Source organism: Actinomadura spongiicola (genome assembly GCF_003432485.1).
GTDB lineage: Bacteria > Actinomycetota > Actinomycetes > Streptosporangiales > Streptosporangiaceae > Spirillospora > Spirillospora spongiicola.
This window is the reverse complement of the sequence record NZ_QVNQ01000010.1, coordinates 1-55,613: the sequence shown is the minus strand read 5'-3', so window position 1 is coordinate 55,613 and position 55,613 is coordinate 1. Positions and strand designations below refer to the sequence as shown.

At 69.3% G+C, this 55,613-nt stretch carries 54 protein-coding genes and 1 pseudogene (1 of these 55 running past the window's edge); 24 read left to right on the top strand and 31 right to left on the bottom strand.

Annotated elements, in window-relative coordinates:
• A protein-coding gene (locus tag D0T12_RS27830; protein ID WP_117403107.1) for an HEXXH motif domain-containing protein crosses the window boundary here: on the bottom strand, positions 1–857 show its 5' portion. 493 nt of this gene lie to the left of the window's left edge; 857 of the gene's 1,350 nt are visible here — the first part of the coding sequence; its start codon is at positions 855–857; its stop codon lies off the left edge, out of view.
• Between the two features lie 8 nt (positions 858–865).
• Positions 866–2,137, bottom strand: coding sequence for an FxsB family cyclophane-forming radical SAM/SPASM peptide maturase (locus D0T12_RS27825; RefSeq protein WP_117403105.1), 1,272 nt, complete (start codon positions 2,135–2,137; stop codon positions 866–868).
• A 127-nt stretch (positions 2,138–2,264) separates the two neighbouring features.
• On the opposite strand from D0T12_RS27825, the gene fxsA reads away from it, so the two are divergent.
• A complete protein-coding gene (gene fxsA, locus D0T12_RS35580) occupies positions 2,265–2,453 on the top strand; it encodes an FxSxx-COOH cyclophane-containing RiPP peptide (protein ID WP_158581654.1) in 189 nt (62 codons plus the stop codon).
• Positions 2,454–2,487: 34 nt separating this feature from the next.
• Here fxsA and D0T12_RS27815 read toward each other — a convergent pair whose 3' ends face one another.
• From D0T12_RS27815 to D0T12_RS35010, 4 genes are all read right to left on the bottom strand, one after another.
• On the bottom strand, positions 2,488–3,405 hold the full coding sequence (locus D0T12_RS27815; protein ID WP_158581653.1) for a toll/interleukin-1 receptor domain-containing protein: 918 nt from the start codon (positions 3,403–3,405) through the stop codon (positions 2,488–2,490).
• A gap of 27 nt (positions 3,406–3,432) precedes the next feature.
• Entirely contained in the window at positions 3,433–4,494 is a 1,062-nt protein-coding gene (locus tag D0T12_RS27810) for a hypothetical protein (protein WP_117403098.1), read from the bottom strand.
• Between the two features lie 16 nt (positions 4,495–4,510).
• Positions 4,511–5,542: a toll/interleukin-1 receptor domain-containing protein gene (locus D0T12_RS27805; RefSeq protein WP_117403096.1), complete on the bottom strand. Its 1,032-nt coding sequence runs from the start codon at positions 5,540–5,542 to the stop codon at positions 4,511–4,513.
• Between the two features lie 368 nt (positions 5,543–5,910).
• Positions 5,911–6,252: a hypothetical protein gene (locus D0T12_RS35010; protein WP_147339656.1), complete on the bottom strand. Its 342-nt coding sequence runs from the start codon at positions 6,250–6,252 to the stop codon at positions 5,911–5,913.
• On the opposite strand from D0T12_RS35010, the gene fxsT reads away from it, so the two are divergent.
• Positions 6,241–9,831, top strand: coding sequence for an FxSxx-COOH system tetratricopeptide repeat protein (gene fxsT, locus D0T12_RS27800; RefSeq protein ID WP_147339655.1), 3,591 nt, complete (start codon positions 6,241–6,243; stop codon positions 9,829–9,831). The two genes, D0T12_RS35010 and fxsT, sit on opposite strands and share 12 nt — an antisense overlap.
• A gap of 40 nt (positions 9,832–9,871) precedes the next feature.
• Positions 9,872–10,858, top strand: a complete 987-nt coding sequence (locus D0T12_RS27795) for a hypothetical protein (protein WP_147339654.1) — start codon at positions 9,872–9,874, stop codon at positions 10,856–10,858.
• Between the two features lie 13 nt (positions 10,859–10,871).
• Here the strand turns inward: D0T12_RS27795 and D0T12_RS27790 are convergent, their stop codons facing one another.
• The 3 genes from D0T12_RS27790 to D0T12_RS35575 all read right to left on the bottom strand — a co-directional run bounded on the left by D0T12_RS27790 (position 10,872) and on the right by D0T12_RS35575 (position 13,721).
• Positions 10,872–12,176, bottom strand: coding sequence for a cation:proton antiporter (locus tag D0T12_RS27790; RefSeq protein WP_147339653.1), 1,305 nt, complete (start codon positions 12,174–12,176; stop codon positions 10,872–10,874).
• A 566-nt stretch (positions 12,177–12,742) separates the two neighbouring features.
• Positions 12,743–13,459 (bottom strand): class I SAM-dependent methyltransferase, encoded by a 717-nt coding sequence (locus D0T12_RS27785; RefSeq protein WP_117403089.1) that lies wholly within the window; start codon positions 13,457–13,459, stop codon positions 12,743–12,745.
• Positions 13,460–13,496: 37 nt separating this feature from the next.
• Positions 13,497–13,721 (bottom strand): hypothetical protein, encoded by a 225-nt coding sequence (locus D0T12_RS35575; protein WP_158581652.1) that lies wholly within the window; start codon positions 13,719–13,721, stop codon positions 13,497–13,499.
• 76 nt (positions 13,722–13,797) lie between these two features.
• Between D0T12_RS35575 and D0T12_RS27775 the strand changes: the two genes are divergently transcribed.
• The 3 genes from D0T12_RS27775 (at position 13,798) to D0T12_RS27765 (ending at position 16,786) form a co-directional block, all read left to right on the top strand.
• Positions 13,798–14,904 carry an NAD(P)/FAD-dependent oxidoreductase gene (locus D0T12_RS27775; protein ID WP_117403085.1) on the top strand — a complete coding sequence of 369 codons (1,107 nt, stop codon included), beginning with the start codon at positions 13,798–13,800 and terminating at the stop codon, positions 14,902–14,904.
• 67 nt (positions 14,905–14,971) lie between these two features.
• Complete coding sequence (locus D0T12_RS27770) at positions 14,972–15,682, top strand: TetR/AcrR family transcriptional regulator C-terminal domain-containing protein (protein WP_199487748.1); 711 nt, start codon at positions 14,972–14,974, stop codon at positions 15,680–15,682.
• 123 nt (positions 15,683–15,805) lie between these two features.
• Entirely contained in the window at positions 15,806–16,786 is a 981-nt protein-coding gene (locus D0T12_RS27765; RefSeq protein ID WP_117403084.1) for an NAD(P)-dependent alcohol dehydrogenase, read from the top strand.
• 12 nt (positions 16,787–16,798) lie between these two features.
• On the opposite strand, the gene D0T12_RS27760 is transcribed toward D0T12_RS27765, so the two are convergent.
• The gene (locus D0T12_RS27760; RefSeq protein WP_117403082.1) at positions 16,799–17,800 is read right to left on the bottom strand and encodes a hypothetical protein; all 1,002 of its coding nucleotides are present in this window, start codon (positions 17,798–17,800) and stop codon (positions 16,799–16,801) included.
• A 159-nt stretch (positions 17,801–17,959) separates the two neighbouring features.
• Between D0T12_RS27760 and D0T12_RS27755 the strand changes: the two genes are divergently transcribed.
• Positions 17,960–19,396, top strand: a complete 1,437-nt coding sequence (locus D0T12_RS27755; protein WP_158581651.1) for a DUF1990 family protein — start codon at positions 17,960–17,962, stop codon at positions 19,394–19,396.
• Complete coding sequence (locus D0T12_RS27750) at positions 19,393–20,055, top strand: DUF1990 family protein (protein WP_117403078.1); 663 nt, start codon at positions 19,393–19,395, stop codon at positions 20,053–20,055. Before D0T12_RS27755 ends, D0T12_RS27750 begins: the two co-directional genes overlap by 4 nt.
• A 19-nt stretch (positions 20,056–20,074) precedes the next feature.
• On the opposite strand, the gene D0T12_RS27745 is transcribed toward D0T12_RS27750, so the two are convergent.
• Complete coding sequence (locus tag D0T12_RS27745) at positions 20,075–20,407, bottom strand: DUF3140 domain-containing protein (RefSeq protein WP_117403077.1); 333 nt, start codon at positions 20,405–20,407, stop codon at positions 20,075–20,077.
• Positions 20,404–20,637 carry a hypervirulence associated TUDOR domain-containing protein gene (locus tag D0T12_RS27740; RefSeq protein WP_117403075.1) on the bottom strand — a complete coding sequence of 78 codons (234 nt, stop codon included), beginning with the start codon at positions 20,635–20,637 and terminating at the stop codon, positions 20,404–20,406. Before D0T12_RS27740 ends, D0T12_RS27745 begins: the two co-directional genes overlap by 4 nt.
• 67 nt (positions 20,638–20,704) lie before the next feature.
• Here D0T12_RS27740 and D0T12_RS27735 point away from each other — a divergent pair, with 67 nt between their 5' ends.
• From D0T12_RS27735 to D0T12_RS27725, 3 genes are all read left to right on the top strand, one after another.
• A complete protein-coding gene (locus tag D0T12_RS27735; RefSeq protein WP_199487747.1) occupies positions 20,705–21,118 on the top strand; it encodes a hypothetical protein in 414 nt (137 codons plus the stop codon).
• Positions 21,119–21,233: 115 nt separating this feature from the next.
• Complete coding sequence (locus tag D0T12_RS27730) at positions 21,234–21,494, top strand: hypothetical protein (RefSeq protein WP_233526322.1); 261 nt, start codon at positions 21,234–21,236, stop codon at positions 21,492–21,494.
• Positions 21,495–21,502: 8 nt separating this feature from the next.
• Positions 21,503–22,972, top strand: a complete 1,470-nt coding sequence (locus D0T12_RS27725) for an SDR family oxidoreductase (protein ID WP_233526321.1) — start codon at positions 21,503–21,505, stop codon at positions 22,970–22,972.
• Between the two features lie 5 nt (positions 22,973–22,977).
• On the opposite strand, the gene D0T12_RS27720 is transcribed toward D0T12_RS27725, so the two are convergent.
• The 6 genes from D0T12_RS27720 to D0T12_RS27695 all read right to left on the bottom strand — a co-directional run bounded on the left by D0T12_RS27720 (position 22,978) and on the right by D0T12_RS27695 (position 28,580).
• Positions 22,978–24,402, bottom strand: a complete 1,425-nt coding sequence (locus D0T12_RS27720; RefSeq protein WP_158581650.1) for a serine/threonine-protein kinase — start codon at positions 24,400–24,402, stop codon at positions 22,978–22,980.
• A gap of 111 nt (positions 24,403–24,513) precedes the next feature.
• A complete protein-coding gene (locus D0T12_RS27715; protein ID WP_117403067.1) occupies positions 24,514–25,554 on the bottom strand; it encodes an SUMF1/EgtB/PvdO family nonheme iron enzyme in 1,041 nt (346 codons plus the stop codon).
• A 3-nt stretch (positions 25,555–25,557) separates the two neighbouring features.
• On the bottom strand, positions 25,558–26,883 hold the full coding sequence (locus D0T12_RS27710; RefSeq protein WP_117403065.1) for a radical SAM protein: 1,326 nt from the start codon (positions 26,881–26,883) through the stop codon (positions 25,558–25,560).
• Positions 26,876–27,508 (bottom strand): hypothetical protein, encoded by a 633-nt coding sequence (locus D0T12_RS27705; RefSeq protein WP_117403063.1) that lies wholly within the window; start codon positions 27,506–27,508, stop codon positions 26,876–26,878. Before D0T12_RS27705 ends, D0T12_RS27710 begins: the two co-directional genes overlap by 8 nt.
• Positions 27,509–27,765: 257 nt before the next feature.
• On the bottom strand, positions 27,766–28,122 hold the full coding sequence (locus D0T12_RS27700) for an ArsR/SmtB family transcription factor (RefSeq protein WP_117403062.1): 357 nt from the start codon (positions 28,120–28,122) through the stop codon (positions 27,766–27,768).
• Positions 28,119–28,580 carry an SRPBCC domain-containing protein gene (locus D0T12_RS27695; RefSeq protein ID WP_117403059.1) on the bottom strand — a complete coding sequence of 154 codons (462 nt, stop codon included), beginning with the start codon at positions 28,578–28,580 and terminating at the stop codon, positions 28,119–28,121. The genes D0T12_RS27700 and D0T12_RS27695 overlap by 4 nt, the downstream gene beginning before the upstream one ends.
• A 249-nt stretch (positions 28,581–28,829) precedes the next feature.
• Between D0T12_RS27695 and D0T12_RS27690 the strand changes: the two genes are divergently transcribed.
• The 3 genes from D0T12_RS27690 to D0T12_RS27680 are packed head-to-tail and all read left to right on the top strand — an operon-like array spanning position 28,830 to position 32,214.
• On the top strand, positions 28,830–29,597 hold the full coding sequence (locus D0T12_RS27690; RefSeq protein ID WP_233526320.1) for a carotenoid biosynthesis protein: 768 nt from the start codon (positions 28,830–28,832) through the stop codon (positions 29,595–29,597).
• On the top strand, positions 29,594–31,054 hold the full coding sequence (locus D0T12_RS27685; protein WP_233526319.1) for a phytoene desaturase family protein: 1,461 nt from the start codon (positions 29,594–29,596) through the stop codon (positions 31,052–31,054). Before D0T12_RS27690 ends, D0T12_RS27685 begins: the two co-directional genes overlap by 4 nt.
• Positions 31,051–32,214 carry a glycosyltransferase gene (locus D0T12_RS27680; protein WP_117403055.1) on the top strand — a complete coding sequence of 388 codons (1,164 nt, stop codon included), beginning with the start codon at positions 31,051–31,053 and terminating at the stop codon, positions 32,212–32,214. Before D0T12_RS27685 ends, D0T12_RS27680 begins: the two co-directional genes overlap by 4 nt.
• Positions 32,215–32,227: 13 nt before the next feature.
• Here D0T12_RS27680 and D0T12_RS36795 read toward each other — a convergent pair.
• A pseudogene (locus tag D0T12_RS36795) lies at positions 32,228–32,776 on the bottom strand (glycerol-3-phosphate acyltransferase); the annotation flags it as partial.
• On the opposite strand from D0T12_RS36795, the gene D0T12_RS27670 reads away from it, so the two are divergent.
• On the top strand, positions 32,736–33,530 hold the full coding sequence (locus tag D0T12_RS27670; protein ID WP_199487746.1) for a spheroidene monooxygenase: 795 nt from the start codon (positions 32,736–32,738) through the stop codon (positions 33,528–33,530). The pseudogene D0T12_RS36795 and the gene D0T12_RS27670 overlap by 41 nt on opposite strands.
• Here the strand turns inward: D0T12_RS27670 and D0T12_RS27665 are convergent.
• Together D0T12_RS27665 and D0T12_RS27660 are read right to left on the bottom strand one after the other, a co-directional pair.
• Complete coding sequence (locus D0T12_RS27665) at positions 33,460–34,395, bottom strand: phytoene/squalene synthase family protein (RefSeq protein ID WP_117403053.1); 936 nt, start codon at positions 34,393–34,395, stop codon at positions 33,460–33,462. The two genes, D0T12_RS27670 and D0T12_RS27665, sit on opposite strands and share 71 nt — an antisense overlap.
• A complete protein-coding gene (locus tag D0T12_RS27660) occupies positions 34,392–35,873 on the bottom strand; it encodes a phytoene desaturase family protein (RefSeq protein ID WP_117403052.1) in 1,482 nt (493 codons plus the stop codon). Before D0T12_RS27660 ends, D0T12_RS27665 begins: the two co-directional genes overlap by 4 nt.
• A 331-nt stretch (positions 35,874–36,204) precedes the next feature.
• Here D0T12_RS27660 and D0T12_RS27655 point away from each other — a divergent pair, with 331 nt between their 5' ends.
• The 4 genes from D0T12_RS27655 to D0T12_RS27640 all read left to right on the top strand — a co-directional run bounded on the left by D0T12_RS27655 (position 36,205) and on the right by D0T12_RS27640 (position 39,818).
• Positions 36,205–37,206, top strand: a complete 1,002-nt coding sequence (locus D0T12_RS27655) for a YbgA family protein (RefSeq protein WP_233526318.1) — start codon at positions 36,205–36,207, stop codon at positions 37,204–37,206.
• A gap of 132 nt (positions 37,207–37,338) precedes the next feature.
• Positions 37,339–37,941 (top strand): Dps family protein, encoded by a 603-nt coding sequence (locus D0T12_RS27650; RefSeq protein ID WP_117403050.1) that lies wholly within the window; start codon positions 37,339–37,341, stop codon positions 37,939–37,941.
• Between the two features lie 33 nt (positions 37,942–37,974).
• Positions 37,975–38,361: a hypothetical protein gene (locus D0T12_RS27645; RefSeq protein WP_117403048.1), complete on the top strand. Its 387-nt coding sequence runs from the start codon at positions 37,975–37,977 to the stop codon at positions 38,359–38,361.
• 125 nt (positions 38,362–38,486) lie between these two features.
• Positions 38,487–39,818 (top strand): HEAT repeat domain-containing protein, encoded by a 1,332-nt coding sequence (locus D0T12_RS27640; protein ID WP_158581649.1) that lies wholly within the window; start codon positions 38,487–38,489, stop codon positions 39,816–39,818.
• 26 nt (positions 39,819–39,844) lie between these two features.
• On the opposite strand, the gene D0T12_RS27635 is transcribed toward D0T12_RS27640, so the two are convergent.
• The 7 genes from D0T12_RS27635 to D0T12_RS27605 form a co-directional block, all read right to left on the bottom strand.
• Complete coding sequence (locus D0T12_RS27635) at positions 39,845–40,465, bottom strand: helix-turn-helix domain-containing protein (protein WP_117403481.1); 621 nt, start codon at positions 40,463–40,465, stop codon at positions 39,845–39,847.
• Positions 40,466–40,594: 129 nt separating this feature from the next.
• Positions 40,595–41,032, bottom strand: coding sequence for a GNAT family N-acetyltransferase (locus tag D0T12_RS27630; protein WP_117403046.1), 438 nt, complete (start codon positions 41,030–41,032; stop codon positions 40,595–40,597).
• 48 nt (positions 41,033–41,080) lie between these two features.
• On the bottom strand, positions 41,081–42,319 hold the full coding sequence (locus D0T12_RS27625; RefSeq protein WP_117403045.1) for an RNA polymerase sigma factor: 1,239 nt from the start codon (positions 42,317–42,319) through the stop codon (positions 41,081–41,083).
• Positions 42,316–42,645 carry a YciI family protein gene (locus tag D0T12_RS27620; RefSeq protein WP_117403044.1) on the bottom strand — a complete coding sequence of 110 codons (330 nt, stop codon included), beginning with the start codon at positions 42,643–42,645 and terminating at the stop codon, positions 42,316–42,318. Before D0T12_RS27620 ends, D0T12_RS27625 begins: the two co-directional genes overlap by 4 nt.
• A 56-nt stretch (positions 42,646–42,701) precedes the next feature.
• Entirely contained in the window at positions 42,702–42,869 is a 168-nt protein-coding gene (locus D0T12_RS27615) for a hypothetical protein (RefSeq protein WP_199487745.1), read from the bottom strand.
• A 41-nt stretch (positions 42,870–42,910) separates the two neighbouring features.
• Positions 42,911–43,519: a dihydrofolate reductase family protein gene (locus D0T12_RS27610; protein ID WP_117403043.1), complete on the bottom strand. Its 609-nt coding sequence runs from the start codon at positions 43,517–43,519 to the stop codon at positions 42,911–42,913.
• A 218-nt stretch (positions 43,520–43,737) separates the two neighbouring features.
• Positions 43,738–44,802, bottom strand: a complete 1,065-nt coding sequence (locus tag D0T12_RS27605; protein ID WP_233526317.1) for an LLM class flavin-dependent oxidoreductase — start codon at positions 44,800–44,802, stop codon at positions 43,738–43,740.
• Between the two features lie 138 nt (positions 44,803–44,940).
• Here D0T12_RS27605 and D0T12_RS27600 point away from each other — a divergent pair, with 138 nt between their 5' ends.
• The 4 genes from D0T12_RS27600 (at position 44,941) to D0T12_RS27585 (ending at position 49,148) form a co-directional block, all read left to right on the top strand.
• Positions 44,941–45,573 carry a DsbA family oxidoreductase gene (locus D0T12_RS27600; RefSeq protein ID WP_117403042.1) on the top strand — a complete coding sequence of 211 codons (633 nt, stop codon included), beginning with the start codon at positions 44,941–44,943 and terminating at the stop codon, positions 45,571–45,573.
• Positions 45,574–45,634: 61 nt separating this feature from the next.
• Positions 45,635–46,498: an LLM class flavin-dependent oxidoreductase gene (locus tag D0T12_RS27595; RefSeq protein WP_117403040.1), complete on the top strand. Its 864-nt coding sequence runs from the start codon at positions 45,635–45,637 to the stop codon at positions 46,496–46,498.
• Positions 46,499–47,058: 560 nt separating this feature from the next.
• Positions 47,059–48,021 (top strand): hypothetical protein, encoded by a 963-nt coding sequence (locus tag D0T12_RS27590; RefSeq protein WP_117403038.1) that lies wholly within the window; start codon positions 47,059–47,061, stop codon positions 48,019–48,021.
• 131 nt (positions 48,022–48,152) lie between these two features.
• On the top strand, positions 48,153–49,148 hold the full coding sequence (locus D0T12_RS27585; RefSeq protein WP_117403036.1) for a hypothetical protein: 996 nt from the start codon (positions 48,153–48,155) through the stop codon (positions 49,146–49,148).
• A gap of 317 nt (positions 49,149–49,465) precedes the next feature.
• Here D0T12_RS27585 and D0T12_RS27580 read toward each other — a convergent pair whose 3' ends face one another.
• From D0T12_RS27580 to D0T12_RS27570, 3 genes are all read right to left on the bottom strand, one after another.
• Positions 49,466–51,448 (bottom strand): right-handed parallel beta-helix repeat-containing protein, encoded by a 1,983-nt coding sequence (locus D0T12_RS27580; RefSeq protein ID WP_199487744.1) that lies wholly within the window; start codon positions 51,446–51,448, stop codon positions 49,466–49,468.
• A gap of 296 nt (positions 51,449–51,744) precedes the next feature.
• Positions 51,745–52,431: a response regulator gene (locus D0T12_RS27575; RefSeq protein WP_117403034.1), complete on the bottom strand. Its 687-nt coding sequence runs from the start codon at positions 52,429–52,431 to the stop codon at positions 51,745–51,747.
• Positions 52,428–53,198: a sensor histidine kinase gene (locus D0T12_RS27570; RefSeq protein WP_233526316.1), complete on the bottom strand. Its 771-nt coding sequence runs from the start codon at positions 53,196–53,198 to the stop codon at positions 52,428–52,430. The genes D0T12_RS27575 and D0T12_RS27570 overlap by 4 nt, the downstream gene beginning before the upstream one ends.
• 165 nt (positions 53,199–53,363) lie before the next feature.
• On the opposite strand from D0T12_RS27570, the gene D0T12_RS27565 reads away from it, so the two are divergent.
• Entirely contained in the window at positions 53,364–54,704 is a 1,341-nt protein-coding gene (locus tag D0T12_RS27565; RefSeq protein WP_117403475.1) for an FAD-binding oxidoreductase, read from the top strand.
• Positions 54,705–55,613: the final 909 nt, after the last annotated feature.

Sequence of the window (55,613 nt, the reverse complement as noted above, 5' to 3'; positions counted from 1 at the left end):
TCGGAGGTCCGGGAGAACCCGATGGCGCCGTGCACCTCGCGGGAACTGGCGCTGATCCGGCCGGTGCCGGGGTCGGCCAGGGGCGTCACCACGCGGACGGCCACGCTCGCCTCCTCGGCCACCTCCCGGTGACGTCCGACCAGGCGGTGCCAGGCGGCCGCGAGGTCTTCGGCCCAGCGCCGCAGCTCGGAACCCGGAAGCCGGTCTCGTAGCGCGCCGGCGGGCAACCGGTACGGGTCGAGGTCGTCGATCAGGACGTCCAGCGACAGCCCCGCCGAGGACACCGTGACGCGTCGCAGCCCGAGCCAGCCCGGCGCGTCGGTCCGCGCGTCGGCGGGCACCTCGACTCGGGTGCCGGGCGCCTCGACCACCGCGCGTCCGCCCGCGACACGCACCGTCGGGGACATGGCGGGCCGGTTGAGGACGGCGGCGCCCAACGAGGGCAACATGACCGTCGTGCCCCTGGCCGGCACGGTCACGGTCGCGTCGCCCCCGGCGCGGATCGTCGCGGCCGCGGCGACCGTGCTGAGCTGCTCCATGGCGCCGGACGAACCGCCACGGCGGGCGTCACGGATCGTTCGGGCCGCCCATGCGCCGACCGCCGGATGCCGGAGCACACGGCGGACCTCCACCGGGTGGGCGGCGTCCAGATCGGCGAGCATCCGGTAGGCGCGCCGGACCCGTTCGGCCGTTCCCCGATCGCCGGACGAACGCGCCTGCTCCGCCACCGCGCGCACGAGAAGGAGGTGCCGACTCGCCTGTATGTCGTCCAGCACCCGCATCGCCGGAATTCCCCCCGCCCCCGCTGCCAGTTCCCGCAGCAGACGGCTGGATGGCCGATGGTAGGAAACGTCCATTTCTTCCTTTACTTCGCGGCCATTCCGGACAAATCGGCGGCGAGCCGGGACCGGATGTGCAGGATGAGCCGGAGAAGATCCGGACAGTACACCGAGGGGTTCTGGAAGCCGTTCGATTCGCGGTAGCGGTGCGCGTAATGACCGCCCCCGCACACATTCCGAACGGGACATGAAAGGCATGTCGGACACAAGGCTCGCAAGCCGATCTGCCGGGCCGCGATGAACGGTGACAGCAGCACCGAGTCGAAGGAGTCCCGGAACACGTGCTTCCCGGTCTCCGGAGCACCGGGAAACGCGGACTTCAGGATGTCGGACTGCTCGATCGCTCCGTCGGTCTCCACCACGACCACGCCGACCGGCGAGACGCCCACCGCCTCGGTCGTGGACGCCCCACCGAGCAGCAGGTGCAGGATCTCCTGGAACAGCCGGACGCCGGTCTCCCGCCGCGGCGCCCCGTACCAGCGGTCGAACACCGCGACCAGCCAGTCGCCGTAGGGTGTGGCCGCGGAGCCGTCCCGCCGTCCCGGCGGCGGCCGGGACCAGTTCGCGTGCGGCAGCAGCAGATCGATGACGGGCGGCCCGTACCGCAGCAGGGCCTCGTAGGTCTCCACCGGGTCGTTGCGGAGGTCGATCGTGCACAGCAGCCCGCCGAACAGGTGCCGGTAACGGTCGGAGGTGAGCCGTTCGAGCGCGGTGTGGACGGCGGCGTGGCTGCCCCGCCCGTCGGGGCGGCGCCGGTGCCGGTCGTGCGCCGCGGCCGTGCCGTCGAGACTCACCCCGACCCGCACGTCGAGCGCGTCGAACAGCCGCAGCTCCTCCTCGCCGAGCCGGACGGCGTTGGTCTGGACGATGGCGCGGACCCGTTCGCGGCCGTCCGGCCCTGGCCCCGCGGCCTTCCGTACCGCCTCGCGCGTCGTCCGGACGGTGTCTCCGATAAGGCCGGTCCCGGCCAGCAGGGGTTCCCCACCGTGCAGGATGAGCGCGACGGACGGAAGGTCGTGGTCCCGGACGTGCTCGGCGACGCGCTCGGCGGTACGGGCGAGCACCGCGGGCGCCATCCCGTGCGGCCGCCCGCGCCAGCTCTGGTCGCCCATCCGGTAGACGTAGCAGTGGTCGCACGCCAGATCGCAACGGCTAACGATCTTGAGGACGAACTGCCGGAACGGGGTCGGCCGCCAGCCGTCGGCCAGGAGCGCGTCCACATCCGGTTCCGCCGGTGGGCGGGGCCGCGGCGGGCTCACGGTGGCGCGGGCCTCGATGAAAGCCGCTTCCTCGCTCATGCGCACCCCGGCTTCCGGTACGGCGTCTTCCGGGGCCGACCCGGTACGGCTTGAACGGGCGTCCTTTATGCCGATGTCATCGCCCCATCCTGCCCCGCAAAATAACATCTTCTCCGGAGGTGTTTCCATGGCCGATACCGGAGCGGACCGCGCCGATCAGTTGCTGGATGTCAGCGTCATCCCCTTGCACGCCCTGGACGATCTCGAAGAATCCGTGTTGGGCCGCGCACTGCACCGGATATTTGTGTCACTCGACACAGAACAGGCCGAGGCGATCGCCGGTTTCCAGTCGGCGATCGCCGAAGAGCCGAAATGACCGTGCCAATGGCCGAATCCGGCCGTGTCCATGATCAGGATGGATAACGCCACTCTTTGATCTGCCGGATGAGTTCGGTCACGCGTGGCAGCGCGGGTTCGTTGTAGGCCGAGATCTCCAGTGTGGCCGTCATCTCGTCCAGCATGGCCGCGTCCGGATGCTGGATCGCGCGCCGCACCACACCGGCCAGCATCACCATGGGCGATCCGTCCTTGATGTTGAGCGGGCCGAGTCGAATCTCCATCTCCCTGATCCAGGCGTGGATTCCGCCCGAGTCCCGGAGCGGCTCCACCAGGTACAGCGCGTGGACGAGACGCGCACGCAGCTCCGCCGGGACCGTGCCACGGGACGGGACGGGCGGCGCAGGCGGCGACACCGACGAGTAGACGTCGCCGAACGCGGGCCGCACGGCGGCGGCCTCGGCCCGGTCGAGCGGCGGCAGGGCCGACCGGTCGGCCTCGACGATCCATGCGGCGATCGTCTTGAGCGCGTTGAAATAGGGCTTGCCGCCGACGCGTTTGAGGTCGATCAGCAGGTCGTCGCCGAGGCTGCGGTGGGTGTTCTGCAACCGTGTGACCACTTCGGGCTGGTCCGCGGCCGCCGACCAGCGCAGCGGTATCAGGCACCGGACGGGCTCGGCGTCCGGGGCGGTGGCCACGCGGCCGATCCGCTCGGTGAAGATCGCCCATTCCCGCCCGCACCAGCCGCTCTTGCCGTAGTCGGTGGAAAGTAACGCGATCATCGAACGCGCGGTGCGGGCCCGGTCGATGAGCACCGTCTTCCAGTCGTCGCCGGGATACATGCCCTCGCGGTCGAGGAAGCCGACGTTCTTTCGATCACGACCGAGCGGCAGCCGCACCTCGAACTCGAGATCGTTGAAGAACTCGGCGACCAGGTTCTCGTCGACACCACGCGCATAACTGAGGAAGAAGGCGTAGGGGGTCTCGGGCATCGGCATCCTTCCGGGGGCGACGGCCGTTCAGGGGAAACTGATCTTTTTCATGGCGTCGATGAGCTCCTCCACTTTGGGGAGTGCAGGATCATTTTTGGCCACGATTCGCAGCGTGGCGGGCATTTGGACGAGAATCGAGGCGTCCTTGTGCCGCAGGCTCCGGCGGATGAGTTTACTCAGTCTCACCCTGATATGGGATCCCGAGGTGTCGATCGGCAACCCGACCTGATCTTCGATGTTCTTGATCCATTCATCGAAATCGGTGGTCAGCTCCTCGATCTCGCGTAGCGCGTCGATGAGTTGTTCCCGCAGCGACGCGCTCACGACCCCGCCCGGGTCCTGTTCGCCGGTGCCGGGAGACCGCGGTCGCGGAACCGGGACGGACACCGACACCGGTGCGAGTGGACCGGGTGCGGGCGTGGCCGTCGAGCGGCCGATGCCGATCAGGGCGAGGCAGACGTCCACGTCGAGGTCCGGATTCTCCAGCAGCAGCTCTCCCATCTCGCTGAGCGGCGCCGGGCGGTGGCCGAGGGCATCGGCGAGCCGGGCGGCCTGGGCCGGGTTCAGGGTGGGGGCCTTCCCCGTCAGCAGCAGGACGGACTCCGGGGGGTTCAGCGGCCCCAGCGGGTACGGACGGACGCCGTTGGCCTGCGCGAGCCCGTCCGCACAGGTGATCAGGACGTGTCCCCGCCCGCCGGGCAGATGGCCGTCCAGTTCCCCGAACGTGCGGACTCCGTCGTAGACGGTCAGCCACGACGGGTCGGCCGTGAACGCCGCGCCGGTCTTCCGCCGGAGGGAGTCGACCTGGGCGGCCAGGCCGGTCGGCGCGCGGGCGTCGAACCACCAGATCACCTCGTAGCGCTGCCCGAAACGGTGGCAGTACTCCAGCGCGAACGCGCTCTTGCCCGAGCGCTCCATCCCCTCCGCGTCGGTGATCAGCACGGGCCGGTCCCGCAGCAGCTCGCCGACCTCTTCGAGCGCGTCGTCGCGTCCGGCGAAGCGCGGGTCGCGCGGGGCGCGGTTGCAGACGGGCGGCGGGACGCCCGGGGCGCGGATACGCTCAGGTACGGACGACGGGTGCGGGGTCATGGAATCTCGGATCGGTTCAGGCGGTGCGTCGTCGGACCGCGTCCAGGAACATCCTGATCACGGCCTCGTCGAGGCCGGACATGCGAATGACGCGCCCGCTCAGCCCGCCCGGCAGCGGACCGTTGTCGACCTGTACCGGAATGACCGGCGGGCCGTCTTCCGAAGCCCCGGTGAGTTCCTCTTCGAAGTCGACGCTCCCCTCGGGGACCGGGGCCGCCATATGCGGGGCGACGAAATTTCGGGAGAGCACGGTGACGACGCGTTCGGCACTGTCGCGGGCCCTGGCGACCGATTCGCTCAGACGCTCGGCCAGACCGGCGTTCCAGCGCACCAGTTCGACCTCGTAGTCGTGTGATTGCAGGAGATGGCGTAGATAGTCGGCCCAGGGCTGGTCCGCCCCGACATAGTTGATCGCCACGGTGCGCGGGGGTTGGTCCGGTTCGGTGGACTGCGCCGCCGCTGCCCGCGCGGTGGCCGGAACCCGCGAGCCGAAGGCCGTCCCGAAGGCCGGTCGGACGGTCATCGCCGTCGCCTCGTCCAGCGGTCCGAGCCCCGCCCGTCCGGCGTCCAGGACGCGGGCCGCGACCGCGTTCACGACCGCGTAGTAGCCGCCCGCCCCGTCGAGTTCCCGGGTGCGCATGAGGTGCAGCAGCCCGCGCGTGGCGTAGGGTTCGGCGTCGACCCGCGTCCAGAAACCGGGCATCGGTCGGACGGTGTCGGGCAGGTCCGTTTCGGCGTCCAGCGGCGCGCACCATCGCACGGTGATCAGACACCGATCGCGCTCCCGCGGGACGCGTGCCAATCGCTCGGTGAAGATCGCCCATTCGTGCCCGCAGCGCAGGTCGCGAAAGTGGGTGGGGGAGATCAGCGACACCAGTGCCGGAGCCTGGGAGGCCGCCCGGACGGAGTCGCCGCCCGGCTCGATCAGGACGCCTTCGATGAACGGCCCGAGCCGACCGCGAATCTCATTTTCGAGATCGTTGTGAAACCGACGGACCCAGGCCCGATCCTCGCCTCCGGCGTAGCTGGTGAGGAAGGAAGTCTTCACGTGACCTCGCAGTCCACGAACGGGCACGGCACTGGAGTGTCCGGGGTGGAGGGCCGGGGGCGGCCGTTCACTCGTCACGACCATCGTAGGGGACCAGCCGCCCTTCGGCTGGAAAACACGAAAAGGCATCGTCTGCGACAGCGAACACAAACCATTACCGCACACCGTGGGCCGCAAACCCAGCCGGTAGGCCGACTGTGGCCAAAGGTAACATATTTTGGGCGACCGAAATCAGTCGAAACCCGACCGTTTACCGGGATGACCGTTGCAGGTGAACAGCGGCGCCACCTGGATATATGATGCCTATCACTAGATTTTTCCCAGAACCGTTGTGCACTTGAGGTCCCAGGGCGGGGGCGAAGGTGACGTCAGATCAGAACGAGCCGCACGCGACGGTGTCCCAGGCGAAGATCGTCGGCTTCCATGGAAGTCAGGCGGGAATCGGATGTTCCTTCGCACTCGCGAACGTGGCCTGGATATTGTCCAGCGCCGGCAAGAATGTCCTGATCGTCGATTTGGCCATCGGGGATCAGTTGCCCGTAGTGGATCAGTACCTCGCGAAGTTGTTCGCGAACAAGGACGTTCCCGGCCGGCAAGAGGGTCTGCTGGACGTCCTGCGCGATTATCAGCGCGCCCACGCGGAACAGGGCCGGCAGAGTCTCACGCCGGACCTCGACGCGCTCTGGCGGAACCATGGGGTGCGCGACCATATCGTCACGCTCGACTGGCCGGTGCCCGATACCAAGAAGGGTCTGACCGGAAAGCTGGCCCATCTCGGTGCGGGCAGGCGGGACACCGACACCTACTGGGCCGAAGCCGAGCGGTTCGCCTGGGACGACTTCGCCGAGAGCAGGCACGGCCACCACTTCCTCACCGCGCTGCGCACCGAACTGCTCGGCAGCGGGTACGACTACGTCCTGATCGACAACCTCCCGGGCAGGGCGACCCTCGCACGCCTGTGCGTGGTTCATCTCGCCGACGTACTGGTGTGCTGCTTCCGGCTCGGTTTCCCCGAGACGATCGGCGACGGTGCCCAGATGGCGTGGGACCTGAGGAGTCGTACGGAAGGCTCCGGCAAAGGCGCCGTCCGCGTGCTGCCGGTGCCGATGGGCGACGACCACACGTCCACCCAGAACGCCAAACGCCTCGCCCACAACTTCTACGGGAGGCTCCTGGACGAGCCCGACGAGATCGAACGAGAACGGTACTGGGGCAGGGTCACGGTGCCTCACTCACCCGCCCTCGCGAGCCTCCCCATCATCTCCGCCGCCGCCGAGAGCCCCTATGAGGCGGGGACGACGCTGAAGGCGTTCGAGGCGCTGACCCAGGCCATCACCGAGGACGACACCATCGAGCTGAAGCCGCTGCCGCCGGCGGACCGGCTCAAGCTGCGGCGGTTCATGACCTCCCAGCCCACGAACGACGCCTTCGACCTGGAGATCGTCTCCTGTGGGGCCGATGCCCCCTGGGCGGAATGGATCGAGGCGATCTTTAGACGCGTCGGGCTGAACGCCAGGATCGGGCGGGGCGACGCCCCCGTCGACACCACCGTCCTGTTGCTGTCGCCGCGCCTTCAGAAGGCCCCGGAACTCGACACGGCCACCGCGTTGATCGCGGACCGGCATTCGAAGAGCGGTACCGGTCACCGGCTGGTCGGAATCCGGGTCAGCGAGGGTCCGACGAACGAGGTGCTGCGCTCGGCCATCGACATCGACCTGGTACCGCACGGCGACGATGAGCAGGGCGTCCGCCGGGACCTTCTCCGGCACTTCAGCTTCCTTGACCAACCGGTGACGGTGAGCGCGAAGCTTCCGGAGATGCCCCGGTTCCCGAAGCGACGTCCGCGCGTCCGCAAGGTCAGCGCGCCCCAGCAGTTCTTCATCGGGCGGACCGGCGTTCTGGACGATCTGCGCCTGAAACTGCGCGCCGGCCGGGGAACCGGTCGGCCCGTCGTGCTGACCGGGCCCACCGGGATCGGCAAGACCAGCATCGCGGCGGAGTACGCCGCCCGGTTCGCCTCCGACTACGAGCTGATCTGGTGGATCTGCGCGAAGGAGGTGCGCCAGGCGCGGACCGAGTTGGCGCGGCTGCTTCCCCGACTGAAGATCGACGCGGACGCCTCGGCGCACGACGCGGTGGCGGTGACGCTGGACGCGCTGAGCCAGGGCGACCACAGCCCATGGCTACTGATCTACGACGCGGCCGACGAGCCGACCGACCTGGCCGCTCTGTTCCCCACCGGCGGACGCGGAGACCTCCTCGTGACCACCCAGAATCCGAGCTGGGCGGCCGAGCACGTCACCATCCGGGTCGAGCGGTTCTCTCGCGCCGAGAGCGTCGAACTCTTCCGGGAGCGTGTCGGCCGCGGCCTCATCACCGAAGGGCGGGCCGGGCGGGTCGCCGAACGGCTCGGGGACCATCCGCACTCCGTCGACAAGGCGGGCGGCTGGGTCGCCGAAAGGTTGGCCACCGCGCGGGACGAGGACGGCCTGTCCCTCGAACAATCGCCCGACGCGTTGGTCGACCAGTACCTCAAGGCGCTCGACGCCACCCCGGTCGCGAAGGGAGAGGCCACCGCCGAGCGCACCGCCGAGTTGTCACTGGAGCGGCTGGCCGGTGAGCTACCGGGGGCGGTGTGGCTGCTGCGCGTCTGCTCGTACCTGTCGTCCGACGGCGTGGCCATGGAACTGGTCCGCTCCGCCGAGATGCGCGAGCAGATCAGGCGACATGACCTGAGCGTGGGCGAGGACCTCACCGTCGACGAGGTCGTGCAGATGGTCAAGCGGTACTCCCTGGCCCAGGTCGACCAACAGCTCGACCGGCTCTGCGTCCATCAGCACACCCTGCGCACCCTCCGCGCCGGGATGTCGGACACCGAGCGCGCCGAGGCCAGGGCTGCGGCGCAGCTCGTGCTGGCCGCCTTCATGCCGGGCGAGGACTTGACCGGTCCCGTCCGGGAGTGGCGTCATGAGGAGTTGCAGCGCCATGTGGAGGCCTGCGAGATCGGCGACACGGCCGACGCGCCCCCTGCCGTCCGCGCCTGGGCCGTATACCAGGTCAGATACCTCTACATGAACAACGACCTGCCAGTGGCGGTGGAACTCGCCGCGCGGCTCCGGGACCGCTGGACGAAGGACTTCGGCGAGGGCGACCGGTACCGGCTGGAACTGCTCGTCCAACTCGCCAACGCGCTGCGCGGGCTCGGCCAGTTCCAACAGGCCCGGACATGGGACGACAGGGCCGCCGAGCTGCACGCGGAGGCGCTGCGGTCGAATCGTCTCCTCGGCCTGAAGATACAGCGCAGCCTCGCCGCCGACCTGCGCGCCGAGGGAAAGTTCACCGAGGCTCTGCAGTTGGACGACCGGACGCTGACCGCGTTCAGGGAACGGCTCGGCGACGAGCATCCCGACACCCTCCGGGCCGCCAACAACCTAGCGCTCGCGTTCCTGTTGACCGGCGCCACGGAAGCCGCCATCGATCTGGATCGCACCACCTATGAGACCCGCCGCCGGGTCCTCGGCGAGGAGGCTCCCGAGACATGGCACTCGCTGGTCAGGATCGGTATCGACTACCGGGAGCTGGGCGACTACGCCAACGCCCGGAGCACCCTGCAAAGGGCGCTGGACAGGTTGGGCGCCGGTGCCGGAGGCGATTCCCCCACGGCGTTGCGGGCCGCCCAGGCACTGGCGGTCACCCTTCGCCTCATGGGCGACGCGGACGCGGCGTGGGATCGCATCTACGAGACCTGGCGGGCGAGCGAGTTCCGCTACGGTCGCCGGCACCCGGAGAGCCTGTCCTGCGCCGTCAGCGTCGCGGCCGTCCACGCCGCCCGCGACCGGTACCAGGACGCGCTCGATCAGGGCCGACGTAACCTCGACCTCGCTCAGAAGATCTTCGACAAGACGCATCCGTTCGCGTGGGCCTGTGCGGCCGACCTCGCCGTTTACGCGCGTCGCGCCGGGCTGCTGGACGAGGCCCGCCAGGTCGGTGAGGCGGCATGGCGGGCGTTGAGCGACCCCGACACCGGTGTGGGCCCGGCGCATCCCTTCGCGCTCGCCGCCGAGATCGGCTACGCCAACGCCCTGGCCGCCGCGGGCGACCCCGCGGCGGCCGCCGAACACGAGAAGCACGCCTTCGACAGCTACCGGAAGCTGCTGGCCGAGGGGCATCCCCTGCGTGGGATCGCCTACACCAACCTGCAGGTATCCGAACATGCGAAGACCGGGGCCGACAACGGTATGGACGCCGGTCTCCGCAAGGACATCGACCTTGAGATTCCAGCGACGTGAGCGACGTTCCCGTCGACGCGGGCGGAGAAGGGGGTTCGTGATGACGCAATCGCCCCCCGAGGACGGCACCGGACCGATAGTGACCCAGGGTCAATCGGGAGCGTCCGGGCCCGGCCTCGGGAAGATTCAGGAGCGGTGCCGGGCCGTCCTCCAGCGGCGCAAGGTGCACCATGTCTCGTACTACGTCTTCGGCAACCAGCTGTTCTGGCAGGACACCTTCGAGTCGGCCGATGTGCCCGGTTTCTCCTCGCCCGAGGAGATCAAGCGCAAGCGCGCGTCGCTGGACGCCTACGGGCAGCAACTCCACTACATCGTGGCCAGACTCGACAAGGCGTTCACGCCCGTCCGAAACGGGCGGCTGATCCGCTGCGTGTTCGACGTCGGGGACGGCGCGCTGTTCTACTTCTCGCCGTTCCCGGGCGAGTACCTGGTGGGCGCGTCCCTGGAGGACGCTCCGGTCGACGAGGCCGACACCGCCATGGGGGAGTTGTGCGACGAGGTGCGCCTGGCCCGCGGCTACGGCGGCACCCCGAATACCGGGGGCTTCCTGAGCGAGTACGAGGTGGAGGTCGAGCCGGATGAGCTGGTCGAGACCGAACGGTTCATCGACGAGTTCAACAGGGGGAGTCACCGCCCCGGGCTGGAGGGCCATTTCCGCGCCGCCCTCAGCCCCGAGGCACTGCACTACGTGGCGCTTTTCGAGGGTCCCTCCCTGTGCCTGTCGGCGGACCTGCTCCGGCATCCCCGGCTGGGCTCCTTCACGATCGGCACCGATCACGCCGACCGCAGGAAGCAGTACGAGCGGATCGGCAAGCTGACCTACATCACCGTCCACCGGTTGGACAAGACGCTGCGTCCGCTGCTCGGCGGCGGCCTGCACCGTGTGGTGCTCGACGTCGAGGCCGGCGCGCTGTACTACCACCGGTTGAAGGACGACAAGGTGCTCATCGGCGTCACCCTCGACCAGGCGAAGGTCGCCGTGGCGGAGACGATGCTGAACACGCTGGCGAAGGCGATCGCGGACTGAGCGGCGCGCGGCTTCAGTCGTCGGGGTCCGGCGCGGGAGGAGGGGAAACGGCCGACGCGGGTGCGCCGGGCTGGGGCTGTGCCGGCATCGGCGCGCAGTTGAACGCCCCCGCCGCCGGTTGCGTCGGTGAGGCGATTTCCGCACCCGCCTCGTTGATGTAGAGGGCGGGTTCCTGTCGCGATGACCGGCTGGGTGATGGCCGCAGCCTGTCCCGAATCGCCGCCCACGAACCGGCGCGGTTGTAGGCGGTGTTGCAGAGGGCGTGGAGCGCGTTGATGACGACGATCGCGGGGGTGACGGTCGCGACCACCTCGGGGAACACCGGGGCCAGCAGGAGCGAGAGCACGATCGCCGTGATCCCGTTCTGCTGTGCGATCGCGAGCTGGACCCGGTCGTCGGGGGTCTGCCCTCGCGTGAGGGGGAGGCTCACGACGGCGTGGACCGCGTAGGCGGTGACGCCCAGGACGAGACCGGCGACGAACAGGACGCGCATCGACAGCAGGAAGCCCGTACCGAGGATCGCCAGAAGCAGGGCGACCTGGGTGAGCTGCCCGATCCGGCGTTCGAACGCCTCGGGCGCCCCGGCGAGGCTCGGGCGGACGAACAGGCCGACGATCGCGACGCCGAGCATCCAGAACTGGGAGACCGCGACGACGGCCGCCACCAGCAGCAGCACGCAGCCGGCCGTGAACGCCGCCGCGCCACCGGGCCGCACACGCCGCAGCACCAGCCACCACAGCCCGCAGACAACAGCCGCGAACGCCGCGTTGAAGGCCGCCCCGGCCACGAACCCGGAGAGGCCGCCTCCCTGGAGTTCGGTGAGCGCGTCGGTGCGGCCGAGATCGTGGACCGCCACGGACAGGGTGGCGGCGTAGATGGTGAGCAGCGTCGTCACCGGGTCGTCGAACGACGCCCACGCGAGCAGAAGCGACTTGCCGCGTGGGGACAGCCGCGAGGAGGACTGGAGCGCGGCGACCGACAGCGGATCGATCTGTGCCACGGCGACGCCGAGTACCAACGCCTCCGGCCCGGGGAACAGCACCACCATCACCAGGGTGATGACCGCGGCCTTGGCCAGCACTCCCACGGTGACCGCCAGGACCACGGTGCGCAGGTCGGTCCGCATCTGGCCGCGCTCGATGCCGTGTGTGCTGCTGTACAACCCGATGGCCAGCAGTGCCGTGACGGCGTAGAAGTAGGCCTCTCCGTCGACGAGATCGTCGACCCGCCCGGCTCCGGCGATCCGGCCCGCGGCGACGCCCACCGCCGTGATCGCGAGCGCGATCAGTAAGCGCCTGGTGACCGCACTGCGAAACATCTTCGGTGCTCCCATGGCAGGATGACCCCGTCTTCCAGCCCGTGACCCACCTCTCCGCAGGCAGCATCGACACCTATGGTTCGCGCCATTCCTGAGCATCCGATGCTAATCGATTGTCGAGCAGATCACCAGTACTGTCCGGAGGATGACATGGCCGGAATGAGGCCCTCGCCCTAGAAGGGCGGAAGTGTTCTGAATTTTGCATCGTGATATTCGCGGCGGGAGGCCCGAAGGCCCAGCGGCTCGGGCTCGCGGAACCTCGGGGCCGACCAGGGAAAATGGATACCGCTGAGCATGACCTGTGTCGCCATGAAGATCATGACGTCCGACTCAGGCCGATCACGTCGCGATTCTTGCGGATCACTTACGGTCCTGCCGTCGTGCCGGTAGGAGCGTGCATATCGCCGACCGGTCATTGTTCTGTGAAGCGTTTCGGGATGTCCACATCCCGCGCACCCGCCGGGAGGAAATGGCACGGTCCAGACAGCGGTGGCCACGTGGTGGCGGCCGGGTGGACGGCGAACATCAGACTCACGAACGGACCTGCCGTCCCGTCCGAAGACAGGTCAGGCGGAAGTCTTGCGCGCCAGGACGAGCCGGTACCGGGGGCTTCCGTCGCCGCGCTGGCCCAGGGCCTTCAACGGGACCGTCGTCACGGTGAAACCGGCTGCCGCCAGGTCGTCGCGGACGGCACCGAGCGGGCAGGTGCGGTAGTACATGACGAACGGGGGGCGCCACACGGCGTTCCGGATCCGCATGGCCACGTCGAATCCGAGCAGGGCCCAGTACCAGCCCGACGTGAGGGGTTGTGGCGCGCCGATCGGGAAGGCGAACAGGCCGCCGGGCCGCAGCGCGCGGTACACACCGGAGAAGAGCGCCGGGCGTTCGGCGGGCAGGAAGTGTCCGAGCGCCCCGAAGGTGACGGCGAGGTCGAAGGCGTCGGCGAACGGCAGCGCCCGAGCGTCGGCCCGCACCCGATGGGCGTCCGGGTGCGCCTCGCGCGCCTGCGCGAGCATGCCCGCACTGAAGTCGATGCCTGTGACCCGTCCCTGGCACAGCGGTTCGAGGACCCCCAGGCCCGCGCCGGTACCGCAGCACACGTCCAACCCGTGGTCGAACGGCCCGAGCGGGCGCAGCGCGTCGGCGGTCGCGTCCAGGATGCCGTCGGGTGTGCGGAAAGGCGTGTGGTCGAACTTCGGCGCGAGCAGGTCGTAGCCGTGCTCGACCGAGGACAACGCCTGGATCGCCAGTTCGCGCAGGGACGGCCCGTGAGACGAGAACACCGGCCAAGGGTACTTCCGACGGCGCTCGTCCGGGCGTTCACCCCTGGACGCGGGCGACGTACTTGCCCTCGCCCCGGCCTTCGGCGAGCAGTTGGTGGACCGCGGGCACGTCCGCGAGCGAACCCGCGCGATGGTCGACGGGATGGACGGCACCCAACCCGGTGACCCGCGAAAGGCGGCGCGGGCCGTCCTGGAGGTTCTCGACAGTGCCGACCCGCCGCTGAGGCGACCTGACACGCTGGGAGAAGCTCAGCCGCGCCATAACCTGGACTGAGTCGGGACCGCGCCCGGTCAGGGTGGGCCTTGCGCGGCCTCGTTCGTTCGGTCAAGGTGATCTTATGGCGGCGAGTGCGGTGGTCGTGGGCGCGGGCCTCTATGGCGCGGCGGTGAGCGCCTCGTTGACGCGGCGGGGTGCCCGTGTCGTCGTCGTGGAGGCCGGTGCCCCGGCGGGCGGCACCTCCGGCGCGACGTTCTCCTGGACCAATTCCTGCGGCAAGCAGCCACGGGCGTATCACGATCTGAACGTCGCGGGCATGGAGGCCCATCGGAGACTGGCCGCCGCCGTACCCGACAGCGACTGGTACCACGAGAGCGGGAACCTGGCGTGGGCGGAAGGCGCCCGTCTCGGGGCACTACGCGACAAGGTCGCGGGCGTCCTGAACTACGGGTACGAGGCGCGCTGGCTCAGCCGCGCGGAAGCGCTTCGTCTGGAACCCGACCTCGACCCCGCGGCCCTGCCCGCGGACGAGATCGCCTACTTCCCGCGTGAGGGCTGGATCGAGCCGACCCCTCTGATCGCCCATCTGCTCGCGAACGCGGTGTCGGCCGGTGCAGAACTGGTCCGGAACGACCCGGTCACGCACCTTGAAACCAGCGGCGGGACGGTACGGACCGTCCACCTCGCCTCGGGGCGGCGACTCTCCGCGGACGCCGTGGTGAACTGCGCGGGGCCGCAGGCGGGTCGCCTCGCCGAACTCGCCGGGCTGACCCTGCCGATGCGCAACACCCGGGGTGTGCTCGCCTACACCTCGCCGGTGGCGGTGTCGGCGTCCCGGGTGATCCACGCGCCGCACGTTCATCTGCGCCCGGACGGCGCCGGACGGCTCCTGCTGCACACCCCCGAACTGGACGAAGCCGTGCGGGTGTCCGACACCGGTGAGCTCACCGTCCCTTCTTCGGCGGTCGAGCGACTGCTTGAGGCGAGCGGCGCGCTCTACCCGGGGATGAAGGGCGCCACCGTGGAAAGCGTCCGGGTGGGTGAACGGCCCATTCCGAGCGACGGTCTGCCGGTGCTGGGACGGGCGGTCGAGCTGCCGAACTTCCATTTCGCCGTGTCCCACAGCGGCGCGACCCTGTGCCTGCACGCCGGTGACCTGGTCGCGGCCGAGGCCCTCGGCGACGATCAGAGCGAGACCCTGTCCCCGTACCGGTTCGAGCGATTCTGATCCTCACCGCACCGACCGGCGGCTGAGGCTTACCTTGTACGGGTAGGGTGCGTCGGGAGGACGATCCATGACTCTACGGACCGACGCCGACGAGGTGACCGAGCGGCCACGCATCCCGTTGAGCCGCAGGCGGGTGTTGCGCGCGGCCGTGGAACTCGTCGACCGTGACGGCCCCGGTTCGCTCACCATGCGCCGCCTCGCGCAGGAGGTCGGGGCCGAGGCGATGTCGCTCTATCACCACGTCGCCAACAAGGAGGCCGTGTTCGACGGCATCGTCGAGGTGATCCTCGAAGAGGTCATGGCGGCGGTGGAAGGGGTCGAGGCTCCGCCCGCGGAACAGGACTGGCAGGCCGCGCTGCGTGCGCGGGTCCTCGCCGCCCGGGAGGTCTTCCTGCGTCACCGCTGGGCGCCGCAGATCCTCGAAAGCCGCACCACGACGAGCCCGATCGTGATCGCCTACTACGACCACGTCGTCGCCGTGCTCCGGGCGGGCGGGTTCTCCTACGATCTGGCGCACCGGGCTTTGCATGTGCTGGGCAGCCGCGCCCTGGGGTTCACGCAGGAGCTGTTCCAGCCCGACGCCGCGCAGAACATCGACGTCGAGGCGGCCATGGAACAGCTGGCCGATCGGTTCCCCCACATCGTCGGGATGTTGGCGGAGGCCGTCCGACATGACCCGGACGGCTCCCTGGGCTTCTGTGACGACCAGTTCGAGTTCGAGTTCGCGCTCGACCTGATCCTCGAAGGGCTGGAGCGGCGCAGAGCCGCTGGTCAGTGACGCTGAGCGCTCCGCAGATCACCAGCGGGGCCCTTGACTCCCTTACGGCGTACGATAGCCTTACGGTGTATGACAACCTTACGCCGTACGACGGGCGGGGACGTCCGCCGGGAGGAAGTGGCCATGAAAGCCTGGAGCTGGGACCGCTACGGCCCACCCGACGTGCTGACCCTCAAGGACGTCGACGAACCCGCCATCGGTCCGGACGAGGTGCTCGTGCGGACGCGGGCGGCGTCCGTCAACCCCTACGACTGGCGTCACGTGGCGGCCGACCCGAAGCTGGTCCGGCTCAGCATCGGCCTGCGGCGACCGAGGCCGGGCCTGGTTCCCGGCGCCGACCTCGCCGGGGTGATCGAGCGGGTGGGCGCCGGGGTGACGGGGCTGAGCGTCGGCGACGAGGTCTTCGGGGAGGTCCGGTTGGGCTCGTTCGCCGAACGGGTCGCCGTCCCGCAGAATAGGCTCGCCGTCAAACCGGCCGGTCTCACCTTCGAGCAGGCGGCGTCGGTGTCGATGTCCGCGCACACCGCGCTCCAGGGCCTGCGGGACGTCGGGCGCGTCTCCGCCGGGCAGCGGGTTCTCGTCAACGGCGCGTCCGGTGGCGTCGGCACGTTCGCCGTCCAACTCGCCAAGACGTTCGGAGCCGAGGTCACCGGCGTGTGCAGTACCCGCAACATCGAACTGGTCCGTTCCCTGGGCGCGGACCACGTCATGGACTACACCCGCGAGAACTTCACAGAACGGAAGGGCCGGTACGACCTGCTCATGGACAACGTGGGCAACCGTTCACTGGCGCGACTGCGACGCCCCCTGACCTCGCGCGGCACGCTCGTGATCGTCGGCGGCATCGACTCGGGTCGCGGTGCGCTGCTCGGCCCGGCGGCGCAGGTGTTGCTCGGGGCCCTGGCCTCCCCGTTCGTCAGCCAGCGCGTCCGTACCGTCCACTGGAAGCCCAACTCGGAAGACCTGCGCCTCCTGGCCGAACTCATGGAAGAAGGCCGACTCACACCCGTCATCGACCGCACCTACCCGTTCGACCAGATCCCCGACGCACTGCGCTACCTCGAACGCGGCCACGCGCGAGGCAAGGTCGTCATCACCTTCTGATCCTTCGACCGTTCACTTCGCCCAGGGCACATGCACGATCGACTCGGGACGTAGGGGCCACTCCGCTGTGGTGAGGCTGAGCCTGTCGTCGAAGGGATACCGGTCGTCCTCGTCCTCCGGCAGTGCGCTGCGGACGAAACAGCGGTGCAGCAACAGTTCGCGGCGCTCGTCCAGCGGGGCCGGGTCGTCGAGCATGTCAGCCGGGCGTACCGGCGGGTCCGCGCCGATGTCCACTTCACCGTCCCAGTTCAGGTGCAGGCCGTCCGCGTCGGAGTAGAAGCGGGGGAAGCTCGTGCGCCACTGCGAGTTGGAACCCCACCCGTGCGACATGTCGTTGGTCGGACGCGGCACGCGGCAGAACGTGAAGTACAGCGTCGAGGACGTGGCCACGGAGGCGTCCACCAGGTGGCGTGGCGCCCGAACCCGCACACCGGCACGGCTGAACAGCAGATCACCGAACCAGAAGCCGGGCCACAGCACCTCCTCCAGGATCACGCTCGTCGCGGCGGGGTCCTGCACCACGGCGAAGATCTCGTGATGGAACGGCGAGAACGCCTCGGCGTGCTCGAACGGGGTCAACCCGATCCCGGTGAGGAAACGCGTGTACACGTCCCGTCCGGCAGGGTCCAGCCTGCGAGGACCGATCCAGCCGGGGGCGCCCTCGGCCCCCGCCCCGCCGCGAATCCGGTGGGTGACACTGCCCTCGATGACGGCACGTCCTCCGGTGACACCGAATCCTCGGGGCGGTACCCCTTCCGGACAGAACGACTCGATCAGTTGGTCGCTGACCCGGCTCAGCGCGTACAGCTTCATGATCCGCCAGAGCTGCTCGTCGTCCCCGCTGTATCCGCCCGGGGGGATCCGCTCCCGGGTGCGGAGCGGCGCCAACTCGGCCAGGTGGGCGGACGCCGTCCGCTGCTGACCGATCAGATACTCCTGACGTGCCGCGACGTCGTTCTGATGGTCGAGCAGGTCTTCGTACACGCCACGGAAATATCCCCAGTCGAGTTCCATGGCGCGATCATCGCCCCCGCCGGGCGGCACCGGCAACGCGTTTCAGGGACCGCGGTTCGGCCCTGGCAGGAGGGGTAAGGGCCTGCCCGTCCGGCGCGGTGGGGCACCGGACGCGAGGGCAACATGGAGGGCGCCGTGCGAGTGAGGTGGCGACGGCGCGTGCGTGCGGCGCGTTGGCCCGCGGGCATGGGCATCGCCGTGTGGCGGTGGGTGCGGCGGTCCCGCCGGGTGTCGCGGCGACGGCTCCGCGAGGATGTGGTGTCGGAGGTCGAGCGGGTTCCGCGCCACGGCGGCGATGGCGTGCAGGACTCGCGGCAGGGCGTCGGCGCGATCTACCAGCGGCGTTACACGGTCCGGATCGATGACAGCCCGGTGACCGCGACGCAGCTGATCAACCGCCTGGGCGCCGATCTCAACGCCGCGTCACCGGTGGAGGTCGCCGTCTTCGACAAGACCTCCGGAGCCGCCGAGCTCCTGGCGATGGGGGACGAGTACGTCGTCCACATGCCGGGGCCGTGGGACTGCCCGGTCCGGGTGGTGGAGCAGACACCGAAATCGTTCCGGTTCGCGACGCTGCGCGGCCACCTGGAAGCCGGTGAGATCGAGTTCCGGGCGCGGGACGTCGCGGAGAACGGCGTGGAGTTCACGATCGAGTCCTGGGCGCGCAGCGGTGACCGGCTCGCGGAGATCCTCTATGCGAAGGTCGGCATCGCGCGGGAGATGCAGCTGCACATGTGGTCGCACTTCTGCAACCGCGTCGTCGAGATGTCCGGTGGCCGCATGGTCGGTGAGGTGGAAGTCCTGACCGAACGGACGGAAGTGCCTGACTTCGGGCCGCGACAACTCATGGTCCGCGCGCTCACCCCGGTGTTCACGCGAGGATTCGCCCTGGCGACGCGGCTGCGGAATCGTCCCCTGCATCCCCGGGGCCTCGTCTTCGACGCCACCCTCGCCTTGCACGGGACGTCCGAGCGCTGGGGAATTCCGTTGCTGGACGATCGCGCGGAACTACCCGGCCACGTGCGCCTTTCCCGCGCGGTCGGCTGGCCGCACCCGCTGCCGGACATACTGGGCCTGGCCCTGCGATGGCAGCAGCCGCGGGACGGAGAAACGGAACCGGAAGCCCCCGCGGAACTGCTGCTCGCCACGACCGGACGGAGCCGTTGGGGCCGCCATTTGCTGAAGCCCGCGACCAGGTGGAGCCCGACTTTCTACGGATCCCTCCTGGCTTACCGGGCCGGTGACCGGCGGATCCTGCTGGGCGCGGTCGCCCGGCAGCCCCGAATCTTCCCCGCCGACCTCCCGACACTGGCCCACGCCATAGAAGAACGGCCGCTGCGGCTGGACCTGGTGGTGTCGACCGAATTCGGCGCCTGGCAGCGATTCGGCGAACTGCGACTCCACGGACCCGCGCTGAACGACGACAACGCGCCGATGCGTTTCAACCCGGCTCAGCATCCCATTCACGGGTTGAGCCCGGCGGGGGTCTTCCAGCAGGTGCGCGGGTTCACCTATACGACCGTGCAGCGAATCGCCGGCAAAGCCGGATCTCCCCAGCCTGAGCGGCATCGCCGGTCGGAGAAGACGGCCCCATGAGAAGGAGCCTGCGAGTCCAGCGCCGGATGCAGCGGCTGCACCCCGAACTGCACCGGCTTCCCCTCAACTTCGACCCGAACCGGCACGACCTGAACCGTGCGGAAAGCGGCTGGAACGTCGACGACTACCGGCAGCCGCTGCCCCCGGAACCGCCCGGCCCGCCGGTGCCCGGAGGGAGCTGGGAGGTCGCCTGTGACCTCGTCCGGGACTATCAGTACGCCGATCCCGGCATCATCCGGGAGATCTGCCGTTCAGGCCCTCCCGAGCCGGGACGGAACATGCTGCTCGAAGGTCGCTTCTACGGGTTGCGCTTCTACCTCGGGCTGCGCGTCGGAGGCGTCGTCGACGGATACATCGAACAGAACGGGCGCCGGGCCCGGGTATGGGGCTGGAACTACCGGACGCTGCAAGGGCACCTCGAACGCGGCCAGATGGACCAGGAAGTCCGCAAGTGGCTCGACACGGGAGAGGTCGAATTCCACGTGCACGGCTTCTCGCAACGGGCGCCCATTCCGAACCCCATCGTCCGGCTGGGCTTCATCCTGTTCGGACGGGCCACGCAGGTCAGGTTCTACAGGCGGGCATGTAAGCGGATGAGGGTTCTGACGGCCGCCGAACTCGCCACGCGAAAGCAGGCCCTCGAACAGAAGCCCGGCTGAGCCGACGAAACGACGCGTCTCACTTGAGGGGATCGTGGCCCCAGTTCATGAGCGAATAGCGCCACTTGGTCTCCTTCACGTCCCCGGACGGCCGTTGGGCCAGGTGGCGATGGACGTAGCCCACCACCTTGTTCATGTGCGCGTAGTCCTGCTCGGTCAGGTCCGTCTTCCTGGCCCGCAGCAGCTCGACGATCTTGCGGCCGGACGCGTGGCCGGTCGACTCATCGCCGCCGTCCTTCTGCCCGACCGACCGCGACTCCTCGGTCGCCAGCCACCGCTCCAGCTCCTTCGGGGTCATGTTGACGGCCCTGTCGAACTCCGCCGCCACGTCCTCCCGGTCGTCGCCGCTCACTTCGATCGCTTCCGTTTCTTCAGCGCCGAACCCTTGTGCGCGGCCTTCTTGCCGCTCTTCTCGCTGCGCACGACGTACTGCGGTTCCTCGGGCGAGGCCGCCACGGTGCGTCCCGCCGCCTCCCGCCGGTCAGTGATCTTCTCTTCCACCCGACCCTCGGCCGTGGAGCCGTGGCTGCGCCACGTCACCTCGTCACCGACGTCGGGATCTTTGTCGCGTTTGCCGGTCATGCGGCGGGCGGTACCCGCCGCCCAGCGGGGTAGTCACCCTAAAACACCTGATCAACGAGGAGTTGTCATGTCTTCGGAGACCGATGGGGAACGCTATGAGTTCGCCTTCGACCACCGCCTGCTCCGCCCGCTGGCGTTGCTGGGCATCCGCCCGTCCACCTGCGGGCTGGTGATCGCGTCCGACGAACTGCTGGTGCGTTTCGGCCCGTGGCGCGTGCGGACGACGCTGGACAACGTCGCCGGCGCCGAGGTGACCGGCCCCTACCAGGCGTGGAAGGCCATCGGCGTCCGCGTGTCGTGGGCCGACCGCGGGCTGACGTTCGGCACCGGCACCGAGCGGGGCGTGTGCGTTCGCTTCCACCGGCCCGTCCCCGGCGCGGAGCCGACGGGACGGCTGCGCCACCCCGGCCTGACGCTGACCCTCGCCGATCCGTCCGCCGTCGCGGACCGGCTCCAGGGCGCGGTGTCGGCTCCCCGGTAGGCGATTCCGTCCCGCCACCGCGAAACCCGGCCGCCGCACGCTTGTGCAGGTCAGCGCCGGGTAGGGCGGTTCCGACAAGGGAGGAAAAATGATTCACACACTGCATAAACGGGGCATGAAGTCCACCTTCATGTACACGGCCGGCATCGCCTCGATCGGCCTGGCGTTCGCCTCCTGGGCCGCGTCGAACCGGCTGGAGTCGGCCGGGCTCGAACGCGCCGACCGGTGGGGCATCTTCGTCGGCGAATGGGCCCCGACCTTCTTCGCGATGGGCATCGCCCTGCGCATGGAGGAGATGCGGGACGAAGAGGAAAGGGCCTACGACCAACACGAGGCGCCCGGCGAGAGGATCAGCCACTCGGCGGCGATGCGCTAGCACCGGTCGTGAACCACCGTGACCTGTGCCTGGTGACGGGGGCCAGCGGCTACATCGGGGGTCGGCTGGTCCCCGAGCTGCTGGACGCCGGTCACCGCGTGCGATGCATGGCCCGTTCGGCGCGGCGGCTCCGCGACCACCCCTGGGCCGGACGGGTGGAGATCGTCGAGGCCGACGCCACCGACCCGGAGGCGACCCGGCGCGCGCTCGACGGCGTCGACGTCGCCTACTACCTGATCCACGCGATCGGCGGCGCCGGCGGCTTCGCCGAGAACGACCGCCGCGCCGCCCGCACCTTCGCCGACGCGGCACGGGACGCCAAGGTCAGGCGGCTCGTCTACCTCGGCGGCATGGACCCGGACGAGGAACTGTCCCCGCACCTGCGGTCCCGCGCCGAGGTCGGCCGGATCATGCTGGACCACGGGCCGCCCACGGTGTGGCTGCGCGCCGCGGTGATCATCGGCTCGGGCTCGGCGTCGTTCGAGATGCTGCGCTACCTCACCGAGCGCTTGCCGATCATGGTCACCCCGCGGTGGGTGCACACCCGGATCCAGCCGATAGCGATCCGGGACGTCCTGCACTATCTGGTGGCGTCCGCGGACCTGCCCGCCGACGTGAACCGCGGCTTCGACATCGGCGGCCCGGACGTCCTCACCTACGCCGACATGATGCGCCGGTACGCCGCCGTGGCCGGGTTGAAGCGGCGGCTCATCGTCCCGGTCCCGGTACTGAGCCCCGCGCTGTCGAGCCTGTGGGTGGGAGGCATCACCCCGGTCCCGGGCGGCCTCGCGCGCCCCCTGGTGGAGTCGCTGCGCAACGAGGTCGTCTGCACCGAGAACGACATCGCCCGGTACGTCCCTCCACCACCGGACGGACCGATCGGCTTCGACCGTTCGGTCGCGCTCGCCCTGCGCCGGGTCCAGCAGGCGGACGTCACCACACGCTGGTCATCGGCCGGCGTCCCCGGCGCCCCGAGCGATCCGCTGCCGACAGACCCGGACTGGGCCGGCGGCACCCTCTACACCGACGACCGCACATGCCGGGCGGACGCTCCACCAGAACGGCTCTGGGAGGTCATCGAGGGAATCGGCGGCAAACACGGCTGGTACTCCTTCCCGATCGCCTGGCGGGCACGGGGCGTCCTCGACCGCCTGGTCGGGGGCGTGGGCCTACGACGCGGCCGCCGGGACCCGCGCCGACTCCGCATCGGAGAAACCGTCGACTTCTGGCGCGTAGAGGAAATCGAAACGAACACCCTCCTGCGACTACGCGCCGAAATGCGCCTACCCGGCCTCGCCTGGCTCGAACTGCGAGTCTCCGACGAGAACGGCCGCGCCGTCCTGAACCAACGTGCGCTCTTCCACCCCCGAGGACTGGCGGGCCACGCCTACTGGTGGACGTTCCGCCCCTTCCACAACCGGATCTTCAACCGAATGTGCCACAACATCACCCACGCGGCCGAACAGACGCCCCCTTGAGGGTCTCAGCGCCCCTCCCTGGCCCGGCGCGTCCAGTGGGCGAGGTGATTGCGAATCTTGACGGTATCGGGGTGTTCAGCACCAAGAAGGCGTTCGTGAACAGGCAAGAGTAGGTCGTACTGGTCGCGTGCGCCGGTGGAGTCCCCGGCCTTCCCCGTCCAGTCGGCGAGATTACTTCGGGTGTTCAGGGTGTTGAGGTGTTCGGGGCCGAGGACACGTTCCTGGAGGGGAAGGAGATAGGCGAACTGGTCGCGTGCGCTGGTGAAGTCCCCGGTCCTCCCCGTCCAGTAGGCGAGGTGATTGCGGACGTACAGGGTGCCGGGGTGTTCGGGGCCGAAAAGGCGTTCATGGTCGTGCAGGAGATGGGCGAACAGGAGGCGTGCCTTGGCGGGATCTCCGGCTTTGCCCGTCCAGAAGGCGAAACTCTCCCGGCAGGTCAGAACCCAGGGGTGTTCGGGGCCGAGAAGGCGCTGACAGTCCGACACCAGGTTCTGCAGGAGGGTGGCGGCGACTTCGTGGCGACCGGCCTTGCCGTGCTCGATGGCCTGGGTGAGACGGGCCGACAGGGCGTTGACCGGATGATCGGGATCGGCGCGCCGACGCCACAGGTCGTGCAGGTGCTCCGCGACGGTGGCCGCGTCCCGGGGGCGTTGATCCGGCTCCTTGGCCAGCAGGGCCCGAAGGTAGGTCTCCAACTCGGAAGGCGCGTCGGACCTCAGGGTGCGGACCGGTGGCGGTGCCGCCGCGAGATGTTGCGCGATCACCGAGCGGACATCATCGCCGGTGAAGACATGGCGGCCCGTCAGTAACTGGAAGACCGTCGCCCCCAACGCGTACAGATCGGTCCGATGGTCGACGCGCTCGCCCGTGAGCTGCTCGGGCGCCATGTACGCCACGGTGCCGATCGTGGCGCCGCCGGTCAGACCGCTGGTGGCGTCGCGCAGCCGGGCGATCCCGAAGTCGCAGATCTTCACGGTGCCGTCGGCGGTGAGCATCAGGTTGTGGGGCTTGATGTCGCGGTGCACGATGCCGCCCGCGTGCGCGGCGGCCAGGCCCTCCGCCGCCTGCGCCCCGAATTCCAGGACCTGCTCGATCGGGAGCCCGCCAGGGTGACGGTCCAGCAGTCTCTTCAGGTCCGGACCGTGCAGGTACTCCAGCACCAGAAAGGGCAGCCCGGCGTGCTCGCCGACATCATGGACGCTGGCGATGTTGCGGTGCGTCAGCCGCGCCGCGGCCCGTCCCTCCCGCGCGAACCGCGCCAGCGCCTGCTCCCGGAGGGAACCGTGCATCAGATGCGGTTGCAGCACCTTGACCGCCACGGGACGTTCCAGCCGGAGATCCTCGCCCCGCCAAACCTGCCCCATGGCGCCCTCGCCCAGCAGCTCGACCACCCGGTAGCGACCCGCGATCACCGCATCCTCGACCAGCACTCGGTACCGCCCGCCCGCATCCCCCGGCATCGAGCCGGACCCGCCAGAGATCCGACTCCAATCTACGACCCCCCACCCCACCGCACCATCGGTCGCGGACGCGGGGGAGGCTTACCGGAGGGGTCGGCGGCAGAGGCGGAAGCCGATGTTGGGGGTGAACGACTCGTCGGGTGGGCGGGACATGCGGAAGGAGACGGTGACCGCGTCGGCGCAGTCGGCCCAGGAGCCGCCTCGCAGGACGCGTTCAGTGCCTTCGGACGGGCCCTGTGGGTCATCTGCGGGCGAGTTCCCGTAGTACTCGGCGTCGTACCAGTCGGACGTCCATTCCCAGACCGAGCCCGCCATTCCGTACAGGCCGTAGCCGTTGGGCGGGGTGTCCTTCATCGGGCGGATCGCGAAGTCGTTAAAGCGCTGGAAGTCGCATCGCTCGGCCGTGGGCGGCTCCTCGCCCCACGGATAGCGGTGGCCGGACAGCCCGCCGCGTGCGGCGCGTTCCCATTCCGCCTCGGTGGGAAGGCGGTATTCGACTCGGTCGTCCGACAGTCGCTCGCCGAGTTCCGCGGCGGTCGTCCAGGAGACCCCGACCATGGGTTTGAGTTCGTAGCTCCATGGAGCCGTGTGGTCGCGGGGCACTCTGCCGAAGAATTCCGCCGGGTCCACGTTCTCCCCGCCAAGGGAGAATACGAGGTTGGGGTTGTGGGCGTGCCAGTCGGTGGCGCGGGTGGTGGTGTCCTCGCAGTACTGCCAGCGGATCTGGTTCTCGATGTGCAGGGCGAACCGGTGGCGGTCGTCGGTGTTCCCTTCCGGCGGGATTCCTTCGGGGGGTAGTGCCCAGCCCATGAGATCGCAGAAGGTCCACCAGCTCACCGGGGTTTCTGCCATCCAGATGTCGCCGAGCCGCACCTCGTGGACGGGGTTCTCGTCCGGGTCGCCGTTCGAGGAGCCCATCTGGAACGTCCCGGCGGGGATGTAGCGGAAACGGATGCCGTGTTCGGTGACCGCCATCCGGTCGAGCAGCGCGGCGCGGGCCTGGGCGACCTCGGGGTCGGCGGGGTTCAGCGCGTACGCCTGGTCGTAGCGGGACGCGGCGTCGCGGAGTTCGCCGGCCGCCTCCAGTTCGCGGGCCTGGGTGAGGAGTCGTCGCCGGTCCATGGCTCAGCAGCACGTCCCGCCCGCGTTGACGTCCAGAATGACGAGGGGATTGCGCGCGCTGGAACCGGCGTGGTCGAGGATCCAGGGGTCGGGGGCGTTGACCGATCCGTTGAGCACCAGCGCGCGGGCGCGGCAGCCCCCGGCGAACGCGGCGCCGCCGTCCGGTTCCGTGGACGGCAGCGCGCGGATCTCCTGGAAGCCCGTGCTGCGGTGCCAGATCTCCGCGAGGGAGGTGTCGCGTATGTTCGCCGCCACGAACCCGGGGCCGAGGAAGCCGCACGGGTTGACCTCGCCCGAAACCGAGATCGAGCAGACGAGGTTTCCCGCCCCGCAGCCGTAGTTCTGCTGGATGACCGACTGCGTCTCCGTCCGTGCCCGCGGACTGAACGGGTCGATGTGGTGCAGGGACATCGGCGCGTTCGCCTCCATCGAGGCGAGCTGGTTCAGCGCGGTGCTGTACTCGGCGAACGTCGGCATCAGATCCATGTGCCGGGACGCGACGCCCACGGGATACAGGGGGCGGAACACCGCGGTGTCGGCGCCGACCTCGTGCGCGAGCCGTGCGCAGTCCTCGATCTCCGCGAGGTTCGACTTCATGATCGTGAAGGCGAGGGTGAAGCGGGAGTGGCGGCGCAGCACCGCGAGCCGGTCCATGACCTTGGCGTAGGTGCCCTCGCCGCGCACCGCGTCGTTGGTCTCGGCGGTGGCGCCCTCCAGGCTGACGTTCAGCCACACCAGTTCGCGCTTACCGAACTCGCGGGCGATCTCGTCCGTGATCAGCAGCCCGTTGGTGGTGACGCAGGGCGCCAGGCCGTGGCCGAGCGCCAGGTCGATGATCTGGAAGAGGTCCTTGCGGAGCAGCGGTTCGCCGCCGGTCAGGCCGAGGCGGTAGCTGCCCAGCCTCGCCATCTGCGCGAACAGCCCGTCGATCTCGTCCAGGGTGAGCCGCTTCTCGCGGCGCGGCAGGTCACCCGCGAAGCAGTGGGTGCAGCCGAGATTGCAGGACGCGATGACCTCCAGATGGACGGCGAGAGGCCCGGTCAGATGGTCGGACGGCACTTCGACGCCGTCGAGGACCGTCCCGGCGAAACGTCCGTCCGGTGTGAAGAAGCCGAGTTCGTCGAAGTGCTCGAAGAAACGCAGAAGACGGTCGTGGCGTTCGTCGTCGGCCTCTTCCTCAATGAGCCGGTCGATCGGACGGTCACGCAAGCCGCGCAGTACGGCCGTGGTCTCGGCGTCGAACGGCAAGTACCGGGACGTTCGACGGTCGAACACCAGGCAGCCGAAGTACTCCGGGATGAGAACCAGTGGGGCACGCCGCTCAGACATCGCCGCCCCCGGTCAGTTCGAAGGTCTTGCGGATCCAGACCCGCGTGGCCGCCTCGGACACACCGAGCCCGGCGCCGCCCTGACGCTGCGCGGCCTCGTACCGATATTCGCCCATGTTCCGTTGGGGGTCCTCTGGCGGCTGCAACTCATCGTTGGCGACCATGGAACTCCATGTCGAGTCGTCGAAACCACTCGATTTCCAGCCGTCGCCGGGTTCGCGGACGGTGTACTTCCACGTCCCGTCCGCGGCGGACACGATGGAGACACGCGGCTCGTCCGGACCGGTGACACGCACCCTGGGCTGGTCGGGAGGGAAGAACGCGGCGAAGTTCAGCACCGTGTAAGCCGGATCGGCCAAGGCGAGTTCCAACGCCAGCACATGCTCCCCGAACGAGATCACCGGTATCCCCGAGGGCGGCGGGTCCCCGTCCAGATACATCTCGGCGTCACCGTTCGTGTAGAGCCACATCCGTAGAGGAACGCCGTTCCGTGGATTTCGCCACCGCAGAACGACACCGCCGCAGCCCGCGGGAACTTCACAGTGCCCGTACTCCTCCAGCACGTACATCGCTGACGACTTCGAGTAGCGCGACAACGAGTTCAGCTTGAGTTCGCGTTCGTCCATCAGAGCCCCGTTCGTTCGACGGAGACCACCCTAATGAACTCGCCGGGCCGGCGGCGGCGTCGGCGGAATCTCCACGCTGTCGAGAATGCCCGCGCCGCGGCTCGATCGGTCGGGGCGTCGTGGCGATTCAGCCCAGACAGCGGGATGTGATCAGGTCAGTGCCAATCGCTGATCTGCACATCGTTGGGCGTCCAGCGTGGGTGAGCGCCTCGTTCACCCGATGCGGTGAAGGATATCTGCCATTTCCGTGCCCCCCTTTATTGTTCCTTCTCGGTCTCGCTGTCCCTGCGGCGCTGGATCGTCTCGGCGATACGCCGGATGCGCCGGAGGCGGGCGTCCCAAGCCGCGCCGACGTCGGTCATCTGGTCGACGGCGACGGCGAGCCGGGCGTGATCGACGCGGAACCGTCGCTCGCGCCCCGCCGTGGAGACGTGCACCAGGCCTACCCGGTCGAGGACGGCCAGATGCTTGGCCACCGCCTGACGGGTCACCGGCAGATGCTCGCTCAGGCTGGTCGCCGTTCCGCCGCCCTCGCTCAGCAGTAGATCGAGCATCCGGCGCCGGGTCGGATCCCCGATCGCCGACCACAGGTCGTCGTCAACGGCCAGGCTCATGCGCCCGCTGCCACCTTCGCGGCGTACACCGTCAGCTGCGGCAGGTGATGGTCCCAGCCGCTGACGTGGTCGGCGTAGTGGGCGGCGACCTTCGCCTCATCCCAGCCGCGCTCACGGAAGCCGCTCTCGGTCATCCGCAGCAGCGACCCGCTCCCCGACGGTTCGATCTCGAAGACCACCAGCATCGAGTTGTCCTGGGCGGCGGGTTCTCCCTCCGGGTGGGTCCACCGGAAGGAGAACCGCCGTGACGGGACGGCCTCGACGACGGTGAACTGCAACCAGGTGCGTTCCTGCTCCTCCGTCCCGAAGCCGATTCGCCCGGTTCCTCCGACCTCCGAGGGGAACTCCGCCTCGTCCGTCCACCATTCGCGCAGGTGCCGGGGGCTGCTGACCACCTCGAAGACGACCTCGGGCGAGGCGTCGATGTGGATCTCCCGTTCGATCGTCGCGTATTCCATGCCCGTCCCTTCTGCAACTATCGGTTGCACATCAACGTAGTCGACGCGGCCCGGTATGTGCAACCTTTGGTTGCGTGAAGCACGCCTCGCGCACGTCGGTCGTGTGGGACGCGCCGCTTCGGGTAGCGCGCCAACGTGTGGTTCCCGATCGCGCCCCGGCCGATCGGCTCCGAAAGGGCAGGTGTGGGATTGAGATCGCGGCGTCGCCCCCGCGCTTCAGCGAGTTCCGATGACGGTTCGAACCCCTTCGTGGCGTTGGGGGTCGGTTGTCTGGTGTCCATGGTCGCGGCGCAGGTCGCGTCCGGGGTGCGGCCCGATCCGGTGCGGTGGACGACACCGGTGGTGGGCCTGCTGACCGCCGGCGCGGGATGCTTCGCCGCCGCGCGCATCGGCGCCGTACGGGCGGTGAAAGCCGTGGGCGCGGCACTGGCCTTGGGATACGCGGCGGAGTGGGTGGGCGTCCGGACGGGCGTGCCCTTCGGACGGTACTCCTACACGAAGGTTCTCCGCCCGCAGGTGGGCGGTGTCCCGGTGACGGTCGCGGCGGCATGGGCGGGCATGGGCCTGGCGTCGCACGCGGTCGCGGCGACGCTCGTCCCCGACGGGCGACGGTGGACGCGGGTGGCGGTCGGCGCCTCGGCGCTCACGGCCTGGGACGTGTTCCTCGATCCGCAGATGATGCGGCTCGGCTTGTGGAGATGGGCGCGCGGCGGGGTGTACCGGGGAGTGCCCGCCACCAATTTCGCCGGATGGCTGGCGGTGTCGGCGCTGCTGATGGGCGCGGTCGAGTCGATCGCCGGTGCGGAACGGGACGTCGCGGCGGGGCTCGTGGCGACCTACGCGCTGATGGCGGCGATGGAGACGCTGGCGTTCGCGGCGGTGTTCGAGCCGCGCGACCCGCTCGTCGCGGTGGCCGGTGGGACGGCGATGGGCGCGTTCGCGATCCCCGCGGCGGTGCTGACGGCGAGGCGACGGGCCGCCGGGCACCGGCGGACGACCGGACGGGAGGGCCGATGACCGAGGTGATCGTGGTCGGCGGCGGGGTCGGTGGCATGGTCGCCGCGCTGCTGCTGGCACGGGCAGGTCACCACGTCCGGCTGTACGAGCAGCGGGGCCGCCTCGGCGGCAAACTCGCCGAGCACACACGCGACGGGTTCACCTTCTCACTCGGGCCGTCGCTGCTCACGCTGCCGGACGTGTTCCGGGAACTCGGCGTCGCGCGGGAAGCCGTCGTCCTGGACGAGCTGTGCCGCTACCGGTTCGCGGACGGATCGGTCCTGCGCGCCTACCGCGACCCAGACCGGATGGCCGCCGAGGTGGAGCGGCTGTCGCCGGGGCAGGGCGCGGCATGGCGCGCCTTCTACGCGTGGGCGCGCCGGTGCTTCGAGGTGTCGCGGCGGACGTTCTTCGCGGGCCCCATCGGCCGCGGGCCCTCGGACGGCCACCCCGGCGACCTGCTGGCGGTCGCGCCGGGACGCACGCTGCACGGCCTGGCCCGCCGGTTCTTCGACGACCCGAGACTGTGGCAGTACGTCGGGCGCTACGCCACGTACGCGGGGTCGAGCCCCTACTGGGCGCCCGCCGCGCTGGGCTGCATTCCGGCGCTCGAGCACGGTTCCGGCGGCTGGTACGTCCCGGGCGGGTTGCCCCGGCTGGCGGACGACCTGGCGGCCCTGCTGGGCGACGCGGGTGTGGACGTCCACACCAACAGCCCCGTCACGCAGGTCTTGGCCGATGACTCAACGGTTCGGGGCGTGATGCTGGCGTCCGGAGAACACGACACGGCGGACGCGGTGGTCGTGAACGCCGACGCGGCGGCCCTGTACGGCCGGCTGCTGCCCGACCGTCGACGGCTGCGGCGGATCGCCGGACTCGGCCTGTCGTCCTCGGGTTTCCTGATGGTCGCGGGCGTGGACGGCCGGACCGAAGGGCTGCCGCACCATTCCGTGATCTTCTCGGGCGACTACCGGCGGGAGTTCGACGACATCTTCCGGCGCCGGATCCCGCCGGAGGACCCGACCGTGTACATCGGGTGTTCGGCGGTGGACGACGCGTCCCAGGCGCCGCCCGGCGCGGAGAACCAGACGATGCTGATCAACGTCCCGGCGGGCGATCCGGCACGGTGGCCGATGGCCCCGGAAACGTACCGTGACCTGGTGCTGGAGCGGTTGGCGCGGCGGGGCCACGACCTGTCGGGACGGCTGCGGTTCGTGGACCTTCTCACGCCCGCCGACCTGCGGGACCGGTACGGGTCCTGGGGCGGAGCGATCTACGGCGCCGCGTCCAGGGGACGTTTGGCGCCGCTGCGCCGTCCGGGCAACCGAGGGCCTCGCCGTGGCCTGTACCTGGTGGGCGGTTCGGTGCACCCCGGGGGCGGTCTCCCGCTGGTGGCGATGAGCGGCCGTATCGTGGCCCGCCTGGTCGAGGAGGACTTTCCGGCCGTTCGGTCGGGGCGGGCCGGAGCGCGGTCGTGAGGGCGTCGACCGCCGCCCAGACGGTCGCGGCGCTGGTGGTGGCGGCCCGGTTGGCGCGCGGACGGAACCGTCCACCGCCCCTGACCGCGGCTCCGCGCCCGCGCCCACGCCCGGCGGGGCCGATCTCGGTGGTGATCCCCGCCCGGAACGAAGAGCCGCGGATCCGGGAGTGCGTGGCGCCGCTGCTGGCCGATCCGGCGGTACGGGAAGTGATCGTCGTCGACGACCAGTCACGCGACGGCACTGCGCGAGTGGCCGCCGATCTGGGCGCGACCGTCCTCGCCGGCACGGAACCACCTGCCGGATGGGTGGGTAAACAGTGGGCGCTGCACCAAGGAGTCCAAGCCGCAGCAGGACCCGTCATCGTCCTGCTGGACGCGGACGCCCGCCCCAAGAACGGCTTGTGCACGGCGCTCGCCGACCTACTGAACGACTGTGACCTGATCAGCGCCGGCCCCCGCTTCATCACCGAGAACGCGACGGAACAAGCGCTGCACGCGTCCTTCCTGGCCACGTTGGTGTACCGGTTCGGTCCGATCGGCCCGGCCGCACGCACTCCCCGACGCCTCCTGCTCAACGGTCAATGTCTGGCCTTCCGCAAGGACGCGATGACGCGGGCCGACGGGTTCGCCCGGGTACGCGGCCATCTCACCGATGATGTGGCACTGGGACGGCTACTGGCACGCGACGGCTGGCGGGTCACCTTCGTCGACGCGGGCGCGCTCCTGGAAGTCGACATGCACACCGGCACAGCGGACGTGTGGCGCGAATGGGGACGTTCCATTGCGTTGCGGGACGTGACCTCACCGATCGGCCTAGCCGGTGATCTGGCGGCGGTATGGCTGACCATGGCGTTGCCGATGCTGCGCCTGCTCGCCGGACGTCCCACCCCACTGGACCTGGCCCTCCTCGGGCAGCGGCTCCTGCTCACGCTCCCCCTGCGCGGCAGCTACAGCACCCCGGGCCCAGGGCTTCTGCTCTCGCCGCTGCTGGACCCGGTCACCGCCGTCCGGTTGACACTGTCCGTGCTGCGCCCCGCCCGAACCTGGCGTGGCCGCGCCTACGACCGACCCGGGAGCGGCTCTTCCGGACGTCCACGTCCTGAAGGCGGCGCCGCGTTCGCTCGGCGAGGGCGGCCTGACCGAAGCGTGCGCCGATGAAGGTCATCAGCATCCCGGTGCCCGCCACATGTGTGGCGGGCGCGAACGGCAGTTGCAGCGCGGGCAGGGAGAACACCGCGACGCGTGCGCCCTTGGCGAACGAGCCGGTGACCGCCGTGGTGACGCCCAACAGTCCGAGCCCGAGACCGAACGCCGGCGGGCAGATGACGGCCATACCTCCCACGAAGGTCAGAACGCAGCGTCCGCCGCGACGTCCGGCGAACATCGGCCAGGCGTGCCCGGCCATCGCCGCGCCCACCGCCGCGTACACGGGGACGACGCTACGTCCATGGACCTGCCCGACCGGTCCGATCCGTCCGCCGCTGACCGCCAGACCGAGCAGCCCCGCCGCGGTCCCCTTGAGGAGGTCGCCCGCGAACACGGGCGCGGCCGAGCGGACGCCCAGACGTTGCATGACGTTCCAGAAACCGGGATTGCGGTCGCCCACCGAACGCGGGTCGAAGCCGTGGGCGCGGCCGACCAGGACCGCGACCGGCACTGAACCGAGCAGGTAGCCGCCGATGACCGGAACGAGCACGGATCTGACCGGAACGGGCGTCATCGCTTCCTTCCATCTCCTCAGGTACGCGAACCTCGACGCCATGCGGCACATGGCGTTCGACCGCCCGAAGCTGCGCGCGACCCCGGGACTGTCGTTCTGGCGGCTGCTGGGCACCGGCCGGGGCCGCTCCATGAGCCTGGGCGCCGACCTGCGCCGATGGGCGCTGTTCGCGGTCTGGGACGACGAGGCCGCGCTGGACGAGTTCTCGGCGCGCTCCACGGTGGCGAACCGGTGGCGTGCCGAGGCCGAGGAAGCCTGGCACGTGCGGCTCCGTCCCCTCTCCTCGCGCGGACGCTGGGGCGGACGGGACCCGTTCAACGCACTCCCGAACACGCACCCGCCGCCGGACACGCCCCTGGCGGTGCTGACCCGAGCGTCGATCCGCCCGCGCCGACTGGTGGCGTTCTACCGCGCGGTGCCCGGAGTCGACCGTGCCCTGGCGGAGCAGGACGGCTGCCTGGCCTCGATCGGCATAGGCGAATGGCCCCTGGCCAGGCAGGCGACGTTCTCGCTCTGGCGCGACGAAACGGCCATCAACCGGTTCGCCTACCAGGGCGACGCCCACCATGACGTGATCGGACGGGTCCGCGCCCACGACTGGTACTCGGAAGAACTGTTCGCGCGATTCGTCCCTTACGGGAGCGAGGGAACCTGGGACGGCCGTGACCCGTTGCGCGGCCATCTCACCACTCCACCGACCGCGGACGCCGCTCGGCACGGGCGGCGGCGGACGCGGCCACCAGATGCCGGGTGAAGATCGCCGCCCGGCGCCGCCGTGGAACGCGTGCCCTTCCGGCGAGCACGTCATATCCGGCCGCCGCGATCTGGTCGAGGATGCCGCCGTACAGCTTCACCGCGGCACGGATGCAGGGTCGCGAGGACGGAACGAGCATCTCGATGCCCTCCCGCGCCCGCCGGTAGTGGAGACGGGCGCGTTCGATCTCGAAGGCCACCAGTTCGCACACCTCCCGGGTGGCGCCGCTGCGCGTGAGTTCGGCCTCCCCGACCCCGAACTTCGCCATGTCCTCCGTCGGCAGGTAGATGCGGTCGCGGGCCATGTCCTCGGCAACGTCCCGTAGGAAGTTGGTGAGCTGGAACGCCCGTCCCAACTCCCGGGCGGGCTCCCGCGCGCTCCGCTCCGCGCCGGGCACCGTCTCCAGCACCGGCAGCATCATCAGCCCGATCGCCGCCGCCGACCCCTCCATGTAGACCAGCAGGTCCTCATAGGTGCCGTAGCGGGTGACGGTCAGGTCGGCGCGCATCGAGGCCAGGAAGGCCCGGATATCGCCGTGCTCGATGTCGAAAGACCGCACCGTATGGACGAACGCGGGCAGCACCGGATCCTGAACCGCCTCCCCGGTCAGGCTCGCCTCCAAGCGGGTCGCCACGCCGTCCACTGCCGCCGCGCGTTCGGCGGGGGAGTCGGGACCGTCACCACCGCACGCGTCCACGATGTCGTCCACATGCCGAGCGAACCCGTACAGGGCATGGACGTGCCTGCGCTTCCAGGCAGGCAACAGCAGCGTGGCCAGATAGAACGAGCGGCCGTGGGACGCGTTGATACGACGGCAGTGCTCGTAACTGGCCGTCAACGTCACCGGCTGCGTGGTCACCGTCATCGGCTGCCCTCCAGGATCCGGGCGGCGGCCAGCCGACCGGAGATCAATGCGGGTGGCACCCCGACCCCGGGGGCGGTGTACATCCCGGCGAAGTGGAGGCCCGGAACCCGGCGGCTACGGCCGGACGGACGCAGCCACGCCGTCTGCGTGAAACGGTGGTCCAGCGCGAACGGCGTCCCCGCCGAATGACCCAGCCGCGCCCACGCCGGCGGATCGAACGTCCGCCGCGGCCGCTCCGAAAGATCGCCATACCCCGCTTCGGCGAGACGCCCCAGCAGCCGTTCCTCCAGCCGCGGGGTGAGCCGACCCCAATCGGCGCCGGACACCAGGTTCGGCACGGGTTCGAGCGCGCTGAGCACGGCCTGCCCGGGCGGCGCGTCCACATACGTGATCAGCAGACTGGGGTCGGGTTGCGGACGCCCGGCCGCCAGCGCCGCGAACGTCGACCTCCACGCCCGACCGAACCGCAGGGTGTGATGGGTGTGTCCCGGTATCCGCCGATCCAGCCCGAAATGCATGACCAGGCAGGACGGCGAGTAGCGGGGACGCCGGAGCCGCCAGTCGTCCGCGAGGCCCGGCAGCAGCTCCGTCTGGGCGCGCACCCGGTCGCAGGCGATCACCACGTGGCTCGCCGCGATCCGCTCCCCGGTGTCCAGCCGCACCGCCCGCACACCGGCGCCGTCGACCTCGACCCGCTCGGCGCGCACGCCGTACCGCATCTGCGCGCCCGCCTTCTCCGTGACGTCCGCGAGGGCCCGGGGGATGGCGTGCATGCCTCCGTCGCGGGGGAAGTAGACACCGCCGACGGTGTCCATGTGCGCCACCACCGCATAGATCGCCAGGGCCTGATGGGGTGCGAGCCCGACGTACAGCGACTGGAACGTGTGCGCCCTGATGAGCCGCTCGTCCCTCAACTGCCCGGCGACGAACCGGTCCAGACGCCTGAAGCCGCCCGCCGCCGCCAGCCTCAGCAACGCGTAGGGACGGGCCATGTCGCGCAACCGGGACATGTCGGCGTCGATGAACGACGACCATTCCGCCTCGAACATCGCGCCCAGCCGACGCCGGAACCGCAGGTATCGGGTGGCCTCGTCCGGCCCGCACAGCTCCCGGACGTTCTCGGCCATTTCCAGGGCGCCCGCCACGACGTCCAGCTCGGAGCCATCGGGAAAGGCCAGCCGGTAGAAGGGGTCCAGGCGCCGCAGCGGCAGCCACCTGTCGATGTCCTCGCCGACCGCGCCGAAGGTGGCGGCCAACACGTCCGGCATCGTCAGCACCGAAGGGCCGGTGTCGAACCGGTAGGGCCCCACCTCGGCCGTCCCGCAGCACCCCCCGGGCTCCTGCCCCGCCTCGACGACCACCACCTCACGACCACCCGCCACGAGGTGGATCGCCGCCGACAACCCGGCCAGCCCGGCGCCGACGACCACCACGGGCCCGTTCGCGGCGGCGGGGGACGCGTGCGACCGCCCGCCCATCAAGGCCGCCCGCCGCACAGCGGTGCGCGGCGGTCCACGCCGCCGACGCCCCTCACCAGGAACAAGCGCGCGGCGCGGCCCCTGCGAGCGGCCACGGTCCATCGCCCCACTTGCGAAGAATGTTGATCATTGTCCCTCCTTGGGGTTCATCGCCCCGTACCCCGCACCCACCCGCACATGCGCCGTCCGACGAACCTTTGCCCCCTCGGACGCCGACTCCGCTTCCCCGCGCCGCCGAGGATCGCCACCAACCCGAGCGCGGGCTGAATGACCGGGCACAGGGCGGGCATGGTGGCCGAGATAGCCGATTCGCCCTGATGCGAGACATGCCATGACCACGATCACCAAGGCCGCGCCGCCCCCCGGCGTCCGGAAACACCCGCGGCCCCGGATGGCGGTGTCCAGCTGCCTGCTGGGCGCCCCAGTCCGCTACAACGGCGCCCACAGCCGGGACCGTTTCCTCACCGGACCGTTGTTCCAGCACATCGACTGGATCCCCGTCTGCCCGGAGATGGAGATCGGCCTCGGCGCGCCACGTCCCACCATGCGGCTGCGCACCGACGGACACATCGTCACCAGGGACGAATCCGCCGACCACACCACCGCCATGACCGCCCTGGCCGAACGCAGACTCCCCGATCTGGACGACCTCGACGGCTACGTGCTGAAGTCCCGCTCACCCAGCTGCGGACTGTCCCGGCTTCCCCGTTACGCGTCCGGGCAGCCGGGCGAACGCACCGACGGCCAGCCGGTCGACCGCGACGGCCGTGGCGTGTTCGCCTCCCTGATCAGCGCCGCCCTGCCCGACCTGCCCACCGAGGAGGACGGGCGACTGAACGACCCAGTCCTGCGCGAGCATTTCATCGAGCGCGTGTTCGCCCATGCCCGGCTACGCGAGTTCTTCGCCTCCGACTGGCGTCCCCGCGACCTGGTCGCCTTCCACAGCCGCCACAAGATGCAACTGCTCGCCCACAGCCCCGACGGCTACCGTAAGACGGGACGGATCGTCGCCCAAGCCGGTCGACGCCCCCGGGCGGACCTGGAGAACGACTACCGCCACGCGTTCACCGCCACGCTCGCCGTCCGCGCCGGGCGTGGCCGCCACACCAACGCCCTCCAGCACATCCTCGGCCTCATCAGCGAGGACCTCGACCCGACCCGGCGCCAGGACATCGCCGCCGCGATCGACTCCTACCGGCAAGGGCGGGCGCCCCTCAGCGTCCCGATCGCCCTGCTCCGCCACCACGCCGAAGGCGAACACTTCGGCTACGCGGCCGACCAGACCTACCTCGACCCGTTCCCCGACGACCTCGTCCTCCGCCACCACCTGTAACACCCGCAGGACGATCGGCAGCCAGGCCTCCCGATGCTTTGACAACTCATATGGATGTTCTGGGATGCCTTTGAGCCAGGTCGGGGGACGGTACGAGCACTCGTCCGCCGACATCCTTCGAGGAGCGACCGCATGGCGTCCAAACGCTCGACCAACACCCGCTCCAGCCAGCCGTGGCTGCACGTGGACGGTACGGAGATCCAGAAGTTCGGGACCATGCGGATGTTCCCGCTCGGGCTCTCCCGAGACGCACGCGAGTACTCCTGCCAGCGCCTCAACCAGATCCTTGCGGACAGTCAGATCCTCTACAGCCTCTACAAGAAACACCACTGGCTGATGCGCGGCCCGACCTTCTACCAACTGCACCTGCTCCTGGACAAGCACGCCGGGGAGCAGCTCGAACTGGTGGACACGATCGCGGAACGCGTCCAGACGCTGGGCGGCGTCGCGGTCGGGGACCCGCGGCACGTCGCCGAGATCACGGTCATCCCGCGCCCGCCGAACGGCGCCGAGGAGGTCCCGGCCATGCTGTCGCGCCTGATCGAGGCACACGAGACGATCCTCGTCGCCAGCCACGACGCGGCGGCGAACGCGCAGAAGCTGGGCGACGACGGCACGAACGACCTCCTCGTCTCCGAGGTCATCCGCACCAACGAGCTACAGGCGTGGTTCCTGATCGAGCACCTCGTGGACACCCCACTCGTCGAACGTCCACAGCACTCCACCCATCACTGATTCGGGCGGATCGGGTTCCCGTACTCTGCCCGCATGCCCGAGGAGGACGGTACGACCGGAGACGAACCGCTCACCGACGAGATGGCCCTGTCGGTACGGCTGCGACGCGACTTCACCGTCACCGACGCGGGCCGCCTCCTCGCCGCCGCACGCCGCCTCTACCGCGAACTCAACCCAGGCACCGGCGCCGCCGAAGCGTCCGAGATGGTGACCTGCGCCGCGGACGCGCTGTTCGTCATCCTGGAACACGCCGGTCTGCTCGGCGACGCGACCGACAGCCGCCTCTCCGGTTACGCCGCCGACGGCCTGGCGGTCGGCGGCTGGTGCGCGCAAATCGTGCCCAACGAACCTGCCCCGTTGTCACCCGAGCCCAGGAGCAACTGTCTCCTCGGTGACGTCTTCACGCTTTCCCAAGACTGAAGCCACCCCCGGGGTGCCATGGCAACTCGTCGCAGGTCATCTCGACCGGAGTGACAGATCGCAGCGGTGAGCGACCCCTGAGGGCCTAGTTTTGGGGGGACGGTGTGGCGAGGAGGGTGGCTGCGGTGGACTGGGTGACGTTCGAGGACGAGTTGGTGGCAGGGGTCGTCGAAAAGGTGACTGAACGTGCCGGCACGGGCGAGCGACTGTATGCGGCCGGGCTGGCCGAAATCTATGCCGAGACCGACAGTGTGATCCGGCTGCCCATGCTGGGCGCCGTCTCGCACGATGAGGTGGCCGCGGACGACGCTCTGCTCTGGAGCGTCCCGGACTGGAAAACCCAGTGGTTCGAATGGCTGCCGGAAGACCGTTGGCAGCACTGGGAACAGAAGCTCACTTACGAAGCCGGAAGAAGTTCGACGCTTCATTGGAACCGGACGTACGCCAGATTCCTCACCGTGCTTACCAGGGTATGCAAACGCGCCCGCAAACAGTTGCTGGCCGCAGGCGTGACCGACCGGCATTTCGCGGTGGTGTTGCTGACCGACGACGATGACGAGGAAAGGCTGCTGCGGCGCATCCTGAGCGAGCGGGAGCTGTACCGACTCTTTCCAGGATATGTTCAGGCGAATGCCTGGAAGGCCGAGATGGAGGCCAAGGAACCAGCCGACCGCGCGGCTCGCTACGTCCAAGCGCTCAACGATTGGGAGGGGCCGATCGGCCCTGAGAACGCTGAACTGGCTCTGCGTGAGCTCGGCCCCATCGCCCACCCCGCCCTGATCGACCTGTTGAGCCACGGCCCGGAAAGGTGGAAGGCAGCGAAGCTGCTCGCCGACATCGGCCACCCGACCGACGAGGTGATCGCAGCACTCACCCGCGCGCTGCGACACACCACCGGTGCGGACCAGCACTGGACCGCGGCCGCTCTGTCGCGCCTGAACCGGCTCGAAGTCGTCCTCTCCGCTCCCGGCCTCCCCACCGGAGTGATCGTCGACGCGGTGGCGGCGCCTTACACCACTTTCCGTGATCACGCGGTCACACCACCGCTCCTGACCTACGATCCATTGGAGCGTTTTCTGGCCGACCACCCACAACTCCGCGATGCCATCTCCGAGCGGCTGCGGCCGGGAACGAGCTACTGCACGATCCGAGCCGAAGAAGTCGGCGTCGCGACCGACGCCCTACGCTCGCGCTGGCCGGTCGTCCGCAGACATGCCGTCTGCGTCCTCGGTGAACGTGCCCTCGGAGCGGCTGTAGGCCGACAGGTCATCCCGCACCTCGCCGACATCGTCGCCAACGACCCTGACGCCACCAATCGCCGACTCGCGATTCTGTCCTTGCAGTGGTGGAAACGAGACGCCCGCCACTGCGCCGACACAGTTCGCAAGGCGTTGCACGACCCGGATCCCGCCGTCCGTGCGACCGCACAGCGCTGGCTGGACGAGCTGAACCAATAGCCCTGGCTGAACGGCAATATGCCGCATCAGGTGCTGTCGTCAAGTCCGGCGATTGCCCTGATGTCCGCTTCGGATATGCCTAAGACGTCAGCGACCTCCTTGGCGAGATCCGGGTGCGGGTTAAGCCTTCCGTCGCGGAGTTGGCGGATGGTGCTCTCCGCCCGGAAGGTTTGCCTTGCCATTGCTCTCACCGAGATTTCACGCGCGTCCATCAGTCTGGTGAATACCGCTCCGAACGGATGCGGCTCCAACTGACCAGCGGGTCCTTCCGCAGGGGAGACGACCATGTCGCCGAGCTTGGCCTGAAATCGAACCAGTTGGTCGCCTGTGAACCTGACTTTCGCGACGAACGGCAAGGTCTCACCACTGCCGGAGCCGATGGTGCCCGGAACCGACACCTCGGTGAACCGTGTGGTGGCGCGGGCAAGGTTGCGTTCTCTCTCCAATGGAAGGCCGGGCTCGGCGTGGACGACCCTCCAGTCGTGATTCCACCAGGGAAGCTCCTGCAACAATCCGTTGAAGAACGGGGGCAGGACGGTAAGGTCCACCGGTTTCGGGGGATGCTCCTGACCTGCGACTAAGACGCCAGGCCAGTATGTCAGTGCCGCGATCACGTCTGCCGTGATCGTGCGGTGGGCCGTCTCCATGGCGCCCATGCTCGCACAAGCACGGCATGCAGGCTCCCGAGCCGAACCCGGCCGAGGTTCAGCGGTAGTTCCGCAGCTAGACCTTGGCCGTTCGCGAACGAGAGATGGTCAGAGCGGTCGTGTGCTTCGTCAGAGCGTTTTCACGAACCGGGCCGCACTGCCGCAGGCGTCGTCGTACCCGATGCCCGCGTAGAACTGATGGGCCAGCGACCGGTTCCGGGAACTGGTGATCTCCATGTCGCGGCATCCCAGTCGCCGGGCACGGTCCTCGGCCGCGTCCACCAGCGCCCGTCCGATTCCCTGGCCGCGAACCCGGTCATCGACCACGAGGGCGACCAGGCGCCCCCGCCGGGCGGTGTGCTCCAGCAACGGAAACGCGTGCATCGCCGCCACACCGGCGACCACGCCTTCCGTCTCGGCCACCAGCAGCGTGCTTTGCGGATCCTCAAGCCAGTACTCCAGCCTGGCCGCCACATCCGCCGGCTCTGTCGGATACCCCAGCTGATCAAGCAACACGGTGATCCGGGACGCGTCGTCGACACCCGCTGATCTGATCTCGATCGCCATGAGCGGCAGTCTCGCATCCGGCGGCGACCAGGCTCCAGTGCTCGGGCGTCACCCCAGTTGGTCGCGGCGGCGTTTCAGGTAGGCGATCTCTGCGGTGTTGCCCGCCAGATCGATGGCCTTGTCGTAGGCGGCGCGTGACTCGTGACCGTGGCCCAGCCGGCGTAGCAGGTCGGCGCGGGTCGCGTGGAAGGCGTGGTATCCGGACAGCCGGTCCCCAAGGCGGTCGACGGCCGCCAGCGCCACCTCGGGTCCGTCGAGTTCGGCGACCGCGATGGCCCGGTTGAGGGCGATGATCGGCGAGGGGTCGAGGCGGACGAGCCGGTCGTAGAGGGCGAGGATCTGCGACCAGTCGGTGTCGCGGACGTCGCGGGCTGAGGTGTGCACGGCGTTGATCGCCGCGAGGATCTGGTAGCGGCCCGGAGCCGTTCCGGCGGCGGCCGCGGCGAGGCGCTCGCGTACCAGCCGGTGGCCCTCGGCGATCAGGGCCGTGTTCCAGGTTCCGCGGTCCTGGTCGGCGAGGGCGACCAGTGCACCGGTGGCCGACACCCGGGCGGTTCGCCGGGCCTCGGTGAGGAGCATCAGCGCCAGCAGTCCGGTCACCTCACCGTCGTCCGGTAGGAGGGCGCGGACGAGACGGGTGAGCCGGATCGCCTCGGCGGTCAGCCCCGGACGTACCGGATCGGTACCGGGGCCGGTCGCCAGATAGCCCTCGTTGAAGACGAGGTACAGGACGGCGAGCACACCGGAGACGCGTGCGGGAAGATCCTCGGCGGACGGCACCCGGTACGGGATACGAGCCGTCTTGATCTTGGCTTTGGCGCGGGTGATCCGCTGCTCCATGGCGGTCTCCCGCACCAGGAACGCGCGGGCGATCTCGGGGACGGTCAGACCGGCGACCATGCGCAGCGTCAACGCCACCCTGGCCTCGATGCCCAGCTCGGGGTGACAGCAGGTGAAGATCAGCCGGAGCCGGTCGTCGTCGATGGCGCCGGGAGGCTCGGGCGGGTCGTCGTGCAACACCTGGGCCTCCTTGTGCTTGCCGGCGCGCTTGCTCTCGCGCCGGATCCGGTCGATGGCCCTGCGGTTGGCGGTCGTGGTCAGCCAGGCGCCGGGGTTGGGAGGTACGCCGTCGTCCGGCCACCGCTCGACGGCGGCCGCGAACGCCTCGGCCGCCGCGTCCTCGGCGATGTCGAGGTCACCGAAACGCCTGGTCAGGGAGGCGACCACCCGTCCCCACTCCCCGTGATGGGCCCGGGTGATCGCGTCTCGGACGTCGACCCTGCTCACTCGCCCAGTATCGGCCGCACCTCGACCTTCCGATTGCAGGCCCTCGACCCTTCGGCGGCCAGCCTGAGCGCCACGTCGAGGTTCGGCGCCTCCATAATCCAGAAGCCGACGAGGTACTCCTTGGTCTCCACGAAGGGCCCGTCGGTGACGACCGCCTCCTCGCCCCGGTTGTCGATGACGGTGGCCGTGCCGGGTGCCCCGAGACCGGCGGCGAACACCCAGTGCCCCTCGGCCTGGAGCCGCTCGTTGAAGACGTCGATCGCGGCCTGCTCGTCGGGCGTGGCGAGGCCGCCGTCGTCGTGGATCACCGAGACCAGGTACTGCATCTGGACATCATCTCCCGTGGTCATGGACGTCCCGCGGCGGCGGCCTCTCACCCCGACTACGACGCCGGTTGCCATCGCGGGACGTCGGGCATCAGCAGCGTGGAGTAGCCGCTGTCGGCGATACGGCGCACCCGGACCCGCCACGTCGCCAGGTTTGATCCGAGCGGAGCGACGACCCCGAATCGGAAGGGCCTGGGCCCACTGTCCGCCGTCGAATCGGTCATCGTTCCCGTCCTAGCCGGTGGTTGGGTTCCGCTCCCGCCATTCAGGCGATCGCATACTGCGGACGTCCGGCCGGCCGGAACACCTGGGTCGTCACACCCTTCGAGTCGACTCGCGAGTCGACCAGGGAAAGCGCGATGTCCGGGCCGCTGTCGGGGAACAGCCGCATGCCCTGGCCGACGACCACCGGGACGATGATCAGAGTCATCTCGTCGACGAGATCGTTCTCCAGCAGCCCGCGGATCAGGGTGCCGCTACCGTGCACCTGCAACTCACCCCCCGGCTTGGCCTTCAACTCGCCGATGGCCGCCATGGGGTCACCGGACAGAACGGTCGTGTTCGCCCAGCCCGGCGCGGTGAGCGTGCTCGACGCGACGTACTTCGGCGTGTCATGCAACGCCACGCCGATGGGGTGGGCGCGCATCTCTCCGATCGTCCCCCAGGAACCGGCGAACAGCTCGTAGGTCCGCCGACCGAACAGGAACGCGTCGGCGCGCCGGTAGGTCTCGGTGATCAACGCCCTGGTGTCGTCGTCACCCACCCCCATGGCCCAGCCGCGACGCTCGAACCCGTCGCCACGGTCCAGGTCGATCGGGCCGTTGCCCTGCATCACTCCGTCGACGGTGACCTGCGTCATGGTCGTCAGTTTCATGATCGCGCTCCTCCTCCGGGGACGTCCCGTATGGACGACCTCACCCCGACTACGAACGCGACCACCCCGATCCGACACCGCCGCCCGAAATTTCGTCGGAAACCTCTGGTCTGCCCGCCAAGCGCGCTAGTCCCCAAAAGACAACGGGCCCGTGAGTCACCGTCCGCATACGCCGCGTGTATCGCGATCCGCGAGCCCTGCCAGTACCGGCTGCGCTCTCAGCGCCAGCCGAGTTCCGGTGCCACGTGGGTCAGGATGTTCTCCAGGACGTGCGCGTTGTAGTCCACGCCGAGCTGGTTGGGAACCGTGAGCAGCAGCGTGTCGGCGGCCTGAATGGCCTCGTCGCCCGCGAGCTGCTCGACCAGAACGTCCGGCTCGGCCGCGTACGAGCGTCCGAAGATCGCCCTGGTCTTCTCGTCGATCATTCCGATCTGGTCACCCGAGTCGGCGTTCCGGCCGAAATAGGCGCGATCCAGATCGCTGGTCAGCGCGAAAATGCTGCGGCTGACCGACACGCGCGGCTCACGTTCGTGTCCGGCGTCCTTCCACGCCTGCCGGTACGCCTCGATCTGCTTGCGCTGCTGGACGTGCAACGGCTCGCCGGTCTCATCGTCCTTGAGCGTGGAGCTTTGCAGGTTCATGCCCAGCTTGGCCGCCCACACGCTGGTGGCGTTGGAACCCGAACCCCACCAGATGCGCTCGCGCAGCCCCTCGGAATGCGGCTCGACGCGCAGCAGGCCAGGCGGGTTGGGGAACATCGGCCGCGGATTCGGCTGCGCGAAGCCCCTGCCCCGCAGCACCGTGAGCAGTACCTCGGTGTGCTTCCGCGCCATGTCGGCATCGGTGTCGCCCTCGGACGGCTCGTACCCGAAGTACCGCCACCCGTCGATGACCTGTTCCGGTGACCCCCGGCTGATGCCCAGTTGCAGCCGCCCACCGGAGATCAGGTCGGCCGCCCCGGCGGTCTCGGCGAAGTACATCGGGTTCTCGTAACGCATATCGATCACGCCGGTGCCGATCTCGATGCGCGACGTCTTCGCGCCGATCGCCGACAGCAGCGGGAACGGCGAGGCCAACTGTCTCGCGAAGTGGTGCACCCGGAAGTAGGCGCCGTCGGCGCCGAGTTCCTCCGCGGCCACGGCGAGGTCGATCGACTGGAGCAGCGCGTCCGCCGCCGACCGCGTCCGCGAGCCCGCGCCGTCACTCCAGTGACCGAACGAAAGAAAGCCGATCCTCTTCACACCGGCGACAACCATCCCGCCGCCCACGAGATTCCAGCCCACCGACCGCTGGTAGTCGAGGGATCGGCCGGAGGCTGTTTGACCTCAACCGCGGTTGAGATCGCACGATGGCGCCCGGGACCCCAGTCGACCTTGGGGCGTGCCGACGACACCGTCGTCCGATCATTGTGCAGGACGTGTATGAGACTTGAGATGTTCGCCGATGTTCTGTGCCCTTGGTGCTACATCGGCAAGAGACGCCTGACCAGCGCACTGGCCGACCAGCCCGACCACGACGACGTCGACCTCGTGTGGCGCGCCTACGAACTGGCGCCGGACGAAGGCCGGACTCCCGGCCCGACCGCCGCCGAGGCCATGTCCGGCTGGTGGGGCGAGCAGGCTTCCGCCCGCATCGACCGCATCCGTTCGCTGGGAGCGGCGGAGGGACTGGAGCTGAACCTGCATCTGGCGCGCCCGGTGAACACCTTCGACGCCCACCGGTTGGTCAAACTGGCCGCCCAGCACGGCCAGGCGGACCAGATGATGGAACTGCTGCTGAACGCGTACCACACCGATGGCCTCAACGTGGCCGACGCGCACGTCCTCCAGGACCTCGGCGGCAAAGCCGGGCTGGACACCGACGAGGTGCGCGCCGTCCTCGACGGCGACGCCTACACCGACGACGTCCGCGCCGATCGACGCCGCGCGGCGGAGCACGGTGTCACCGGCGTACCCAGCCTGGTGATCGACGGCCGCCCGCCGGTCCCCGGCGTCCAGCCCGTCCCCGTCCTGCGGCGCCTGCTACGGCCCGCCACCGGCGGCTCCGACTCCTGACCGGCCATCCGGCCTCGTCCCCTCATGCGCACCACTTCTTCTGAAAGGAACGCACCCTGCGATGGACATCGGTATCGGGTTGCCCGGTCATGCCCGCTGGACCGACGGCACCGTCCTGGTGGAATGGGCCCGCCGCGCCGAAGCGCGCGGTTTCGCCACCCTCAGCGTCAGCGACCGCCTCGCCTGGTGGACGCCGGAGCCGCTGATCACGTTGGCCGCCGCGGCGGGCGCCACCTCGCGCATCCGGCTGATGACCAGCGTGCTTCTCGCACCTCTGCGCGCCAACCACGCCCTGTTCGCCAAGACCGTCGCCACGCTGGACCAGCTCGCCGGGCCCGGCCGCCTGCGCCTGGGACTCGCCCCGGGACTCCGGCAGGACGACTTCGAGCTGAGCGAGGTCGACTACGGCACGAGAGGCGCACAGTTCGACCGGCTCCTCGACCGCCTCGCGACGGCCACGACCGACGATGATCCCGTGGGCCCGCGTCCCGCCACCCCCGGCGGGCCCGCCCTCCTGTTCGGCGGTACCTCCAAGGCGACCCTGCGCCGCATCGCCGCACGGGGAACGGGCTGGATCGCCGGCGACGCGACCGTCGAAGGTGTGCAGGACTTCACCCCCCACCTGCGACAAGCCTGGGCGGACGCAGGAAGACCCGGCTCACCTCGCGTGGTGGCCTCGGTGATGTACGCGCTGGGCCCCGACGCCGAGCCCGCGATCTCCGACGCCATCGGCTCCTATTACGCCTTCGCCGGCAACGAATACGCCCACTATGGGATCTCCATCGCTTACACCCGTTCGGAACAGATCACCGCCGCGATCGCCGCCTTCGACCAGGCCGGCTGCGACGAGCTGATCTTCATGGGCAACGACCCCGATCCCGCCCAGGTGGACCTCCTGGCCAAGGCCATCGACCTCAACCGGTAACCCAGGCCGGGCCTCGACCACGTCCCATGCCCGTCATCAGAACGAGAAACGCCCCGAACACGATGCCGACGACACGTCGGGCATGCTCCGTTCCGCGCCCGCGGCCTCACGCGTTTCGCGACCGCATCCGGCCTTGGAGGCGTAGGCGGTACACCGTCCCCGACGCGCCTCCCGGGATATTTCACCCCGATCGAGACGACCGTTACTCGAGTCGTCAATTGGTTTTTCGGTTTTACAGCTACGTCCTAAAGGTGTTTTGGTGACCGGCGGCTCGGAGTGAGCTGCCGTGTCATATCGACCATGCGGTGTCAAGTGTTGATCGGCCGTTGCAGGCGGAGGATCCTTGACGGCAAAGGAAGGCCGCAAGATCAGAACACCGTTGTGGCGTCCAGGGCAATCCTCTACCGCCATTATGCCGGCCTTGCATGCCGCCATGTGACCGAGTTATGGCCCTCCTGTATCTAACGGTTCGGTGGTCCCACCCGGCTGCCATGTCAAAAAAGGTAAGTATGATGGTAAATCTCAAGCGATTGACCGCTCTGGTCGCTGCTCTCGCTGTGATGGCCGGTGTTCTCCAGGCTCCCTCCTCGGCCGCGCCGCGCGAACGGGAGTCCCTCGCCAATACGATCCTCATGGTCTGGAAGGGCGTCGCGGGGGACGAGCGGATCTGGTGGAGCAGGCTGAACGATGACGGCCGTGGCTGGACGGCCCCGCAGCCGATCCCCGGAGCCAACACCAGCGCCGGAGTGGCCCTCGCCGGCACCGGCGTGGACACCTTCACCATGACCTGGAAGGGCGTCCAGGGTGACCAGCGGATCTGGTTCAACCGCTACGCCAACGGAACATGGAGCACGCCTCAGCCGGTCGCCGGCGCGGCGAGCAGCTTCGGTCCCGGCTCGACGAATCTGGTCGCCACCTATCAAGCATGGAAAGGCGTGGACGGCGACCAGGACATCTGGTGGAACCGGCGACTGGAGGGGCAATGGTCCGCACCCCAGAGGATCCCGGGAGCCGCCACCAGTTTCGGACCGGCACTCGGAGGCAGGCAGTGGAGCCTGGGCAACTGGGAGCCCCTGATGCTCTGGAAGGGTGTCGAGGGAGATCAACGCCTGTGGTGGAACACCTACCAGGAAAGTAGCAACAGGTGGACCGCGCCCCAGGTCATGCCGGGCGGCAACTCCAGCGCGGGCACCGCACTCGGCATTTACAACGGTGATGTGCAGGCGGCTTGGAAGGGCGTGCAGGGGGACCAGCAGATCTGGTGGAGCAGGATGCTGTACGGCACCAGCTCATGGACCGCCCCCCAGCAGATACCCGGCGCCTCCAGCAGTGTCGGGCCCGCGCTGAGCCAACACGCCAACACCCTCTACATGGCCTGGAAGGGCGTCGAGGGCGACCAGCGGATCTGGTGGAACACCTTCAACGGCAGTTCGTGGAGCTCCCCGCAGCCGGTTCCGGGCGCGTCCACCAGCTTCCGGCCCGCCATCGGCGTCGGCTCCTGGCGCCCCGACCGCCACCAATGAGTACGGCCGGACGCTTCGGTGCCCGCCTGACGCCATGACGTGACGGGGAGCGACCGTACCCCGTGGGGCCGCTCCCCGTTTCCGAACTCCGGCGGTCTTCCCGGCCGCCGCGCCCCAAGGAGGCGATTCTCGTGCGCAAGACGAAACGGCTGCTACTCCTGATGGCGGTCTCCGCCTTGACCGTCGGCGGTGTGCAATTCGCGGCCTCGGCCGAAACACCGAAGCGAACCCCTCCCGCGGTCTCTTACGCGCTCTTCATGGTCTGGAAAGGTGTCAACGGGGACCAGCGAGTCTGGTGGAACAGGCTGAACGACGACGGTCTGTCCTGGACGGGCCCGCAGGCGGTTCCCGGCGCGAACTCCAGTGCCGGGGTTTCCCTGGTCGGCCAAACCAGAACCAAGTTCACCATGGTCTGGAAAGGCGTCGCCGGCGATGACCGAATCTGGATCAACACCTTCGACACCGGTTCCTGGACCAACCCGCAGCCATTGTCCGGAGCCGCGACGAGCGTCGGCCCAGGCGCCACCAACCTGGCGGGACCCTGGCTGGCCTGGAAAGGCGTGCAAGGCGACGAAGCCATTTACTGGACGCGACAGTCCGGCGGATGGCCGACGCCGCAGAAGGTTCCCGGAGCGTTCACCAGCTTCGCTCCCGCGCTGACGACCAGGCCGGTCGACCTCCGCACCCATCCCCTCATGACGTGGAAAGGCGTCTCGGGAGACCAACGGATCTGGTGGAACACCTTCAACACGAGCTCCGGACAATGGACCGGCCCCCAGGTGGTCCCCGGCGCCAACACCAGCGCCGGTACCGCCCTGACGAGCATCGGCGGCGACGTCTACGCGGCCTGGAAAGGCGTGGAAGGAGACGAGCGCATCTGGTGGAACAAGCTGCCACAGTTCTCCTCGACCTGGACCGCGCCGCAGGTCGTACCCGGTGCCAACACCAGCGTCGGCCCATCCCTGGCGAACCGTGACGGCCTCCTCTACATGACCTGGAAAGGCGTCGCCGGCGACGAACGGATCTGGTGGAGCCGACTGGAGGGCAACTCCTGGAGGGGCCCACAGGTCGTCCCGGGCGCCTCCACCAGCTTCCGCCCCGCCATAGACACCGCCCGCGTCGACTGACCGGGCACCGGTACACAACAGCGCCCCCGCCATCCGAACCCCGCACGGCGCAGAGCCGACCGAACCCGCCTCCATTAATAGCCCGACCGCGCGACCGCCGGTCAGCGGTCACGAGGAACAACAGGACGCGACATGGATCGCCTACGACGACGGCCCGGCTTGGCGCGCAACGACACCTGCCCAGGCTCGGCCACTGGGCGGCGGTGGCGCGGCTCATGGGGGTGGCGGCCCCGGGCAGGCCGCGACGAAAGTCCGTCTCGTCGCGGCCTGCGCCTTCCCGTTATCGCGGCAGTAGCAGCGGCGGCTGAGTAGATGGGTTATGGCGTGTTCAGGAGGTGGCGGTAGGACGGGAGTAGCCCGGCCTTGTGGATGATGGCGGCGCAGCCGGGGTTGTCAGCGCATGCCTGGTCTGGGGTGGCGGGGTTCAGTTTTGTGTTGTCGGCGAACTGTAGGTCGCGGGGCTCGCCGCATCCCTCTTCTGGGTTTTGTTCGTCGGCCGGGGGCCAGGCTCCCGGGTAGTCCTTGCGCTCCAGCCAGCTGGGGACGGCGTCGTCCCAGAAGTTGCCCCGGAATCGCACGTCCTGGACTGGCCGGTCACCCCATTCCTCGCTGCAGCCGCCGATAGAGGCCGCGTAGTCGTAGACGACGTTGCGGTCAACGGTCATCCACCTGGAACTGTCGTCGGTGTAGATGCCGACGTTCCAATCTGGGTTGAACTTGCTTTCGGTGACGGCGTTGCCGCTGATGACGGCTCCGTCCGCGTAAGAGGTGCCCTGCTCGCCCCGGAGGTAGATCCCGCCGCCGTCGGCCAGGAGCCGGTTGGTTCGGAAGACCCGGTTGTTGAGGATGCGGTTGCCGTGCATGATGCCGCGCAGATCCTCGCTGGGGCCGGACAGTATGCCGATGTACGGCACATCGTTGACCTGGTTGTGGGCGATGGTCGTCTGCTGGGTCGCGGTGTCCCAGATGGCGGACGACGCGCGGTAGTCGGCCCCGGTGCCGTGAATCCAGTTGTTGCTGATCCGGTTTCCGCGGTTGACACCTTTCATGTCGGGCGGGACGACGCCCATCAGGATGCCTCCGTCCGAGGTGTCGGTGATGACGTTGCCGTCCACGACGTTGGACGAACTGTTCTCCGAGAACTCCAGGGCCTGGGCGCCCAGATGGACGAACCGATTGCCTTGGATGCTGATGCGCTCCGCGGTTCGGAACGCGACGTTGCCCGGCACCGTCAGCGGCGTCATGTCGCCGTTCTTCGCCGGGCGCATGTACATGCTCCACGCGGCGGCGAATCCGGCCGGCTCGCTGGGCGCGAGCCAGGTGGCGTGCGCGAAGGTCAGTCCCCTGAACGCGACATCGTGCAAGGGACGTCCGGCCCGGCCCGTACCGCTGACGAGCGTCTGCAGGACGGGAGCGGTGACCTGGACGCGACTCATGTCCTCCCCGGCCCGCGGCCGATAAAGCAGCACATGCCGCCCAGGCCCCCCGGACCGGTCGAGATACCAGCTGCCGGGTTTGCTGGAAAAGCTCGGAGAGTTCTCCACCTCGAACCATTCCTGCGGTGTCTCCGGGCCGTACAGCTTCCGGAGCATGTCCCAGCAGGGTTGATCCATGGTGATCGTGGTCTGCTCGGCGTCTCCGGAGATCCCGGCCACGCCGCACCGTCCCTCGACATAGGCGTACCGATACACGAACTCGATATCGGCGGGATTGCGCCACGTCCTTGGGATGGGACTCGTGGTCGTGTAGCCGGACTTCGTCACCTTCAGTTTGCCCGCGAGCCCCGAGTTGCCGCGGACGAGGCGCGAGGCCCGCCTGTCGTTGACGTAAAGCTGGCGGAGGTCGAGTTCCCCGACGTCGGCCCGCCAGAATCCTTTCAGCGTCTCGTCGGGCCGCCAGCCGGTGATGCTGCGGCCACCGCTGACCGTCACCTTCTCCTGCCGGGACGTCCCGTACCCGTACGCCTGGTAGACCACCCGATGACCGTTGCGGCCCGAGTCGCCCGCCGCCTCCGTCAAGGCGAGCGGCGCCGCCAAACCGTACGTCCCGGCCCGGAAGTTCACCACGATGTCGGAGGCCATTTCCGCCGTCCGCTCCCGGACGGCCTTCTGCGCCCGCGCCGGTGTGGCGAAAGGCCGCTGAATGCTGCCCGGCCAGGTGTCCTTCCCCCACGGCGCGACGTACAACTGCTCAGGTCTCTCGCCTGCCCGCGCCGCCGCCGACGAGGGCATGACCGCAACCGGCACGCCGACCACCAGCACCGCCGCGACCGCACCCGCATGCCTTCTCTTGAACCCCACTCCGCCTCCCAATCGGACGAGCTTTCGTCCAACCATCACCGCGGGCGGGCAGGGCGCGCATCGGCTGATCGTCGATCGCGCAGCATCCTCCGGTATCAAGGCGCATCGCCTTCCGGAGCCAGGAACCCGCGACGATGGTCGAACTCACGCTGACGTGTTCCGGGACGACCGAGAGGACGTCACCGTCAAAGCCCCGGAACCGCAGTTGCCATCCGGCCTTGGACTGGTCAGAAACGTCAGCAGCGCCCCAGCACCAAACCGGAACGTCCTCCGATGCCGAAGGCCAGTCGGTTGATTCAGCGAGTGCCGTTAATGGGTGGATTGGAATCGCGGGGGCTTACCAGGCCGCTCTGATAAGCGAAAACGACGAGCTGAGCGCGGTCACGCGCGCCCAGCTTGGTCATCGCCCTGCTGACATGGGTCTTGGCCGTGGTGGGGCTGAGCACCATGGTCTCGGCTATCTCGTCATTGTTGAGTCCGTGGGCCACCAAGGCGACGACTTCACGTTCCCTGTTGGTCAGCGACTCCATTCCCACCGCGGACAGCACGTCCGGTGGCCGGGCCACGAACTCGCTGATCAGTCGGCGGGTGACGGCGGGAGACAGCAGCGCGTCCCCCCGCTCGGCCACCCGCAACGCCTGGATCAGCTCGGCGGGATGGGTGTCCTTGAGCAGGAAACCGCTGGCGCCGGCCCGCAGCGCGCGGAAGATGTACTCGTCCAGCCCATAGTTGGTGAGGATGACGACGCGGACGTCGGCCAGCCGCGGGTCGGCGACGATCTGCCGGGTCGCCTCGATGCCGTCGAGCACCGGCATCTGGATGTCGACCAGCGCGATGTCCGGGCGGTGCTCCACGGCCAGTGCGATCGCCTGCCGCCCGTCGGCGGCCTCGGCGACCACCTCGATGTCGTCCTCGGAGTCGAGGAGCGACCGGATCCCGCTGCGGATCAGCACCTGGTCGTCGGCGAGCAGGACACGGATCATGCCGCCGCCCGGATCGGCAGTTCGGCGCGTACCCGGAAGCCACCGTCCTTGCGCGGCCCGGCCTGGAGGCGGCCGCCGAGCGCGGTGGCCCGTTCGCGCATGCCGATCAGCCCCAGCCCCTGGCCCGCCGACGGACCGCTGCTCACCGCACCGTCGTTGTCGATTTGGACGACGAGTTCGTCCGACCCGTAGCGCACCTGAACCGTTGTGCTCGCCCCAGCGGCGTGCCGCGAGACATTGGTGAGCGCCTCCTGGACGATGCGGTACGCGGCCTGATCGACCTCGCGCGCCAGCCGGCATCGCGCACCGGTCACCGTCACGGTGACCTGCAACCCGGCCGTCCGCGCCCGCGTCACCAAACTCTCCAACTGGCCGAGGCCGCTACGCTCGCCGCCCTCGTCGGTGCGCAACACGCTGAGCGTGGCCCGCAGTTCCCTGGCGGCGTCCGCGCTGGCCTCCTGAATCGCCAGCAGCGCGGGCGGCGCCTCTTCCCCACGCTTGCCCGCCAGGTGCACCTCGACGCCGGCATGCACCTGAATCACCGAAATGCTGTGCGTGAGCGAATCGTGCAGTTCCCGTGCGATGCGCAACCGTTCCTCGACGGCCCTGCGCCTGGCGGCCTCGTCCTTGGTCCGCTCCGCCTCCTCGGCCCGCTGCTCCACCTCGCGCAGGTGCAGCAGCCACATGCGGGCGGCGACGAGCATGACGCCCGCGGAGATGAGCCATCCGGCCCCGTAGAGCCTCCGCAAGCCGCGATCGGTACGCATTCTCCGAGGATACGGGCCGGTCCCACAGGCGCGTCCTCCCGCCGGACCCATTGTCGCCTACTCCGGCAGTAGTACACGGACGGACGACTGACTCCCCGCTGAGCAGGAGAAAGACACGTCCTGTGCCCGACGACCGAAACCTGCGAGATCGGCAGCATCGTCCCCATGACACAGATATCGAGCAAACGTTCCTCAACAGCGCTGGACACGGTCGCGGAGGTGCTGAGGCCAGGGGACGAGGACTACCCCGAGTCCGCGGCGGTCCTGTTCGCCGACGGCACGCCCGACCTGGTGGTCCGTCCCCGCGACGCGGACGGGGTGGCGGCGGCGCTGCGCCACGCGGCCGACGCCGGAATGGCCGTGACGGTGCGGTCCGGCGGACACAGCATGGCGGGCCTGAGCACGAACACCAACGGAATGATCATCGATACGCGCCGGATCAACGGTGTGCGCCTGCTGGACCCGGTCTCCGGGCGGGTCCGCGTCGGTGCGGGCGCGACCTGGGGCGCGGTGGCCGCCGCGCTGCGCCCACACGGACTGGGACTGACCGCGGGAGACACCAAGCAGGTCGGTGTGGGCGGACTGACGCTGGGAGGCGGCATCGGCTGGATGGTACGCCGGCACGGGCTGGCCATCGACAGCCTGGCGGCGGTTCAGCTGGTCACCGCGGACGGCCGATTGATCGGAGCGGACGCCGTCGAGCACGCCGACCTGTTCTGGGCGCTGCGTGGCGGCGGCGGCAACTTCGGCGTCGCGGTCGGCTTCGACTTCATCGCCCAGCCGATCAGGTCCGTCCACTTCGGAACGATCAGCTACCACGCCGACGACCTGCCAGAACTCATCGCCGGCTGGCGCGACCTCATGCGCGCAGCCGACGAAAGACTGACCACGACGCTCAGCTTCATGCCGGCGATGCCGGGACACCCCGCAGGCGTCACGCTGACCTGCTGCTACGCCGGCTCGAACCACGACGAGGCGGAGCAGGCGTTGCGCCCATTCCGAGCCCTCGCCACAGTCACCTCCGACGACATCAGAACAATGCCCTACGCCGAGGTACTCGAGGACGCCGGCCCCCTTCCCCCCGGCCTGCGCATGGAGGTGCGCAACACCTTCTTCGACACACTCACCGACGCAAACATCACCGCCATCCACGAACTGTTCACCGCCGGCGGAGCGGCACTCTCACTACGCAGCCTGGGCGGCGCAGTGTCCCGCATCAGCGGAAACGCGACCGCCTTCGCCCACCGAGACGCCGAAGCCATGGTGGCCGCCGCCTTCCTCATCCCGGACGCCGCGCCGCCCGGCCTCCTGGACCAGGCGCTGCACCGCTGGTCACAGGTAAGCGCCCTCGGCTCAGGTGCCTACGTGGGCTTCCTCGGCTCAGCCGACCCCGCAGCCGTCGCGGCAGCCTACCCACCGGACACCCACCGGCGCCTGGCCGAAGTCAAACGCCGCTACGACCCCACCAACGTCTTCCACCGCACCCACAACATCCTCCCCGCCTAACCCCGAAGAAAGACACCGCTGCGGAAGTTGGACCGGAGCCGGCTCACCGTTCGAACACCGGGGCCGTCTTCGGAGCGGCTCCAACGATTTCGCCGTGGAAGCGCTACGGCAGGTTGTTAGCGAAGGTGGTTTCCTCGCTGCTACGAGGGGCCGGTTGTGTGTCCGTCCGCAGCCGGCGGGTCAGTCGCCCTGACCGGCGTGCGAGCCGCGGTCGTCTGGCCCGCGGGCGCGGTCGGACTTCCACACCTGCTGGCGTAGGGGCGGTGCGCGTCTTCAGCGTCCCACTCGGCCCGCGCCATCGAGCGTAAGTGTGGCTGTCGGGCTGCTGCCCGCTTCTCTCCAGGTCATCGGCTTTGGTAGCACGACCAGTACCGGACGCGTTCGAGCCCTGACTGGTCAGGAGCGACCAGTTCCCGCGATCCGCCGCACACTGGGCACGGCCCGGCAGGAAACGGCGCGTACACAGCTCAACCTGCAGGTCAATGGTGCTGTACTCGCGGCCCTTCTCGTCGCCGCCGACACCCGTAGTTCGGCTCCCGCAGTGGAATAGCGGTGGTCGGCGCCAGCGAAACTCGTCGGACGCAGCGCACCCTGGGCACCTGAACCGGTGTCGCTGTGGGCCGGTCACGGCAACCGTGCGCCGATGTCGCTGTCTGTTCCGTAGGCCAACGAACAAGAATCACACCTGTCCAATGCGTCCCTGAACTGCGGATGGAGCTTCGTACGTGCCTCCGGGTGCCATCCGAGGCAGAGCCGTCCAGGCCCGTAGTCAGCAAACGTGTTAGGGCCTGTTTAGTAAGTGATCTTGGTGATGGCTCGGAGCCAGATGTCGATCACGGCGATCTCGATGGTGGCCTGGTAGCGGACGGCGAGCTTGTCATACCGGGTCGCGACCGCACGGTGCTGCTT

What these genes read in the sequence shown, in the direction of transcription:
- D0T12_RS27615 (WP_199487745.1), bottom strand. Translation starts at nt 42,869, where the DNA reads ATGACCGATTCGACGGCGGACAGTGGGCCCAGGCCCTTCCGATTCGGG.
- D0T12_RS27620 (WP_117403044.1), bottom strand. Translation starts at nt 42,645, where the DNA reads ATGCAGTACCTGGTCTCGGTGATCCACGACGACGGCGGCCTCGCCACG.
- D0T12_RS27645 (WP_117403048.1), top strand. Translation starts at nt 37,975, where the DNA reads ATGCCCGAGGAGGACGGTACGACCGGAGACGAACCGCTCACCGACGAG.
- D0T12_RS27730 (WP_233526322.1), top strand. Translation starts at nt 21,234, where the DNA reads ATGAAGTCCACCTTCATGTACACGGCCGGCATCGCCTCGATCGGCCTG.
- D0T12_RS27710 (WP_117403065.1), bottom strand. Translation starts at nt 26,883, where the DNA reads ATGTCTGAGCGGCGTGCCCCACTGGTTCTCATCCCGGAGTACTTCGGC.
- D0T12_RS27810 (WP_117403098.1), bottom strand. Translation starts at nt 4,494, where the DNA reads ATGACCCCGCACCCGTCGTCCGTACCTGAGCGTATCCGCGCCCCGGGC.
- D0T12_RS27670 (WP_199487746.1), top strand. Translation starts at nt 32,736, where the DNA reads ATGACCGGAACGAGCACGGATCTGACCGGAACGGGCGTCATCGCTTCC.
- D0T12_RS27610 (WP_117403043.1), bottom strand. Translation starts at nt 43,519, where the DNA reads ATGAAACTGACGACCATGACGCAGGTCACCGTCGACGGAGTGATGCAG.
- fxsA (WP_158581654.1), top strand. Translation starts at nt 2,265, where the DNA reads ATGGCCGATACCGGAGCGGACCGCGCCGATCAGTTGCTGGATGTCAGC.
- D0T12_RS27575 (WP_117403034.1), bottom strand. Translation starts at nt 52,431, where the DNA reads ATGATCCGTGTCCTGCTCGCCGACGACCAGGTGCTGATCCGCAGCGGG.
- D0T12_RS27635 (WP_117403481.1), bottom strand. Translation starts at nt 40,465, where the DNA reads ATGGAGACGGCCCACCGCACGATCACGGCAGACGTGATCGCGGCACTG.
- D0T12_RS27685 (WP_233526319.1), top strand. Translation starts at nt 29,594, where the DNA reads ATGACCGAGGTGATCGTGGTCGGCGGCGGGGTCGGTGGCATGGTCGCC.
- D0T12_RS27775 (WP_117403085.1), top strand. Translation starts at nt 13,798, where the DNA reads ATGGCGGCGAGTGCGGTGGTCGTGGGCGCGGGCCTCTATGGCGCGGCG.
- D0T12_RS35575 (WP_158581652.1), bottom strand. Translation starts at nt 13,721, where the DNA reads ATGGCGCGGCTGAGCTTCTCCCAGCGTGTCAGGTCGCCTCAGCGGCGG.
- D0T12_RS27565 (WP_117403475.1), top strand. Translation starts at nt 53,364, where the DNA reads ATGACACAGATATCGAGCAAACGTTCCTCAACAGCGCTGGACACGGTC.
- D0T12_RS35010 (WP_147339656.1), bottom strand. Translation starts at nt 6,252, where the DNA reads ATGGTCGCGCACCCCATGGTTCCGCCAGAGCGCGTCGAGGTCCGGCGT.
- D0T12_RS27760 (WP_117403082.1), bottom strand. Translation starts at nt 17,800, where the DNA reads ATGGAACTCGACTGGGGATATTTCCGTGGCGTGTACGAAGACCTGCTC.
- D0T12_RS27770 (WP_199487748.1), top strand. Translation starts at nt 14,972, where the DNA reads ATGACTCTACGGACCGACGCCGACGAGGTGACCGAGCGGCCACGCATC.
- D0T12_RS27790 (WP_147339653.1), bottom strand. Translation starts at nt 12,176, where the DNA reads ATGTTTCGCAGTGCGGTCACCAGGCGCTTACTGATCGCGCTCGCGATC.
- D0T12_RS27655 (WP_233526318.1), top strand. Translation starts at nt 36,205, where the DNA reads ATGACCACGATCACCAAGGCCGCGCCGCCCCCCGGCGTCCGGAAACAC.
- D0T12_RS27815 (WP_158581653.1), bottom strand. Translation starts at nt 3,405, where the DNA reads ATGCCCGAGACCCCCTACGCCTTCTTCCTCAGTTATGCGCGTGGTGTC.
- D0T12_RS27695 (WP_117403059.1), bottom strand. Translation starts at nt 28,580, where the DNA reads ATGGAATACGCGACGATCGAACGGGAGATCCACATCGACGCCTCGCCC.
- D0T12_RS27700 (WP_117403062.1), bottom strand. Translation starts at nt 28,122, where the DNA reads ATGAGCCTGGCCGTTGACGACGACCTGTGGTCGGCGATCGGGGATCCG.
- D0T12_RS27715 (WP_117403067.1), bottom strand. Translation starts at nt 25,554, where the DNA reads ATGGACCGGCGACGACTCCTCACCCAGGCCCGCGAACTGGAGGCGGCC.
- D0T12_RS27735 (WP_199487747.1), top strand. Translation starts at nt 20,705, where the DNA reads ATGTCTTCGGAGACCGATGGGGAACGCTATGAGTTCGCCTTCGACCAC.
- D0T12_RS27570 (WP_233526316.1), bottom strand. Translation starts at nt 53,198, where the DNA reads ATGCGTACCGATCGCGGCTTGCGGAGGCTCTACGGGGCCGGATGGCTC.
- D0T12_RS27750 (WP_117403078.1), top strand. Translation starts at nt 19,393, where the DNA reads ATGAGAAGGAGCCTGCGAGTCCAGCGCCGGATGCAGCGGCTGCACCCC.
- D0T12_RS27740 (WP_117403075.1), bottom strand. Translation starts at nt 20,637, where the DNA reads ATGACCGGCAAACGCGACAAAGATCCCGACGTCGGTGACGAGGTGACG.
- D0T12_RS27630 (WP_117403046.1), bottom strand. Translation starts at nt 41,032, where the DNA reads ATGGCGATCGAGATCAGATCAGCGGGTGTCGACGACGCGTCCCGGATC.
- D0T12_RS27650 (WP_117403050.1), top strand. Translation starts at nt 37,339, where the DNA reads ATGGCGTCCAAACGCTCGACCAACACCCGCTCCAGCCAGCCGTGGCTG.
- D0T12_RS27705 (WP_117403063.1), bottom strand. Translation starts at nt 27,508, where the DNA reads ATGGACGAACGCGAACTCAAGCTGAACTCGTTGTCGCGCTACTCGAAG.
- D0T12_RS27590 (WP_117403038.1), top strand. Translation starts at nt 47,059, where the DNA reads ATGGCCGGTGTTCTCCAGGCTCCCTCCTCGGCCGCGCCGCGCGAACGG.
- D0T12_RS27825 (WP_117403105.1), bottom strand. Translation starts at nt 2,137, where the DNA reads ATGAGCGAGGAAGCGGCTTTCATCGAGGCCCGCGCCACCGTGAGCCCG.
- D0T12_RS27660 (WP_117403052.1), bottom strand. Translation starts at nt 35,873, where the DNA reads ATGGGCGGGCGGTCGCACGCGTCCCCCGCCGCCGCGAACGGGCCCGTG.
- D0T12_RS27665 (WP_117403053.1), bottom strand. Translation starts at nt 34,395, where the DNA reads ATGACGGTGACCACGCAGCCGGTGACGTTGACGGCCAGTTACGAGCAC.
- D0T12_RS27795 (WP_147339654.1), top strand. Translation starts at nt 9,872, where the DNA reads ATGACGCAATCGCCCCCCGAGGACGGCACCGGACCGATAGTGACCCAG.
- D0T12_RS27600 (WP_117403042.1), top strand. Translation starts at nt 44,941, where the DNA reads ATGAGACTTGAGATGTTCGCCGATGTTCTGTGCCCTTGGTGCTACATC.
- D0T12_RS27595 (WP_117403040.1), top strand. Translation starts at nt 45,635, where the DNA reads ATGGACATCGGTATCGGGTTGCCCGGTCATGCCCGCTGGACCGACGGC.
- D0T12_RS27765 (WP_117403084.1), top strand. Translation starts at nt 15,806, where the DNA reads ATGAAAGCCTGGAGCTGGGACCGCTACGGCCCACCCGACGTGCTGACC.